The organism is Halomonas sp. THAF5a, assembly GCF_009363755.1.
Taxonomy (GTDB): domain Bacteria; phylum Pseudomonadota; class Gammaproteobacteria; order Pseudomonadales; family Halomonadaceae; genus Halomonas.
Genome location: NZ_CP045417.1, coordinates 2,939,203 through 2,996,676 on the forward strand (window position 1 = coordinate 2,939,203; position 57,474 = coordinate 2,996,676).

At 69.9% G+C, this 57,474-nt stretch carries 47 protein-coding genes (1 of these 47 only partly in view); 6 read left to right on the plus strand and 41 right to left on the minus strand.

The window, feature by feature from the left end; translation table 11 throughout:
- The first annotated feature begins 33 nt into the window (after positions 1-33).
- On the plus strand, positions 34-639 hold the full coding sequence (nudE, locus tag FIU83_RS13345; protein WP_152484499.1) for an ADP compounds hydrolase NudE: 606 nt from the start codon (positions 34-36) through the stop codon (positions 637-639).
- A 46-nt stretch (positions 640-685) separates the two neighbouring features.
- Here nudE and FIU83_RS13350 read toward each other — a convergent pair whose 3' ends face one another.
- From FIU83_RS13350 to nrdR, 14 genes are all read right to left on the minus strand, one after another.
- Positions 686-1,780 carry an oxidoreductase gene (locus tag FIU83_RS13350; RefSeq protein ID WP_152484500.1) on the minus strand — a complete coding sequence of 365 codons (1,095 nt, stop codon included), beginning with the start codon at positions 1,778-1,780 and terminating at the stop codon, positions 686-688.
- A 73-nt stretch (positions 1,781-1,853) separates the two neighbouring features.
- Positions 1,854-3,698: a dihydroxy-acid dehydratase gene (gene ilvD / locus FIU83_RS13355; RefSeq protein WP_152484501.1), complete on the minus strand. Its 1,845-nt coding sequence runs from the start codon at positions 3,696-3,698 to the stop codon at positions 1,854-1,856.
- A 310-nt stretch (positions 3,699-4,008) separates the two neighbouring features.
- Positions 4,009-4,662, minus strand: a complete 654-nt coding sequence (locus FIU83_RS13360; protein WP_152484502.1) for an ATP-binding cassette domain-containing protein — start codon at positions 4,660-4,662, stop codon at positions 4,009-4,011.
- Complete coding sequence (gene thiP, locus FIU83_RS13365; protein WP_172976085.1) at positions 4,646-6,349, minus strand: thiamine/thiamine pyrophosphate ABC transporter permease; 1,704 nt, start codon at positions 6,347-6,349, stop codon at positions 4,646-4,648. Before thiP ends, FIU83_RS13360 begins: the two co-directional genes overlap by 17 nt.
- Positions 6,325-7,332 (minus strand): thiamine ABC transporter substrate binding subunit, encoded by a 1,008-nt coding sequence (gene thiB, locus FIU83_RS13370; RefSeq protein WP_152484504.1) that lies wholly within the window; start codon positions 7,330-7,332, stop codon positions 6,325-6,327. The genes thiP and thiB overlap by 25 nt, the downstream gene beginning before the upstream one ends.
- Positions 7,333-7,595: 263 nt before the next feature.
- Complete coding sequence (gene lon / locus FIU83_RS13375) at positions 7,596-10,028, minus strand: endopeptidase La (protein WP_152484505.1); 2,433 nt, start codon at positions 10,026-10,028, stop codon at positions 7,596-7,598.
- Between the two features lie 76 nt (positions 10,029-10,104).
- Complete coding sequence (locus FIU83_RS13380) at positions 10,105-11,352, minus strand: DUF945 family protein (protein WP_152485368.1); 1,248 nt, start codon at positions 11,350-11,352, stop codon at positions 10,105-10,107.
- Between the two features lie 60 nt (positions 11,353-11,412).
- Positions 11,413-11,886, minus strand: a complete 474-nt coding sequence (locus FIU83_RS13385; RefSeq protein WP_152484506.1) for a phosphatidylglycerophosphatase A — start codon at positions 11,884-11,886, stop codon at positions 11,413-11,415.
- On the minus strand, positions 11,883-12,881 hold the full coding sequence (gene thiL, locus FIU83_RS13390) for a thiamine-phosphate kinase (RefSeq protein WP_152484507.1): 999 nt from the start codon (positions 12,879-12,881) through the stop codon (positions 11,883-11,885). Before thiL ends, FIU83_RS13385 begins: the two co-directional genes overlap by 4 nt.
- Before the next feature lie 12 nt (positions 12,882-12,893).
- Positions 12,894-13,397 (minus strand): transcription antitermination factor NusB, encoded by a 504-nt coding sequence (gene nusB, locus FIU83_RS13395; protein WP_152484508.1) that lies wholly within the window; start codon positions 13,395-13,397, stop codon positions 12,894-12,896.
- Positions 13,394-13,888, minus strand: a complete 495-nt coding sequence (ribE, locus tag FIU83_RS13400) for a 6,7-dimethyl-8-ribityllumazine synthase (protein WP_152484509.1) — start codon at positions 13,886-13,888, stop codon at positions 13,394-13,396. Before ribE ends, nusB begins: the two co-directional genes overlap by 4 nt.
- A gap of 85 nt (positions 13,889-13,973) precedes the next feature.
- Positions 13,974-15,137, minus strand: a complete 1,164-nt coding sequence (gene ribBA, locus FIU83_RS13405; protein WP_152484510.1) for a bifunctional 3,4-dihydroxy-2-butanone-4-phosphate synthase/GTP cyclohydrolase II — start codon at positions 15,135-15,137, stop codon at positions 13,974-13,976.
- Positions 15,138-15,483: 346 nt separating this feature from the next.
- Entirely contained in the window at positions 15,484-16,629 is a 1,146-nt protein-coding gene (gene ribD / locus FIU83_RS13410) for a bifunctional diaminohydroxyphosphoribosylaminopyrimidine deaminase/5-amino-6-(5-phosphoribosylamino)uracil reductase RibD (protein ID WP_152485369.1), read from the minus strand.
- On the minus strand, positions 16,629-17,114 hold the full coding sequence (gene nrdR / locus FIU83_RS13415; protein ID WP_152484511.1) for a transcriptional regulator NrdR: 486 nt from the start codon (positions 17,112-17,114) through the stop codon (positions 16,629-16,631). The genes ribD and nrdR overlap by 1 nt, the downstream gene beginning before the upstream one ends.
- A gap of 126 nt (positions 17,115-17,240) precedes the next feature.
- On the opposite strand from nrdR, the gene FIU83_RS13420 reads away from it, so the two are divergent.
- A complete protein-coding gene (locus tag FIU83_RS13420) occupies positions 17,241-19,019 on the plus strand; it encodes a sugar phosphorylase (RefSeq protein ID WP_152484512.1) in 1,779 nt (592 codons plus the stop codon).
- 26 nt (positions 19,020-19,045) lie between these two features.
- Here FIU83_RS13420 and FIU83_RS13425 read toward each other — a convergent pair whose 3' ends face one another.
- A complete protein-coding gene (locus tag FIU83_RS13425) occupies positions 19,046-19,564 on the minus strand; it encodes a copper chaperone PCu(A)C (protein WP_172976086.1) in 519 nt (172 codons plus the stop codon).
- A 249-nt stretch (positions 19,565-19,813) separates the two neighbouring features.
- Between FIU83_RS13425 and dsbG the strand changes: the two genes are divergently transcribed.
- Positions 19,814-20,572: a thiol:disulfide interchange protein DsbG gene (dsbG, locus tag FIU83_RS13430; RefSeq protein ID WP_152484514.1), complete on the plus strand. Its 759-nt coding sequence runs from the start codon at positions 19,814-19,816 to the stop codon at positions 20,570-20,572.
- 92 nt (positions 20,573-20,664) lie between these two features.
- Here dsbG and FIU83_RS13435 read toward each other — a convergent pair whose 3' ends face one another.
- The 19 genes from FIU83_RS13435 to FIU83_RS13525 form a co-directional block, all read right to left on the minus strand.
- Positions 20,665-21,681: a c-type cytochrome gene (locus FIU83_RS13435; protein WP_152484515.1), complete on the minus strand. Its 1,017-nt coding sequence runs from the start codon at positions 21,679-21,681 to the stop codon at positions 20,665-20,667.
- A gap of 13 nt (positions 21,682-21,694) precedes the next feature.
- On the minus strand, positions 21,695-22,363 hold the full coding sequence (locus FIU83_RS13440) for a cytochrome c (protein ID WP_253939473.1): 669 nt from the start codon (positions 22,361-22,363) through the stop codon (positions 21,695-21,697).
- Between the two features lie 5 nt (positions 22,364-22,368).
- On the minus strand, positions 22,369-23,754 hold the full coding sequence (locus FIU83_RS13445) for an ATP-binding protein (RefSeq protein ID WP_152484517.1): 1,386 nt from the start codon (positions 23,752-23,754) through the stop codon (positions 22,369-22,371).
- Complete coding sequence (locus FIU83_RS13450; protein WP_152484518.1) at positions 23,751-24,452, minus strand: response regulator; 702 nt, start codon at positions 24,450-24,452, stop codon at positions 23,751-23,753. Before FIU83_RS13450 ends, FIU83_RS13445 begins: the two co-directional genes overlap by 4 nt.
- A gap of 135 nt (positions 24,453-24,587) precedes the next feature.
- Positions 24,588-25,016: a DUF6691 family protein gene (locus FIU83_RS13455; RefSeq protein ID WP_152484519.1), complete on the minus strand. Its 429-nt coding sequence runs from the start codon at positions 25,014-25,016 to the stop codon at positions 24,588-24,590.
- A complete protein-coding gene (locus tag FIU83_RS13460) occupies positions 25,013-25,474 on the minus strand; it encodes a YeeE/YedE family protein (RefSeq protein WP_152484520.1) in 462 nt (153 codons plus the stop codon). The genes FIU83_RS13455 and FIU83_RS13460 overlap by 4 nt, the downstream gene beginning before the upstream one ends.
- 33 nt (positions 25,475-25,507) lie before the next feature.
- Complete coding sequence (locus FIU83_RS13465; protein ID WP_152484521.1) at positions 25,508-25,699, minus strand: DUF2892 domain-containing protein; 192 nt, start codon at positions 25,697-25,699, stop codon at positions 25,508-25,510.
- Positions 25,696-27,552 (minus strand): SulP family inorganic anion transporter, encoded by a 1,857-nt coding sequence (locus FIU83_RS13470; protein ID WP_152484522.1) that lies wholly within the window; start codon positions 27,550-27,552, stop codon positions 25,696-25,698. The genes FIU83_RS13465 and FIU83_RS13470 overlap by 4 nt, the downstream gene beginning before the upstream one ends.
- Positions 27,553-27,582: 30 nt before the next feature.
- Positions 27,583-28,836: an FAD/NAD(P)-binding oxidoreductase gene (locus FIU83_RS13475; RefSeq protein ID WP_152484523.1), complete on the minus strand. Its 1,254-nt coding sequence runs from the start codon at positions 28,834-28,836 to the stop codon at positions 27,583-27,585.
- 55 nt (positions 28,837-28,891) lie between these two features.
- Complete coding sequence (locus FIU83_RS13480; protein WP_152484524.1) at positions 28,892-29,311, minus strand: TIGR01244 family sulfur transferase; 420 nt, start codon at positions 29,309-29,311, stop codon at positions 28,892-28,894.
- A 57-nt stretch (positions 29,312-29,368) separates the two neighbouring features.
- Entirely contained in the window at positions 29,369-30,238 is an 870-nt protein-coding gene (locus FIU83_RS13485; protein WP_152484525.1) for an MBL fold metallo-hydrolase, read from the minus strand.
- A gap of 173 nt (positions 30,239-30,411) precedes the next feature.
- The gene (locus FIU83_RS13490) at positions 30,412-31,323 is read right to left on the minus strand and encodes an MBL fold metallo-hydrolase (protein ID WP_152484526.1); all 912 of its coding nucleotides are present in this window, start codon (positions 31,321-31,323) and stop codon (positions 30,412-30,414) included.
- A 73-nt stretch (positions 31,324-31,396) separates the two neighbouring features.
- Positions 31,397-32,044 carry a peroxiredoxin gene (locus FIU83_RS13495; RefSeq protein WP_152484527.1) on the minus strand — a complete coding sequence of 216 codons (648 nt, stop codon included), beginning with the start codon at positions 32,042-32,044 and terminating at the stop codon, positions 31,397-31,399.
- A 273-nt stretch (positions 32,045-32,317) separates the two neighbouring features.
- The gene (locus FIU83_RS13500) at positions 32,318-32,509 is read right to left on the minus strand and encodes a DUF2892 domain-containing protein (protein WP_152484528.1); all 192 of its coding nucleotides are present in this window, start codon (positions 32,507-32,509) and stop codon (positions 32,318-32,320) included.
- Positions 32,510-32,538: 29 nt separating this feature from the next.
- Complete coding sequence (locus FIU83_RS13505) at positions 32,539-33,012, minus strand: hypothetical protein (protein ID WP_253939474.1); 474 nt, start codon at positions 33,010-33,012, stop codon at positions 32,539-32,541.
- Positions 33,013-33,081: 69 nt separating this feature from the next.
- Complete coding sequence (locus FIU83_RS13510) at positions 33,082-33,666, minus strand: rhodanese-like domain-containing protein (protein ID WP_152484529.1); 585 nt, start codon at positions 33,664-33,666, stop codon at positions 33,082-33,084.
- 180 nt (positions 33,667-33,846) lie between these two features.
- Positions 33,847-35,256 (minus strand): MBL fold metallo-hydrolase RNA specificity domain-containing protein, encoded by a 1,410-nt coding sequence (locus tag FIU83_RS13515; RefSeq protein ID WP_152484530.1) that lies wholly within the window; start codon positions 35,254-35,256, stop codon positions 33,847-33,849.
- Positions 35,257-35,344: 88 nt separating this feature from the next.
- Positions 35,345-36,565 (minus strand): glycosyl transferase, encoded by a 1,221-nt coding sequence (locus FIU83_RS13520; RefSeq protein ID WP_152484531.1) that lies wholly within the window; start codon positions 36,563-36,565, stop codon positions 35,345-35,347.
- Positions 36,562-37,488 (minus strand): mannosyl-3-phosphoglycerate phosphatase, encoded by a 927-nt coding sequence (locus FIU83_RS13525; protein WP_152484532.1) that lies wholly within the window; start codon positions 37,486-37,488, stop codon positions 36,562-36,564. Before FIU83_RS13525 ends, FIU83_RS13520 begins: the two co-directional genes overlap by 4 nt.
- A gap of 32 nt (positions 37,489-37,520) precedes the next feature.
- Here FIU83_RS13525 and FIU83_RS13530 point away from each other — a divergent pair, with 32 nt between their 5' ends.
- Positions 37,521-37,919, plus strand: coding sequence for a hypothetical protein (locus tag FIU83_RS13530; RefSeq protein WP_152484533.1), 399 nt, complete (start codon positions 37,521-37,523; stop codon positions 37,917-37,919).
- A 579-nt stretch (positions 37,920-38,498) separates the two neighbouring features.
- Positions 38,499-45,869, plus strand: coding sequence for an Ig-like domain-containing protein (locus tag FIU83_RS13535; protein ID WP_152484534.1), 7,371 nt, complete (start codon positions 38,499-38,501; stop codon positions 45,867-45,869).
- 27 nt (positions 45,870-45,896) lie between these two features.
- Here the strand turns inward: FIU83_RS13535 and FIU83_RS13540 are convergent, their stop codons facing one another.
- The 7 genes from FIU83_RS13540 to FIU83_RS13570 all read right to left on the minus strand — a co-directional run bounded on the left by FIU83_RS13540 (position 45,897) and on the right by FIU83_RS13570 (position 56,902).
- Positions 45,897-47,279 carry an HlyD family type I secretion periplasmic adaptor subunit gene (locus tag FIU83_RS13540; protein ID WP_253939475.1) on the minus strand — a complete coding sequence of 461 codons (1,383 nt, stop codon included), beginning with the start codon at positions 47,277-47,279 and terminating at the stop codon, positions 45,897-45,899.
- Positions 47,257-49,059, minus strand: coding sequence for a type I secretion system permease/ATPase (locus FIU83_RS13545; RefSeq protein ID WP_152484535.1), 1,803 nt, complete (start codon positions 49,057-49,059; stop codon positions 47,257-47,259). Before FIU83_RS13545 ends, FIU83_RS13540 begins: the two co-directional genes overlap by 23 nt.
- A 233-nt stretch (positions 49,060-49,292) precedes the next feature.
- Positions 49,293-50,558 carry a serine hydroxymethyltransferase gene (glyA, locus tag FIU83_RS13550; RefSeq protein ID WP_152484536.1) on the minus strand — a complete coding sequence of 422 codons (1,266 nt, stop codon included), beginning with the start codon at positions 50,556-50,558 and terminating at the stop codon, positions 49,293-49,295.
- A gap of 135 nt (positions 50,559-50,693) precedes the next feature.
- Entirely contained in the window at positions 50,694-52,085 is a 1,392-nt protein-coding gene (locus tag FIU83_RS13555) for a hypothetical protein (RefSeq protein WP_152484537.1), read from the minus strand.
- Positions 52,086-52,141: 56 nt separating this feature from the next.
- Positions 52,142-53,569 carry a polyphosphate:AMP phosphotransferase gene (locus tag FIU83_RS13560; RefSeq protein WP_152484538.1) on the minus strand — a complete coding sequence of 476 codons (1,428 nt, stop codon included), beginning with the start codon at positions 53,567-53,569 and terminating at the stop codon, positions 52,142-52,144.
- 7 nt (positions 53,570-53,576) lie between these two features.
- Positions 53,577-56,189: an ABC transporter permease gene (locus FIU83_RS13565; RefSeq protein ID WP_152484539.1), complete on the minus strand. Its 2,613-nt coding sequence runs from the start codon at positions 56,187-56,189 to the stop codon at positions 53,577-53,579.
- Complete coding sequence (locus FIU83_RS13570; RefSeq protein ID WP_152484540.1) at positions 56,186-56,902, minus strand: ABC transporter ATP-binding protein; 717 nt, start codon at positions 56,900-56,902, stop codon at positions 56,186-56,188. The genes FIU83_RS13565 and FIU83_RS13570 overlap by 4 nt, the downstream gene beginning before the upstream one ends.
- A gap of 79 nt (positions 56,903-56,981) precedes the next feature.
- Between FIU83_RS13570 and FIU83_RS13575 the strand changes: the two genes are divergently transcribed.
- Positions 56,982-57,474, plus strand: partial view of an arylesterase gene (locus tag FIU83_RS13575; protein WP_152485372.1) — the 5' portion only. It continues 116 nt past the right edge of the window; the window shows 493 of its 609 coding nt (coding positions 1-493); the start codon lies at positions 56,982-56,984; the stop codon falls past the right edge of the window.

Genomic DNA, 57,474 nt, shown 5'->3' on the forward strand with positions numbered 1-57,474 from the left:
CGCCGCCATCCGTTCGCCACACGGAGTTCCGCCATGTCCGACCCGCACGACAGCGGCCACCACTGGCCCACACGACCGCACATCCTCGACCGGCGCAGCGTGGCGCGCAGCCGCCTGTTCCACGTGGAGGAGCTCGACCTGCGCTTCGCCAACGGCGCCGAGCGCACCTTCGAACGGCTCACCGGCAGCGGCCAGGGGGTCGGCGCGGTGATGATCGTGGCCATGCCGGACCCGGAGCACGTGCTGCTGATCCGGGAGTACGCCGCCGGCTTCGAGGAGTACGTGCTGACGCTGCCCAAGGGGCTCGTGGACCCCGGCGAGGACCTGGTCACCGCGGCCAACCGCGAGCTGATGGAGGAGTGCGGCTTCGGGGCGCATCGCATCGAGCCGCTGGTGGAGCTGTCGCTGGCCCCCAACTACATGCGCCATCGCATGCAGGTGCTGCTGGCCACCGACCTCTACCCGAAGCGCCTGCCCGGCGACGAGCCGGAGCCGCTGATCGTCGAGACCCACGCCATCGACGAGCTCTCGGGACTGCTGGCCCGGGAGGACTTCCACGAGGCACGCGCCATCGCGGCGCTCTTTATCGCCCGGGACAAGCTGCGCAGCGAGGCCCCCGACGACACCGGGCTCTGGTAAGCCCGACGGGATCGCCCGGACCGGGCGATCCAGACCGCTGGGCCGACTACCGGCTGTGCAACCGGCGGCGCTTGCTGCCGCCCTCCTTGAGCTTCACCCAGCGCCCCTGGCGATAGCTGTCGAGCCCGGTCTCGAGCAGCGTCATCACCTCCAGGGCCGACTCGCCGGTCACCGGCGGCGGCGTGCCCCTGAGCAGCGTCTCGGCGATGCCGTCGTAGTAGGCGGTGTAGTCCCCCGGCACGACCGGCGCCTCGCGGCTGACCAGGGCCGCGGCCTCCTGCCCCCCCTCTCCCTCGTCGAGGGTCAGGGTGCCGGGCGAGGCGTCCAGGCCCCAGCCGGGCGTCGGCCGCTGGCCCGCCTTGAGCCAGCCTTCCTGGGGGTCCCGGCCGTACTTGACGAAGCTACCGCGGGTCCCGTGGACGCGGAAGCGCGGGGTCGGCTCGGCCACCAGCGAGCTCGCCTGAAGGGTCACCCGCAGGCGGTCATACTCCAGCAGCGCCAGGAAGTCGTCGTCCACCTCGGCCCCCTCGCGGGCGGTGGCGAGTTCCAGCAGGATCGCCCGGGGCATGCCGAAGAGCTCCCGGGCCTGATCGAGCAGGTGCGGCCCGAGGTCGTACCAGATGCCTGCGCCCGGCTGGTGGCGATCCCGCCAGCGGTCGGTGACGTGGGGGCGGAAGCGGTCGAAGCGCGACTCCAGGGACACGACCCGCCCCAGGGCGCCGTCGTCGATCAGCGACCGGAGGGTCAGGAAATCGCTGTCCCAGCGGCGGTTGTGGAAGACGCTGAGGAGGCGATCCGCCCGGTCGGCCTGAGCCTTGAGCAGGCGCGCCTCGGAGGCGGTGACGCTGAACGGCTTGTCGATCACCACGTGCTTGCCGGCGTTGAGGGCCGCCTTCGCCAGGGGAAAGTGCGTCTCGTTGGGGGTGGCGATCACCACCAGGTCGATATCGCGCCGGGCGAAGAGCGCCGCCGCCTTGGGCAGGACCTCCACCGCCGGCAGGTCGGCCCCGACCCGCTCGGCATCGCGACTGACCACGGCGTTGAGCTCCAGGCTCGGCGAGGCCTGGATCAGCGGCGCGTGGAAGGTACGCCCCGCCAGGCCGAACCCCACCAGGCCCACGCCGATCGTCTGTGTCTTCATCGTGCTGGCTTCCCTGCAGGTATCACGGGCCCGGCACTCGCCGGGCTGGTCTCGCCGCTGGTGGCCTGCCGGCCTAGTCCAGCTTCGTCAGGTCGCGCACCGCACCCTTGTCGGCGGAGGTGGCCAGCAGCGCATAGGCCTTGAGCGCCGCCGATACCTTGCGCACTCGCTGGATGCTCGGCTTCCAGGCGTCGCGGCCACGCGCCTCCTGAGCCTCGCGACGCTCGGCGAGGGCCTCGTCGGAGAGCAGCACGTCGATGGTGCGGTTGGGGATGTCGATACGAATGCGATCGCCGTTCTCGACCAGGCCGATGGCGCCGCCCGCCGCCGCCTCCGGCGAGACGTGGCCGATGGAGAGCCCCGAGGTGCCGCCGGAGAAGCGCCCATCGGTGAGCAGCGCGCACGCCTTGCCGAGCCCCTTGGATTTCAGGTAGCTGGTCGGATAGAGCATCTCCTGCATGCCCGGCCCGCCCTTGGGGCCCTCGTAGCGGATCACCACCACGTCGCCCTCGCTGACCCGGTCGGCGAGGATGTCCGCCACCGCCTGGTCCTGGGACTCGACCACGTGGGCGCGGCCCTCGAACACCAGGATCGACTCGTCGACGCCGGCGGTCTTCACCACGCAGCCATCCACGGCGATGTTGCCCTTGAGCACGGCGAGGCCGCCCTCCCGGGAGAAGGCATGCTCCAGGTCGCGGATGCAGCCGGTGGCGCGGTCGCCGTCGAGGCTCGGCCAGCGCGCGCTCTGGGAGAAGGCGGTCTGGGTGGGGATGCCGCCCGGGCCGGCCTTGTAGAACTCGACCGTCTCGGCGCTCGGCGAGCGCATGATGTCCCACGCCTCCAGCGCCTCGGCGAGGCTGTCGCCGTAGACGGTGGGCACCCGGGCATCGAGCACCCCGGCGCGGTCGAGCTCGCCGAGGATCGCCATGATGCCGCCGGCGCGATGGACGTCCTCGATGTGGTACTTCTGGGTGTTGGGGGCCACCTTGCACAGCTGCGGCACCTCGCGGGAGAGGCGGTCGATGTCGACCATGTCGAAGTCGACCTCGGCCTCCTGGGCGGCGGCCAGCAGGTGCAGGATGGTATTGGTGGAGCCGCCCATGGCGATGTCCAGGGTCATGGCGTTCCTGAAGGCCGCCTTGGAACCGATGGCGCGGGGCAGCAGGTGCGCCTCGTCGTTCTCGTAGTAGCGCTTGGCCAGCTCGACGATGCGGTGCCCCGCGGTCTCGAACAGCCGGCGGCGATCGGCGTGGGTGGCCACCACGGTGCCGTTGCCCGGCAGCGCCAGCCCCAGCGCCTCCATCAGGCAGTTCATGGAGTTGGCGGTGAACATCCCGGAGCAGCTGCCGCAGGTCGGACAGGCGCTGCGCTCCACCTCGGCCAGGGTCTCGTCATCGACGCTGTCGTCGGCGGCCATGACCATGGCGTCGACCAGGTCGAGGCCGTGGTCCAGGAGCTTGGTCTTGCCCGCCTCCATGGGCCCGCCGGAGACGAAGATCACCGGCACGTTGAGGCGCATGGCGGCCATCAGCATCCCGGGGGTGATCTTGTCGCAGTTGGAGATGCACACCAGGGCGTCGGCACAGTGGGCGTTGACCATGTACTCGACGCTGTCGGCGATCAGGTCGCGGCTCGGCAGCGAGTAGAGCATGCCGTCGTGGCCCATGGCGATGCCGTCATCCACGGCGATGGTGTTGAACTCCTTGGCCACCCCGCCGGCCTTCTCGATCTCCCGAGCCACCAGCTGGCCCATGTCCTTCAGATGCACGTGGCCGGGCACGAACTGGGTGAAGGAGTTGGCCACGGCGATGATCGGCTTGTGGAAGTCGTCGTCCTTCATGCCGGTGGCACGCCACAGGGCGCGGGCGCCGGCCATGTTGCGACCGGCGGTGGTGGTGCGGGAGCGGTACTCGGGCATGGTGTCCTCTTCTTCTCTCGTGCATGCCGCCCTCGCCTCCTCGCCGTGGGAGGAGCCCGGGGCGGTTCTCGTGTGTCCAGGAGGAGGATTCTGTCACGCGCCCGGCGCGCAGGCCAGCGCTCCGGGCCCGCCCGTCAGCAGGGCGATCGCTGCAGGACCTGAGGAGGAGCGCCGGGGACAGGTCGAAGAGGGGGTCCTGCGCCATGGATGGCGTCGGTAGCGCCCAGGGAAGGGTTTACAGCGCCCCCTCCTAGACCTGTCGCCGGATCAGCCCCAAGCAATAACGCTGACTGCGATAGCCCCGGGCCCGTCAGGCGCCGCCCACGAGCCGGCCGCCCTCGAGCCGGGCGCATCGGTCGGCCAGCGCCTCGAGGTCGTCGCGGTCGTGGCTGACCAGCAGCACCGCGGCGCCCGCGGCCTTCTGGCGGCGCACCAGGTCCCAGAGCCCCGCGCGGGTCGCCTCGTCGAGGCCCGTGAAGGGCTCGTCGAGCAGCAGGATCTGTGATCCGCGCAGCAGGGCGCGCAGCAGCGCCACCCGCTGGCGCTGGCCGCCGGAGAGCTCCGCGGGCAGCCGGTCATGGAGTCCCGCGAGCCCCACCTCGGCGAGCCCCTCCCGGACCCGGGCCTGCTGGGCCGGGGTGAGGCGCATGTCCGGCGCCAGGCCCAGCCCCACGTTGAGCCACACCGGCAGCTGGTCGAAGAGGTTGTGCTCCTGGAAGACGGTGGTGATGCCGCGCTCCCAGGGCGGCCGCGCTAGCAGGTCCTCGTCCTGCCAGGCGAGGGCCCCGCCGGCCGGCTCGAGAAACCCCGCCAGCAGCCCGAGCAGGGTGCTCTTGCCGGCGCCGGAGGGCCCCGCCACCGACAGGCACTCCCCGGGGGCGAGCCGGAAGTCGAAGCGGAAGTCCGGCATCTCGCCGGGCTCGCTGTGGTCGTAGTGGAAGCTCAGGTCACGGCACTCGAGCATGGCGCTCCTCGCGGGCGAAACGGGTCCAGGGATAGCGGGGCGGGCGCCGGGTGGCGAGGCCCAGCAACACGAAGACCAGCACCACCAGCGACAGCAGCAGCAGCGCGGTGGCGGCGGCGCCCTGCCAGCGGTAGCCGCCGAGCTGCTGGAAGAGCAGCATCGGCAGGGTCGGCGCCGAGGGGCTGCCGAACAGCGCGATCACGCTGAAGTCGCCCAGCGACAGGGTCATGGCGTAGGCCAGCGCGAGGGCCAGGGGACGGCGCAGGCGCGGCCAGACCAGCCAGCGCAGCCGCACCCGCCCGCGGATGCCGAACTGGTCGGCCAGGCGCACCTCGGGCGCCGAGAGCCCGGGCAGCGCGCCGCGGATCACCTGCATGGCGAAGGGCAGCGCCATGAAGGCATTGACCAGCACCACCAGGCCGTAGCCCTGCCAGCCGCTGCCGAGCGTCGGGCGCAGCAGCAGGAAGAGCCCGGTGCCGAGCACCAGGGCGGGAATCACCAGGATCAGCTGGCCGCCACCCTCCATCAAGAGCGCCGCCGCGGCGTGGCGCCGGGCCTTGAGCCAGCGGCTGCCGACGAGCAGCGCGAGGGCCAGCGCCAGCGCCCCGGCCGCCGCGCCGAGGGCCATCACCAGGCTGCGCGCCGCGGCGGCCCACAGGCTCGCCTGGCGGGGCAGCTCCGGCAGCCCGGCCAGGCCCGCCAGCACCACGGCGGCCAGCGGCGGCAGCAGCAGCGCCGCCAGCGCGGTGAGCCAGGCGGCATCGGTGAGGCGCGAGAGGCCCAGGGCATCGCGGCGACGCCAGCGCCCGCCGGAAGGCAGCGCGACCTGGCCCACCACCAGCGAGGGCGTGCCGCCCCGGGAGAGCGCGAGCAGCCACAGCGAGAGGCAGATGATCAGCTGGGTCAGCGCCAGCAGGGCCGCCAGGGCCAGGTCGTGATCGAACTTCAGCGCCTGGTAGAGCGCCACCTCCAGGGTCGAGGAACGCGGCCCGCCGCCCAGCGTCATGACGATGGCGAAGCTGGTGAAACAGAGCGTGAACACCAGCGCCGCGAGCCTCGGCAGCAGGGGTTTCAGCCGCGGCCACTCGAGGGTGCGCCACAGCGCCCCCCGGGTCAGGCCGAGCTGGGAGGCGAGGCGCCAGTGGGCCGCGGGCGCCGTCTCCAGCGCCTGCAGCATCAGCCGGGCGGCGAGCGGCAGGTTGTAGAAGACATGGGCCAGCACGATGCCCGAGAGGCCGTAGAGGTAGCCCGACTCCGTCCCGACGAGCCCCTCCCAGAGCGGCGCCGCCCAGCCGCGCCGGCCGTGCACGGCCACCAGGCCGAACAGGCCGATCAGCGTGGGCAGCACCAGCGAGAGCTCCATGGCCCGCAGCAAGAGGCCGCGCCCCGGGAAGCGCGGGCGCCGCGCCAGGGCCAGCGCCACCGGCACGGCGAGCCCCACGGCGAGCAGGGTCGAGAGGGTCGCCTGTAAGAGGGTGAAGCGCAGCACCGCGGCGAGCCACGGCTCCTGCCAGAGCGCCGCCGGCTGCACGCCCCGGGCCTGCCACAGCAGCGCCCCGAGGCTGCCGAGCCCGAGCCCCGCCACCGCCGCGAGGGCGGCGAGGCCGAGCCCCGGCGCCCAGCGCGAGCGGCGCTCCCAGCGCAGGGTCGTCGTCGCGCCGCTCACCGGACGCTGGCGTTGAGCCACTCGCGGATCCACTCCCGGCGGTTTGCGCGGACCTCTTCGGGCGTGAAGGTGAGGCTCTCGGGCTCGATCAGCCGGTCGAAGACCTCGGGCAGCTCGTCGCCCAGGTCGATGGCCGGGTTCATGACGTTGCCCAGCGGGATATGGCGCTGGAAGGCCGGCGTCAGCATGAAGGCGAGGAAGTCGCGGGCCAGCTCGGGCCGCTCGGTGGTGCGCAGCATCGCCGCGGTCTCGACCTGCAGGTAGTGGCCCTCCTCGAACTCGGCGGCCTGGTAGCGGTCGGTCTCCTCCACCGCCATGTGGTAGGCCGGCGAGGTGGCATACGACAGCACCATGGGCGCCTCGCCGTTCATGAACAGCGAGAAGTAGGCCTGGCTCCAGCCGTTGGTAACGGCGAGCGTGCGCTCGTTGAGTCGCGCCCAGACCTCGGGGGCCCGGTCGCCGTAGAGCTTTCGGATCCACAGCATCAGCCCCTGGCCGGTGACGCTTGTGCGCGGGTCCTGGAGGATCACCTGGACGTCCTCGGGGGCCGCGAGCAGTGCCTCGAAGCTGCCGGGCGGCGTCTCGAGCTGCTCGGTGTCGTAGACGAAGGCGAAATGGCCCCAGTCGTAGGGCAGGAAGGTGTCGTCCTCCCACTCGATGGGCAGGTCGAGGGCGTCGGCGTCGACGCCGTGGGGGGCCAGCAGGTCGAGCGCCCGCGCCTCGGCCATCAGGTTCATGTCCAGGCCCAGCACCAGGTCCGCCCGGCTGCCCTCCCCCTCCAGGCGCAGGCGCTGGAGGATATCGACGCCGCCGGGCAGGGCCACGAACTCCAGATCGCAGTCACCGCAGCGCGCCTCGAAGGCCTCCTCGATGCCGGGACCGGGGCCCCACTCGGAGACGAAGGAGTCATAGGTGTAGACGGTCAGGGTCGGGGCGGCCTGGAGCGAGCCGGCGGCCGCGAGCGCCGCGAGCGACGCGCCGGCGGCATGAACCTTGGAGGGCATGGGCGTTCCTTGTTGTTCATGGAAAAACGACGCACCCGCCATTATGCCATGGCGGGTGCGTGCGGGAGACTCTAGCCGGGTCAAGGGCATGGCAATCGCAGCTGGATCCGACGAGGGGCGCCGGGGACAGGTCGAAGAGGGGGTCCTACGCCAGGGATGGCGTAGGTAGCGCCCAGGGAGGGGTTCACAGCGCCCCCTCAAAGACCTGTCGACGGATCAGCCCCAAGCGATAACGCTGACTGCAATTGCCCTGAAGTCGAGGGTCAGTCGAAGACGACCTTGGCCACGTCGCGATAGCGCCCGGCGAAGTGCACCGTCAGCCCCTCCTTGAGGTAGTCGGGCAGCTCGTCATAGTCGCGGCGATTGGCCTCGGGCAGGATCAGTTCGAAGATGTCGCTGCGCCGGGCGGCGATCACCTTCTCGCGGATGCCGCCCACCGGCAGTACCTGGCCGGTCAGGGTCAGCTCGCCGGTCATCGCCAGCGGCCGATCCAGGGCCTGGTGGCGGGCCAGGGAGAGCAGCGCCGTGGTCATGGTCACCCCGGCCGAGGGGCCGTCCTTGGGCGTCGCGCCCTCCGGCACGTGTAGATGAACGAAGGCCGAGTCGAAGAAGTCCGGATCGGCGCCGTAGTCGCCGAGGTGGCCGAGCACGTAGCTGTAGGCGATGTTGGCCGACTCCTTCATGACGTCGCCGAGCTGGCCGGTAAGCTTGAAGCCGCGATCCAGGGCGTGCACCTTGCCGGCCTCCACGGAGAGCGTGGCGCCGCCCATGGAGGTCCAGGCCAGCCCGGTGACCACGCCCTCGCCCTTCATCACCTGCTCCTTGCGGAAGATCGGCGGGCCGAGGTAGGTCTCGAGGTTGTTGACCGAGACCCGCACCGACTGCTGCTCGTCCTCGAGCAGCTTGACCGCCGCCTTGCGCACGATGCGGTGCAGCTGCTTCTCGAGCTGGCGCACCCCGGCCTCCCGGGCGTAGCCCTCGATCACCTGGCGCAGCGCCGCGTCGGTGAGGTTGATGCGCTTCTTGGGGATGCGGTCGCGCTTCAGGAGCTTCGGCCACAGGAAGTGCTTGGCGATGGCCACCTTCTCCTCGGCGATGTAGCCCGAGAGGCGGATCTGCTCCATGCGGTCGAGCAGCGCCGGGGGGATCGAGTCCAGGGTGTTGGCGGTGCAGACGAAGAGCACCTTGGAGAGATCCAGGCGCACGTCGAGGTAGTGATCCAGGAAGTCGACGTTCTGCTCCGGGTCGAGCACCTCGAGCAGCGCCGAGGCCGGGTCGCCCTGGAAGGACTGGCCCATCTTGTCGATCTCGTCGAGCATGATCACCGGGTTCTCGACCTCGACCTCCTTGAGCGCCTGGACCAGCTTGCCGGGCATGGCGCCGATGTAGGTGCGCCGGTGGCCCTTAATCTCGGCCTCATCGCGCATGCCGCCCACCGAGAAGCGGTAGAACTCGCGGCCCAGGGCGTCGGCGATGGAGCGCCCCACCGAGGTCTTGCCGACGCCCGGCGGGCCGACCAGCAGCAGGATCGAGCCGCCCACGTCGCCCTTGAAGGTGCCCTCGGCGAGGAACTCGACGATGCGCTCCTTGACGTCGTTCAGGCCGTCGTGGTCGCGGTCGAGCACCGTGCGGGCATGGGCGAGGTCGAGCTGGTCCTGGCTGTTCACGCCCCAGGGCATGGCGGTGAGCCAGTCGAGGTAGTTGCGGGTGGTGCCGTACTCGGGCGAGCCGGTCTCCAGCACCGAGAGCTTGTCGAGCTCGTCGTCGATGCGCTCCATGACCCGCTCGGGCACCACCCGGCCCTCGAGGCGCGCCCGGAAGGTGTCGACGTCGTTCTCTCGATCGTCCTTAGAGATACCGAGCTCGCGCTGGATCACCTTGAGCTGCTCGCGCAGGAAGAACTCCCGCTGGCGCTCCTGCATCTGGGCGTTGACCTGCTCGCTGATCTCGCTCTGCAGTTGGGCGACGTCGATCTCCTTGCGCAGCAGCGGCAGCACCTTCTGCATGCGCGCCATCACCGGCAGGGTCGAAAGCACGTCCTGCAGCTCCGGCCCCTTGGCCGAGGTGATCGCCGCGGCGAAGTCGGTCAGCGGCCCCGGCTCGTGGGGGCTGAAGCGGTTGAGGTAGTGCTTGAGCTCCTCACCGTAGAGCGGGTTGATCGGCAGGAGCTCCTTGATGCCGTTGATCAGCGCCATGGCGTAGGCGCGGGTCTCGTCGTCCTCGGCGTCCACCGGCTCGCGGGGGTAGCTCACCTCGACCAGGTAGGGCGGCTCCTTGGAGAGCCAGCGCGTGATGCGAAAGCGGCGCATGCCCTGGGCGATGAACTGGATCTGCTTGTCCTCGCCCTGCAGCTTGTGGACCCGCACCGCGGTGCCGATCTCGGGGAAGTCCTCGCCGCCCAGGTCCTCGACGCCGGTCTCGCCGACGAAGGCCAGGCCGACGGTGCGATGGGGCGTGTCGCCGACCCGGCGGATGGTCTCCTCCCAGCGCTCGCGGTTGATCACCAGCGGCTGGACCTGGGCGGGGAAGAAGGGCCGGTTGTGGATCGGCAGCAGGTAGATGCGCTCGGGCAGCGAGTCGCTGGCCGGCACTACCGAGTGGTGCCCCTCGGTGCCGGGCAGGTCGTCATCGAAGGTCTCGTCGTCACTGGCGTGGATCCAGTCCAGGCCATCCTGCATCTCGTGGTCGTCGCTCATGCGGTCCTCGTCCTGACTCGTCGGGAAGATCCCGGGGCTGCCTTGAGGGATGCGGGCAGCGGGGCGCGACTTCAAGTCACTGACGCCGTTCGAGGATCGGCGGCAGCGGCCGGCCGTTGATCCTGACTCGTCCGCGCACCAGGTCGATCGCCAGGTCCTCGGTGCCCAGCGGCAGGCCGAGCCACAGCGCCACCACCGGGGGCACCTGGTCCCAGGTCACGTCGCCGTAGAGACGCTCGCGCCAGCGGGCCTGCTCCTCGGGGTCGTCCAGCGCGGCCAGGTCCAGCGCCTCGAGGTCGTCGGCATCGAAGAACAGGGCGCCGTCGCCCCGAGCATCCAGCCCCAGCATCGGGCTGTCGAGGTCGACCGTGTGGAGATCCAGCCGCGGGGCGTCCGCGAGCAGGCCGAGCAGGTCGGGTTCCAGGCGCGCCAGCAGCGCGCCCGACTCGCGATCGGTCTCGCCGCGGGCCGCCTCGTCGCGCAGCACGGCGAGCACCCGGCGCAGCGCATCGGCGTTGATCCGCGAGAGCTCCGCGGCGAGGCGGCCGGTGAGCAGCACCTCGTCGGCGGCCATCAACCGGTCGAGGGTCAGCTCGCTCTGGATGCGCAGCTCCGCCTCGTCGAGGGTGGTGCGGCTGTGCAGCACCAGGCCGCTGGCGTCCAGCGCGAGGTCGGGCTGGCGCCAGGCGAGCCCCTGCACCTTGAGCAGGTCCTGCTGGGTAAAGTGGTAGGCGCCCTCGGTATAGGCGTAGCGACTCTCCAGGGTGATGGGGCCGGCCTCGAGGGTGGTCTCGCCATCGCTGAGCCGCCAGGGCGCGAGGTCGGCCTGGAGCCGCCAGTCGCCGTAGACGCCCCGGAAGGTGACATCGCCGCCGCGAAACGCCAGCGCGCGCTCCTCCTGGCTGACGATGAAGGGCGAGAGCGAGAGACGCCCCCGCAGGGTCGCGCCGAGGGTATGGTAGCGGGCCTGCCAGCGCGGCGGGCGGGAGGGCAGCAGGTCGCCGAACAGCCGGCGGTCGCTGCGCCCGACATAGGGCTTGAGGGTGCCGTCGATGCGCGTATTGATCACCCCGTGGCGCGCCTCGTAGGGCAGCGCCAGGTGCCAGGCGCGGCCGAAGCGGGGCGTCAGGTGGAGGGTGCCGCTGGATTCGAGCCAGCCGCGCTCGACGTCGGTCCGCTCGACCAGCAGGTCGCCCCGGGCGCCGAGATCCTCGAGGGCCCGGGCCAGCTCACGCTCGAAGAGCAGGCTGGCGATGGCCTGGGCCGCGGCCCAGAGCAGCGCCAGCCCCACCACCACCGGGACGATCAGTCGTTCCTTGCGCATCATGACCTTCCTTGTCCGCGCCCGGCGCACCGCAGGGCAGCGCGCCCGCGGCGCGGCGACTCAGTGGAGCCAGAACCACAGGTGCATGGTACTCCATGCGTAGGCCGCGGCGAGGACATCGTCGATCATGATGCCGAAGCCGCCGGCGACCCGGCGATCCGCCCAGCGGATCGGCCAGGGCTTGAAGACGTCGAAGATGCGGAACACCGCGAACCCCCACAGCGCCGCCTCCCAGGAGAAGGGCACGGCGGCCATGGTCAGCCAGTAGCCGACAAACTCGTCCCAGACGATGCCGGAGTGGTCGTGGACGCCCAGGTCGTGGGAGGTCTTGTCGCAGAGCCAGATGCCCCACAGGAAGGTGACCGCCACCAGGCCCAGGTACCAGCCCAGCGGCAGCTCGGACATCAGCCAGTAGAAGGGAATGGCGGCCAGGGTGCCGAAGGTGCCGGGGGCGAAGGGCACGGTCCCGCTGCCGAGACCGAAGGCCAGGAAGTGCACGGGACGACGCCAGACGCTGGCGGGGGCCTTGTTCATGAGACACCGCCTGGGGCGCCGCCCGACGGAGCGCCGCCCGACGGAAAGCCGTCCGACAGGAAGTGCTGCCAGCCACGTTCGCCGCCGGGTGCCACCCCGTGCAGGCCGGGCGCCTCCGTCAGTCGGCCGATCTCGGTCAGCGCCAGGCCCTGCTCCGCCAGGCGGTCGCGCGCCGTGGCGAGGCGCTCAGGCGGCAGCGCCACCAGCAGCTCGTAGTCGTCGCCGCCGTGCAGCGCCGCTTCCCGGGCGCCTGCCTCCCCGAGCGCCTCGAGGAGCCCCTCGGCCAGCGGCAACGCCTCGGGCACCAGCTCGGCCCCGACGCCGGAGCCCTCGAGCACATGGCCGAGATCGGCCAGCAGCCCATCGGAGACGTCGATGGCCGCGCTCACCAGGCCGCGCAGGGCGAGCCCCGCGGCCAGGCGCGGCCGCGGATGCAGGTAGCGCCCGAGCAGCGGGTGGGCGATGTCGCGCTCGCCGCGCTGCCACAGGGCCAGCCCCCCGGCACCGCCGCCGAGCGCCCCGGTCACCGCCAGCACGTCGCCCGGCCGCGCGCCGTGGCGGGTCAGCGCCTGGTCCGGGGGCACCTCCCCCATCACCGTGACGCCTATGGCGAGCTCGCCGCGGGTGACGTCGCCGCCCGCCAGGGCGGTGCCGGTGGCGTCGCAGAGCGCATGGAAGCCGCGGGCGAAATCGGCGAGCCAGGCGTCATCCGCCGCCGGCAAGGTCAGCGACATCAGGCACCAGCGGGCCCGGGCGCCCATGGCGGCGAGATCGCTCAGGCTGACCGCCAGCGCGCGGTGGCCGATCGCCGCGGCCGGCGCCGCCTCGGGGAAGTGGACCCCGGCGACCGAGGTGTCGACGCTGACCGCCAACCGCTGGCCCGGGGCCGGCGCCAGCAGGGTGCAGTCATCGCCCACCCCGAGGGCGACGCCTGAGTCTGGGCCGGGCGGCTCGGGCGTCAGGTAGCGGCGGATGAGTTCGAATTCGCTGTGCATCGGGGCGGGCCTTCAGCGGCGACGGGCGGTGACCTCGGCGGACCGCAGCCGCCCGGCAAGCTTGTCGAGGATGCCATTGACGTACTTGTGTCCGTCCGTGGCGCCAAAGGACTTGGCGAGCTCGACCCCCTCGCTGATCACCGCGCGATACGGCACCTCGAGGCGCTTGGAGAGCTCGTAGGCGCCCAGGCGCAGGATCGCCAGCTCGATGGGATCCAGATCCTCGAGGCGACGGTCGAGCAGCGGCGCGATGGCCGCGTCCAGTGACTGGCGCTCCCGGGCCACGTTGTGCAGCAGCTCATGGAAGAGCGCCAGGTCGGCGATCTCCATGACCTTGTGCCAGTTCTCGTGATCCTCGAGGTCGTCGTCGGCCACCTGGCTGCGGAACTCCGCCTCCACGGCGGTGATCGACTTGCCGGTCATCTGCCACTGGTAGAGGCCCTGGACGGCCAGCTCGCGGGCCGCATGGCGCGACTGCTGCGCCTTGGAGGGCGCCCGGCTGCGCTCGCCGCTCATGCCTCACCCCCGTCGGCGTCGCCGAAGCAGCGCAGCAGCGAGACCATCTCCATGGCCGCCATGGCCGCCTCGGCGCCCTTGTTGCCGGCCTTGGTGCCGGCTCGCTCGATGGCCTGCTCGATGGACTCGACGGTCAGCACGCCGTTGGCCACCGGGGTGTCGAACTCGAGCTGCAGGTTGCCCATGGCCGCGTTGCAGCCGCCGGCCACGTACTCGAAGTGCGGGGTGCCGCCGCGGATCACCGCGCCCAGGGCGAGCACGGCGTCGGGACGCGCCACCTTCAGCACGCGCTTGATCGCCAGCGGCAGCTCCCAGGCGCCGGGCACGTGGACGATGTCGATGTTCTCGGCGTCCACGCCGTGGCGGGTCAGGCTGTCCACGGCGCCCTCGACCAGGCTATCCACCACGTGGTGGTTGAAGCGGCCGACCACGATCACGTAGCGGCCATCGACGTCGACGAAGCTGCCTTCGACTTGGGAAATCGGTTGCATGGTTCTATGTCCTGAAAGATCCGGTACGGAAGGGTCCGGGGGCATGGCCGGAGGCCATGCCGTCATGATGAAGACGGGCGCGGCGTCAGTCGTCGCGCGCCTCGCCAGGCGCGGGCTCGCCGGGTTCCAGGCGCTCCACCACCTCGAGGTCGAAGCCGGAGAGGGCGGAGAACTTCCAGGGCGAGCTCAGAAGGCGCATCTTGCCGACGCCCAGGTGGCGCAGGATCTGCGAGCCGGTGCCGATGGTCAGGTAGTTGCCGGCGCCGTCGGAGTCACTGGTGCGCGGCGGGCGACGCCGCTCGAGGAACACCTCGAGCAGGTCGTGCAGGTCCTGGTGCGGGCGGCCGTCGTCGAGCAGCACGAAGACGCCGTGTTCGGCGCCGGCCACCTCGGCCAGGGCCTGGTGAGCGGTCCAGCTCGCCCGCTCGCCCTTCTGCAGGGCGAGCAGGTCGCGCATCACGTTGGCCAGGTGCACGCGCACCGTGGTCGGGGCCTCGGGATGCGGATGTCCCTTGACCAGCGCCAGGTGATGGGCGCCCTGGATGCTGTCGCGGAAGACGTGCAGGGTGAGCTCGCCGAAGGCGGTCTCGACCGGGCTCGACTCCACCGGCTGCACGGTCTGCTCATTGTGGATGCGGTAGTGGATCAGGTCGGCGATGGTGCCCATCTTCAGGCCATGCTCGACGGCGAAGCGCTCGAGCTCGGCGCGGCGCGCCATGCTGCCGTCCTCGTTCATCACCTCGCAGATCACGCCGCTGGGGTCGAGGCCGGCCAGGGCCGCGAGGTCGCAGGCCGCCTCGGTGTGGCCGGCGCGGCGCAGCACGCCGCCGGGCTCGGCCATCAGCGGGAAGATGTGGCCGGGCTGGACGATGTCCTCCGCCCGGGCGTCGCGGGCCACGGCGGCCTGGACGGTACGCGCCCGGTCGGCGGCGGAGATCCCGGTGGTGACGCCCTCGGCGGCCTCGATGGAGAGCGTGAACTTGGTGCCGAAGCCGGAGCCGTTGTCGCGCACCATCAGCGGCAGCTGGAGACGCTCGCAGCGCTCGCGGGTCATCGGCAGGCAGATCAGCCCCCTGGCGTGGCGCGCCATGAAGTTGATGTGCTCGGCCTCGACCTTCTCGGCGGCCATGATGATGTCGCCTTCGTTCTCGCGATCCTCGTCATCCATCAGGATCACCATCTTGCCCTGACGAATGTCCTCGACCAGGTCTGCGATAGGGGCCAGGCCCCCGGATGAGGAGTGCACCATGGAGTCTCCATTGATTCAGCGTGGTGGCCGTCGCGGTCCCGCGACGATCGGGTCGCCCTCCGGCGTCGCCACCTCGAAACCGCGTCAGGGTACCGTGGCGCGTCGGTGGGCGCCAGTGGATAGCCGCCGTGGCGAGTTGGTGAGCGCCCACGGAGGACAGCCGTGGCGCATTGACGAGCGCCGTCAGGCCATTAACGCCGCGCCTCATGGAATCCCAACTCATGCGTCTCGGAGCACCGCCAGCAGGCCATCGAGGAGGCGCTGTAAACCCATCCCTGGGCGCTACCGGCGCCATCCCTGGCGCAGGACCTCCTCTCAGGCCTGCTGCGGCGCTCCCTTCATGCGGTCACGAGATATCGGAACGGCCCCTGGGCCTGGCGGTGATGCGCCAGTCCTGGCCCACGGCGCGGATATCGAGGATCTCGAGCCCCTTCTGCTGGGCCATCAGCGAGAGGCCGGGCAGCGCGAAGAGCGGGCGCGCCTCGCCGCCAAGCAGGGTCGGCGCCACGAACAGCTGCATCTCGTCGATCAGGTTCGCCTCGAGCATGGCACCGGCGAGCGTCGCCCCGGTCTCGAGCAGCACCTCGTTGGCCTGCTCCGCCTCGGCCAGGTGGTGCAGCAGGGCGTCGAGGTCGACCCGGCCGTCGGCGCCCGCCGGCATCACCACCACCTCGGCGCCGGCCTCCTCGAGCCGTACGCGCCGCTCGGGCTCATGATCGGCGAGGGTCGCCACCAGGGTACGACCCGGCTCGCGCAGGCAGGCCGCCGCCAGAGGCAGGCGCAGGCGGGAATCGACCACCACGCGCAGCGGCTGGCGGGCGGCGATCGCCTCCCCCTCGGGCAGCGCCAGCTGTTCGGCGCGCACGGTGAGCCGGGCGTTGTCGAAGATGATCGACTCCACCCCGGTGAGGATGGCGCTGGATCGGGCGCGCAGGCGCTGCACCTCGCGGCGCGCCTGGGGCCCGGTGATCCACTGGGACTCGCCGGAGCGCATGGCGGTGCGGCCATCGAGGCTCATGGCCATCTTCAGGCGCACGAAGGGCCGGCCGTGGGACATGCGCATCACGAAGCCGGGATTGAGCGCCAGCGCTTCGTCCTCCAGCACGCCCACCGTCACCGCGATGCCGGCCTCGCGCAGCAGGGCGATGCCCCGGCCGGCCACCTGGGGGTTGGGGTCCTGCATGGCGACGACGACACCGGCCACCCCGGCCTCCACCAGCGCCCGGGCGCAGGGGCCGGTGCGGCCCTGGTGGGAGCAGGGTTCCAGGGTCACGTAGGCGGTGGCGCCGCGCGCGGCTTCTCCCGCCGCGCGCAGGGCGTGGACCTCGGCATGGGGCTCGCCGGCCCGCTCGTGCCACCCCTCGCCGACGACCCGCTCGTCCTTGACCAGCACGCAGCCCACCCGGGGGTTGGGATCGGTGGTATAGCGGCCGCGCTCGGCGAGCTTCAGGGCGCGGGCCATCCAGGTCTCGGGCAGGGTCGGGGCGCTCATCATCGCCCTCCGGCGGGGTCGTCGGGGAAGCCGGGCTCCTGGGCCAGGCGGTCGATCTCGGCGCGGAACTCGTCGATATCCTGGAAGCGGCGGTAGACCGAGGCGAAGCGGATGTAGGCGACCTGGTCGAGGCGCTTGAGGGCCTGCATGACCTCCTCGCCGATGTCCCGGGCATGGATCTCACGCTCACCGCGGGCCCGCAGGTGCTGGCGGATGCGCTCCACCGCCGCCTCGATCGACTCGGCGCTGACGGGGCGCTTCTCCAGGGCGCGCAGCATGCCGGCGCGCAGCTTGGCCTCGTCGAAGACCTCCCGGGTGCCGTCGGACTTGATCACCCGGGGCATCACCAGCTCGGCGGTCTCGTAGGTGGTAAAGCGCTCGCCGCAGGCCGCGCACTGCCGACGCCGCCTCACCTGATCCCCCTCCACCACCAGGCGGGAATCGGTCACGCGCGTGTCGTTGGCGCCACAGAAGGGGCAATGCATAGGGGGTAACCCGACGTCGTAGGAAACTGTCGCGGCATTGTAACGGTTCAGGGGCAGAGCGCCCAGCAACCGTGGCTGGCACGAGTCCTGCAAGCTCCCGGTATCCCCAGGCCGATGGAGGTCGCCATGCCTACGCCCCGCTCGCTCGCCCGCCCCCTGGACACGACGGACTTCACGGCTCGCGCCCGCGAGCACCTTGGCGTCCTCTACGGGCCGCGCCGTGAGGAGGTACTGCGCCGCCTGCTGACGCGGCTCTCGCACCATCGCGGTGCCCTCCCCCCGCCCGGGGCGGAGGCCACCGCCCCCTTATGGAGCGAGCGCGACCAGTGGCTGATCGCCTACGGCGACAGCCTGCTCGACGGCGACACCCCGCCCCTGGCGGTGCTCGAGGCCTTCCTCGAGGCGCGCCTGCCTGAGACCTTCAGCGGCGTGCACGTGCTGCCCTTCTTTCCCTGGAGCAGCGACGATGGCTTCTCGGTGATCCACTACCGCGAGGTCGACCCGGGGCTCGGCGACTGGTCCGACATCCGCCGCCTCGCCGCGCGGGGCGACCTCGTCGTCGACCTGGTGCTCAACCACGTCTCCCGGGAGTCGCTGTGGTTCGTCGACTACCTGAGCGGCAGCCTGCCGGGGCGCGACTACTTCATCGAGATGGACCCGGCGACCGACCTCTCGGCCGTGGTCCGACCGCGCAGCAGCCCGCTGCTGGTGCCGGTGCCCACCCGCCGGGGCACCCGCCACCTCTGGGCGACCTTCTCCGAGGACCAGATCGACCTCAACTTCGCCAACCCCGACGTGCTGCTGGAGTTCGTCGGCATCCTGCTCTTCTACCTGGAGCAGGGCGCGCGGGTCATCCGCCTGGACGCCATCGCCTTCCTCTGGAAGCGGCCGGGCACCGCCTGTATCCACCTGCCCGAGACCCACGAGGTGGTGCGGCTGCTGCGTGCCGTGGTCGACCACCTGGCGCCGGGCACGCTGCTGCTCACCGAGACCAACGTGCCCCATCGGGAGAACCTCAGCTACTTTGGCCTCGATCGCCTGTCGGACGGGGGGCCGGCGATGCCGGACGAGGCGCACCTGGTCTACCAGTTCCCGCTGCCGCCGCTGCTGCTGCATACCCTGACCAGCGGCGAGGCGGCCACCCTGGCGAGCTGGCTCGAAAGCCTGCCCGCGCTGCCGCCGGGCTGCAGCTACGTCAACTTCACCGCCAGCCACGACGGCATCGGGGTGCGGCCGCTGGAGGGCTGGCTGCCACCCCATGAGGTCGAGGCCCTGCTCGAGCTGATGCATCGCTTCGGGGGGTTCGTCAGCATGCGCAGCGACGCCCAGGGGCGCGACGTCCCTTACGAGATCAATATCACCTGGTTCGAGGCGATGCGGGGGACGCGCCGCGGCGCCGATCCCTGGCAGGTGGAGCGCTTCCTGTGCAGCCAGCACCTGATGCTGGCCCTGCAGGGCATTCCCGCCCTCTATCTCCACTCCTTGACGGCCACCCTCAACGACCTGGAGGGGGTCGAGCGCACCGGCCGCCTGCGCGCGATCAACCGTCACCGCTGGCAGCGGCCGGCGCTCGAGGAGCTGCTGGAGAGCCGCAACACTCCGACCCGCGAGGTGTTCCTGGCCCTGAAACGGCGCCTGGCGGTGCGTCGCCGGGAGCCCTGCTTCCACCCGGATGCGCCACAGCGCGTGCTCCCCACCCCGCCGGCGCTGCTGGTGCTGGAGCGTGGCCCGCTCGACGACGGTCGCCGCCTGCTGGCGATCCACAACGTCACCGACCAGCGCCAGCCGCTCGCCCTCGAGGCCCTGGCCGCCCCCGACTGGCACGACCTGCTGGCGGATGCGCCCTGGTCGGGCGACACGAGCCTCGCGCCCTATCGCAGCCTGTGGCTGGTGCAGCCCGGATGATCGACGGGAATGGCCAACGGGCGTGATCAGTGCGCCGAATGCTTGCCCATCTCACCATGGGCCATGTCGTCGTGACCCGTGCCGGCCTGGTCCGACATCTCCATCGGCTGCACCCGCTGGACCGGCGCCTCGAGGGTCATCGTCTCACCGTTGTCGAGGGTCAGGGTCAGCTCGACGCGCTCGCCCTCGACCGGGGTGGCGGCCAGCTCGAACATCATCAGGTGCCAGCCGCCCGGCACCAGTCGCACGCTTTCGCCGGCCGGCAGCGGGATCGCCTCGACCCGGCGCATCTGCATCACGCCGTCGACCATCACGTGGTTGTGCAGCTCCAGGTGGCCGGCCAGCGGCGAGGCGCCGCCAACCAGCGCCCGGTCCGTCTCGCCTGGATTGGTCAGCGTCATGAAGGCGGCGGTAGTGGCCGACCCGGGGGGCACGGCGCGCACGTGTGCGCCCTCGACGGTGAGGGCGTCAGCCTGGGCGGCGACACCAAGCAGCGGCAGGGAGAGCAGAGAGAGCAGGAATAGCGGGCGGGCAGCGAGGCGCATGTCGGTCGACTCCATGGGCTCAAGGGGAAAGCTCGAGCTTACCCTGCCCGGCCGTTGACGGGGAGCGGGCTGCGACATTGCGTCCCGCACGCGGCGGCAGGGATTAATCCACGGCTAATGCCGGCGTGTCAGGATGGGAACTTCGGAGCACGGCGCGGGGTCCCCTCGTCACCCGTGACGCCGTCTCACGCCCCTTCGCCGGGACATGACGACGCGCGTCACCACCGCGCCTCACACAAGGAGATCACGATGCGTCCCCTCTCCCTGACGGCCGGCCTGCTCTCGCTGGCCGCCGCCCTCCCCCTCTCCGCCGACACCGCCTGGCCGGCGCCGATCCAGGCGCTGGTAGCGGAGGGGCTCGAGGTGCACGCCCGCTTCGAGGCGCCCGGCGGGCTCGAAGGCTTCGCCGCCAGCCATCGCGGCCGCGAGATGGCCGTCTACCTCACCCCGGATGGCGAGCATGCGGTGGTCGGCACCCTGATCGACGCCGAGGGCAACGACCTCTCCGCCGCGCCCCTGGACGAGCACGTGCGCCGCGCCCAGGAGACCGAGGTGTGGCAGACGCTGGAAGAGAGCCACTGGATCCGCGACGGCGACCCGGGCGCCGAGCGCATCCTCTACACCTTCACCGACCCCAACTGCCCCTACTGCGCGCGCTTCCACGAGCAGAGCCGCCCCTGGGTCGAGGCGGGCCGGGTCCAGCTGCGCCATGTCATGGTCGGCATCCTGGAGCACGACAGCCCCGCCAAGGCCGCCGCCCTGCTCGGCGCCGAGGATCCCGCCCGGGCGCTTAAGGCGCACCGGCGAAGCGACGACGGCATCGCGGCCTCGGCCCAGCCCCGGGAGATCGAGGAGCAGGTGCGGGCCAACAACCAGCGCTTCGAGAGCCTCGGCCTGATGGCCACGCCCACCACCTACTATCGCGGCGACGACGGCCGCCTGGAGCGGGTCCAGGGCGCCCCCCAGGAGGCGCGCCTGATCGAGATAATGGGCTCACCGCGTCCCTGACGCCGCGGAAGGGAGCAACCGATCCTGCTCCTATCTCACGACGCGGGCCCCGCTTTCGCGAGGCCCGCGTCATCGAGAGCATGCGGTGGAGATCAGTCGTCGAGATCTTCGAAGCGCGGCTGGCCGACGTTCCAGGGCTTGACCGTCTCGCCCTTTTCGCCCCAGTTGGCGTGGTCGGCCAGTCGGTGACCGTCGCTATCGCGCACCAGACCGTAGCTGGAGTGCTTGTGGAAGGTGGGCCCGAACATCTCGCGCGTCTCCTCCACATCGCCGGTATAGCGAGGATCCTGGGGCCGCTCCTGGCGGGTCATGAAGTAGGCGACGTCCCAGGCCTCCTGGTCGCTGAGCGACAGCGGCTGGCCGAGCGGCATGTTGTTCTTGATGAATCCCGCCGCGGTATGGGTACGCACGATCCCGGCGCCCCAGTTGTTGGAGCCATCCCCCCAGGTCGCCGGGAAGACATACTCACCCTCCTGGTAGAGACCCGAGCCATCATCACCGTGGCAGATGGCACACTGCTCGGCGAAGATTGCCTCGCCACGCGCGTAGCTGAGTTCCTCGGGGCGCTCCGGTGCCGGGAAGCCACGACCGTAAATCGGCTGATCGGGATAGACGGGAGCGCCCGTCGCGAGCCAGCGATGGTAGGCGGAGAGCGCCAGCATGTCATCGCTGCCGTATGCCGGCGGCGTGCCGTTCATGGAGTAGGCGAAGCAGCCGGCAATACGCTCCTCGAGGCTGTTGACGTGCTGGTTCTTGCCCCGAAAGTTCGGCAGGGTCACGGCGGCCGGCCAGATTGGCGCGCTGAAGGGCTGACGTCCCTCGCCGAGGTGACAGCTGGAGCAGTTCATGTCGTTGAAGACATTCTCGCCGCGCAGCTGCTGGGTATTGGTGAAGAGGTCATACCCCCGGCGGATGACCTTCTTCAGCTCGGGATTCAGATCGGCCGCCTCGAGGTCCGCCATGGTCGGCGGCACATGGACCAGCTCGCCCTCCTCGGGCGCGGGATAGCCCATCTCGACGAGCTGCTCGTAGTCTGCCCAGGCGGCCATGCTGATGCCGGCCGCCAGTGTCGCGCTGGCCAGGGCCAGGGTTGTCCTGAGATATGTCATGCTCTGCTCCCCCTTATTCGGACGCCACGGACTGATTGGCCAGCCAGGCCGAGACGGCGCGGATGTCCACGTCGCCCATCCGCTCGGCAATGGCGCCCATCAGGTGCTGCGGATCATTGCTGCGCTCACCGGCCTGCCAGGCCCTGAGCTGTGCCTCGATGTAGCCCGCATGCTGGCTGGCGATGCCGGGGAAGGTCCCGCCCACGCCCTGGTTGTTCGGGCCGTGACAGCTTGAGCAGGACACGATGTACTGGTCCCAATCACCGCGCAGGGCGAGCTGTTCGCCACGCGCCAGCAGCGCCGCGTCGGCGCCCTCGCCGCCCTGGGCATCGGTCACCGGCATCTGGCTGAAGTAGACCGCCACATCGGCGATCTGCTGGTCGTCGAGCATGGTGGCAAAGGGCATCATGGTGGTGTTCTGGCGACGGCCCGCCTTGAAGTCGTGCAGCTGCTTGGCGATATAGGCCGCCGGCAGCCCGGCCAGGCGCGGCCAGGACTCGCCCCCCGGGATATTCATGCCGCTGCCGTCGGCCTGATGGCAGGCCACGCAGGTCGCGGCCGCCTGCTGGCCGCGCTCGGCGTCGCCCTCCAAGGCCTGCCCGGCCGCCTGCGCCGATAGCGGCGCCGACGCCTGAGCTGCCGCCAACCCCAGCAACAGCCCGAGGCCAGTCGTGATCCTCATGATCGTCATCTGGCTTTCCCCTCGTCATTGTCGTTGATCCCGTGCCGGGATTCCGGTCGGACCGGCGAGGCCGGTCCCGTCATCAGCGGCAGCGTCAGCCGCGCCTCCAGCCCGCCCCCTGCGGGGCGGCGAAATGCCAGTTGGCCGCCGAAGCGCTCGGCGATGGCGGCCACGATGGCGAGCCCCAGGCCGCTGCCCTGCCGGCGGCTGGCCCGCCAGAAGCGCCGAGCCAGCTGGTCGAGCTCGGCCTCCGCGACCCCGGGGCCGTGATCCCTGACGCCGAAGGTCAGCGTCCCGTCCGAGGCATCTTGTCGGACGGAGATCGCCACCGGGCTCCCCTCGGGCCCGTGGCGCAGTGCGTTGTCGACCAGGTTGCGCAGCGCCGTGATGGCGAGCTCCCGGGGCACTGCGAGCTCCCCCGCAGGCCAGGAGCCGGGCTGCGTGACCCGGGCCCGCTCGCTCGCCGCGGCGTCGCGCAGGGCGAGCGTCGCGACGTCGGCGGCGCGGCTGGCCTCGCCGTCCTCGAAGTGCACCCGCCCCTCGACCCGGGCCAGCATCAGCAGCTGGTCCAGGGTGCGGGAGAGCCGGGCCACGCCCTCCTCGGCGTGGTTCAGCGCCCGGCGCGCCGCCTCGCCCTCGACCCGCCGCGCCACCTGCAGGTGGGTCTTGATGGCCGTGAGCGGCGTGCGCAGCTCGTGGGCCGCATCGTTGGTGAAGCGCTGCTCGCGGACGATGGCCTGCTGGATCCGCGCCAGCAGGCCGTTGAGCGCATCCACCAGCGGGCGGATCTCGCGGGGCACGCCGTGGGTCGCCACCGGGGCCAGGGCGTCCGGGTGGCGCCGCGCCAGGGCGTCGCGCAGCCGCTCGAGCGGCGCGAGCCCTCGCACCACGCCGAGCCACAGCGCCAGCAGGCTGCCGGACAGCGCCACCACGAAGGGCACCACCGCCACCTCCAGCACGTTGCGCATCAGCAGGTCGCGCTCGTCCATGCGATCGGCGGTGGTGATGGTCAGGCCGTTGCGCTGGTAGGTGAACACCCGCCAGGTGATGTCGCCCTCCTCGCGATAGGCGTGCCCGGGCTCGCCGGCCTCGAGGACCTCCTGCATGTCGCTGTGGGTGCGCGCCAGGATCTCGCCCCGAGGGGAGTGCACCTGGCAGGCCAGCCCCTCGATGGGCGGGATGGAGAGCGCCCGCCGGTCGGCCCGCTCCCACACCGCCACCGGCAGCTGCGCCATCAGTCCCGAGACCATGCGCGCCGACTGGGCGAGGCGCTGATCGAGGGTCGCCTCGACCTGCTGATAGAGATCGCGCATCAGCCAGGCGGCGGCGAGCCCCCAGAGCAGCAGCAGCGTGACCCCGAGGGTCAGCACCAGTCGCGTGCGCAGGCTCATGGTCGACCCGCCCCGGGGCGAGCCGGCGCCTCGACCGCCTCGGGCGGACCGAGCCGGTACCCGAGCCCGCGCACCGTCTCGATCACCCGCCCGCCGAGCTTGCGACGCAGGTGGTGGATGTGAACGTTGAGGGCATTGCTCTCCACCTCCCCGTTCATGCCGTAGAGGCTGTCCTTGAGCTGCTCGGCGCTGAGCACGCTGCGCGGCGCCTGGAGGAAGGCCTCCAGCAGCACCAGCTCGCGGCGCGACAGCGCCACCGGCCGCCCCGCCACCGTCACCTCCCGGGAGACGGGGTCGAGACGGAGCGCGCCGTGCTCGACCAGCGCCTGGGCGCGCCCGGCGGCCCGGCGCAGCAGGGCCAGCAGCCGCGCCACCAGCTCGTCGAGGTCGAAGGGCTTGACCAGGTAGTCGTCGGCGCCGACGTGCAGCCCCTCGATGCGATCGCTCACCGCGTCGCGGGCGGTGAGGATCAGCACCGGGAGGTCGATGCCAGCCGCCCGCCACTCCTCGAGCAGCGTCATGCCGTCGCCGTCGGGCAGGCCGCGGTCGAGGATCACCACGTCGCTCGCCACCGTCTCCATGGCCGCGCGCGCCTCCGCCAGGGTGCCCACGGTGTCCACGACGAAGTCGTAGACGCCGAGCCCGGCCTGGATGCCCGACGCCACCAGGGCGTCATCCTCGATGAGCAGTACGTGCATGACAGGAGATCCTCGTGAACGGCGTCATCTTGTCAGCGGGCCATTAAGCGGGCGTTAAGTCGCGCCGTCCGGCGGGCCGTCCTTTGGTCGAACGCGGCCTCCCTGCGGGAGGGGAGGTCCGGGCGGGAGGGACGATCAGCCCCGGGCGGGGAGCGCCCGGGCCGCGAACCAGCCGAGCACCATCGCCACCAGCATGGCGGCCAGCGGCGCGGAGAGCCCGGCGAGGGAGGCGAAGGCCGGCCCCGGGCAGTAGCCGGAGAGCCCCCAGCCGATGCCGAACAGGGCGGCGCCGCCGATCAGCCGGCCGTCGAGGTCGGTGCGGGTGGGCAGCTGGAAGCGCTCGCCGACGAGCGGATGGGGGCGGCGCAGCACCCATCGATAGCCGAGGAAGTTGGTGATCACCGCCCCGCCGAGCACGAACATCAGGGTCGGGTCCCAGGCGCCGGCGAGATCGAGGAAGTCCAGCACCCGGGCCGGGTCGGTCATGCCGGAGACGGCGAGGCCGAGGCCGAAGAGCAGCCCGGCGACGTAGCCCATCAGGGTCTTTACGGTCTCGCGCCTCATGCTCCCCCACCGATGACGTGGCGCACGACGAAGACGGTGACGATCGCCGCCGCCAGGAAGGTCAGGGTGGCGACCAGCGAGCGGGGCGAGAGCCGCGCCAGGCCGCAGACGCCGTGGCCGCTGGTGCAGCCGCTGCCGAGCCCGGTGCCGAGCCCCACCAGCAGGCCGGCGGCGAGCATCAGCGGCACGCCCCCGGCGGGGGCGCCGATCACCTCGCCCGGCGCGCCCGCCACGTTGCCGGCCCCGCCGCCGGCGAGCAGCAACGCGACCGGCCCGCTGACCAGGCCCAGCAGGAAGGCCAGCCGCCAGGCGCTGTCGCCCCGGGGGCGCTGGGTGATCAGGGTGCCGAGGATGCCGCTGATGCCGGCGATGCGGCCCAGGGTCGCCATCAGCCAGGTGGCCGAGAGGCCGATCAGGACGCCCCCGATCAGCCCCTGCAGGCTTGCCGTCCAATCCACGTGAAGGGTCCTCCTGAAAGAATCAGTGGTCGCTTACTTCTGCCGCCGACAGGTGCTGATGCCGAGCAGGCGATAGGCGGGACAGGTGCCGAGCAGGCCGGTAACCAGCGGCACCAGGCCGATGAAGCCCCAGGCGCCGACCTGGCCGGTGATGGCCAGGCCGATCAGCACGGCGCCGATGACGATGCGGGCGAGCTTGTCGATGCCGCCGACGTTGCGGGTCATGGTGTGTCTCCTTGCGGTGCGCGAACACGCCCGGCCAGGGGGACGTGTCCGGTGACGGGGTCGGGCCCCGGATCGGATGAGCGTGACGCCTCGGCGCCGGCGAGGCCGGCCCCGCCGCAGGCCGCCGAGGAGGTCTCGGCGGCGCGCTCGTCGTGGAGCGCCCGCCAGGCATCGAAGGTACTCAGGTAGACGCGACCGGTCAGCGCCCGACAGAAGTCGGTGTGCACCAGGCGATCCATCACCGGCCCCTTGACCTCGGCCAGGTGCAGGGCGATGGCGGCGTCCCTAAGGCGGGCGTTGATCGCCTCGAGGCTCTCCAGCGCCGAGGCGTCGATGACGTTGACCGCCTGGCAGGCCAGCACCACGTGGCGCAGCCCGGGCTGGCGGACGGCCAGCGCCATCACGGTGTCCTCGAGGTAGCGGGCGTTGGCGAAGTAGAGGCTCTCGTCGATGCGCAGGATCGCCAGGCGCTCGTCGGTCTCGACCGCGTGGCGCTGGACATTGCGAAAGTGCTCGCTGCCCGGCACGCGCCCCACCACGGCGCTGTGGGGGCGGCTGGTGCGATAGAGATGCAGGCCCAGCGACAGCCCGACGCCGGCCAGGATGCCGCTCTCCACGCCGTGGAGCAGGGTCAGTGCCAGGGTCGCCAGCATCGCCGCGCCGTCGGCCCGGGAGTAGTCCCAGGTGCGCTTGATCGCCGGCAGGTCGATCAGGGTGCCCACGGCGACGATGATGGTGGCGGCGAGCGTCGCCTTGGGCAGGAAGGCCAGCGGCGCGGTCAGGGTGAGGGTCGCCACGGCGATCCCCAGGGCCGTGAAGGCGCCGGCGAGCGGCGTGGCGGCGCCGGCCTCGAAGTTGACCACCGAGCGCGAGAAGCCGCCGGAGACCGGCGAGCCGCCGCTGCCACCGGCGCCGAGGTTGGCCAGCCCCAGGGCGATCAGCTCCCGGTTGGGGTCGATGCGCTGGCGACGCTTGGCGGCCAGGGTCTGGGCGACCGAGACCGACTCCACGAAGCCCACCAGGCTGATCAGTACCGCCGCCGGCAAGAGGCTCGACCACAGCGCGGGATCGAGGCTCGGCAGCGCCAGCGTCGGCAGGCCGCTCGGCACCTCGCCGACCAGGGCCACGCCCCGCTCGCCGAGCCCCAGTCCCCAGGCCAGCAGAGTGGTGACGATCACCGCCGAGACCGGCGCGGCCTTGGCCACCAGATCCGCCGCGGTCGTCGACAGCCCCAGGCGGGTGAGCCCGCCCTTGAGATAGCGCCGGCAGATCAGCAGGAAGGCCCAGACGCCCAGGCCGATCGCCAGGGTCATGGCGTGGGTGTCGCCCAGCGCGGCGATCAGCGCCGAGCCAAGCGCCACGAGGTTATGGCCGGACGCTTCCACGCCCAGGATGTGACGCAGCTGGCTGGCGGCGATCAGGATGCCCGAGGCGGTGACGAAGCCCGAGATCACCGGGTGGCTCAGGAAGTTGGCCAGAAACCCCAGGCGCAAGAGGCCCATGGCCACCAGCACCAGCCCGGAGAGCGCGGCCAGCACCAGGGCGGCGGCGACGTACTCGGCGCTGCCCGGCGCCGCGATCCCGGCGAGCGCCGAGGCGGTCATCAGCGAGGCCACCGCCACCGGTCCCACCGCCAGGGTGGCGCTGGTGCCGAAGAGCGCATAGAGGACCAGCGGCAGCATGCTGGCGTAGAGCCCCACCTCCGGGGGAAGCCCCGCCAGCAGGGCGTAGGCCAGCGCCTGGGGCACCAGCATCAGCGTCACGATCACCGCCGCCAGCAGGTCGCTCGCGAGCGCATCGCGCCGATAGCCGTGCAGCCAGCCGATCAGGGGAATCCAGCGGGAAAGGTTCATGGGCGTCTCATCATCAATGGTGTACCTGGCTCAGTCGCGGCGAGCGGGACGCGCCAGCCACTCGTGCCCCTTGAGCATGCCGTTCCAGTAGAGCCAGGGCAGCTGCTTGGCCTTGAGCCACCAGGCCCGGCGGGTCGCCCGGGTGCCCTCGTTGACCCAGCGGGGAAAGCTCGGCTGCAGCGCGCCGCCGTAGCCGAACTCGGCGAGCACGATGCGCCCGCGCTCCACGGTCAGCGGGCAGGAGCCGTAGCCCAGATAGGCGGCCGGCAGCGGCGCCCCGTCCAGGGAGGCCAGCAGGTTCTCCGCCACCACGGGCGCCTGTTTGCGCACCGCCGCCGCGGTCTTGGCATTGGACGTGCCGCTGGCATCGCCCAGCCCGAACACCGCCGGGTAGCGAGCGTGCTGGAGGGTCTCGGGATCCAGGTCCAGCCAGCCGGCCTCGTTGGCGAGCGGCGACGTCGCGATGAAGGCCGGCGCCTTCTGCGGGGGCACCACGTGCAGCATGTCGAAGGGCCGCTCCTCCTCCCGCTCGCCGTCCTCGCCGCTCACCGCGAAACGCGCCGTGCGCGAGGGACCATCGACGGCCACCAGGCGATGCCCGAAGGCCGTCTCGATGCCGTAGCGCTCGATATAGCGCTCCAGGGCCGGCACGTAGTCCGGCACCCCGAACAGCACCTGCCCGGCATTGCAGAAGCTCACGTCGATGTCACCCAGGCGACCCTGGCGACGCCAGTGGTCACAGGAGAGGTACATGGCCTTCTGCGGGGCCCCGGCACACTTGATCGGCATCGGCGGCTGGGTGAACAGCGCCCTGCCCCGCTCCAGCGACTGCACCAGCGACCAGGTGTAGGGCGCGAGGTCGAAACGGTAGTTGGAGGTCACGCCGTGCTGGCCCAGCGCCTGCTCCAGTCCCTCGATGGCGCCCCAGTCGATCACCAGCCCCGGTGCCACCACGAGCCGGGTGTAGCCGAGGCGGCGGCCGTCGCCCAGCACCACCTCGCCGGCGGCGGGGTCGATGCGATCGGCGTCGACCGCGTACCAGCTGGCCCTGTCGGGAATCACGTCGGCCATGGGGCGTCGGGTGATGGCGGCCGGGAAGACGCCGCCACCGACCAGGGTCCAGCCGGGCTGATAGCTGTGCGTCTCGGCCGGATCGACGATGGCGATGTCCAGGTCGCCGCGGCGCTTCAGGAGGCTCGCCGTCACGGCGATGCCCGCGGCCCCGGCGCCGATGACGACGACATCGTGGTGACGGGCAGACTGTTCGGGGGTCGAAGGGTGCATGGCGTGGCTCCGGGAGCGTGGTCGTTATCGTTGTCGTTGACGTAAGAGGGGCCTGTCAGGCCTTGAGCAGCTCGCGGATCGGCTGCGGGTCGTGACCGGCGGCATGTGCCGCGTCCAGCAGCGCCGGGATGTCACAGCCGGCTTCACGGCTGCGGGCCTGGGCCCAGAGATGCACGGCGCGCTTGCCGGTCCGGCAGAAGGCCAGGATCGGGGTGGGCAGCGTGTCCAGGGCCTGGCCGAAGGCCGCGATGTCGGCGTCGCCGTAGTCGCCCGGCGTCACGGGGATGCAGCGCCACTCAAGGCCGAGACGGGAGGCCCGCTCGCGCAGGGGGCTGTCGTCGGGATGGTCCTCCGCCTCGCCGGGACGGCGATTGCAGATCACCGAACGGAAGCCGCGACGGGCGATCTCGTCGAGATCGTCGGGGGTCACGGCGTCGGCGATGGCGAAGCCGCTTTCGAGCTGTCGAATCTGCATGAACACTCCTGAAAAGGATGATGGTGCATGGGACCTCGGGCGCGGGACGCCCTGGCCTCAGAACTTGTCGATCGGCACCTTGAGGTAGACCTGACCGTTCTCCTCGGCCGGCGGCATCTGACCGGCGCGCATGTTGACCTGCACGGAGGGCAGGATCAGGCGCGGCATGCCGAGGGTGGCGTCGCGCTCGGTGCGCATCCGGACGAACTCGTCCTCGCTGACCCCTTCGTGGACATGCACGTTGTGGGCACGCTGTTCCGCCACGCTGGTCTCGTGCTGGTACTCCTCGCGATTCGGCGCCTTGTAGTCGTGGCACAGGAACAGCCGGGTCTCGGCCGGCAGGGCCAGCACCTTCTGGATGGAGCGGTAGAGGGCGCGGGCATCCCCGCCCGGGAAGTCACAGCGGGCAGTGCCGTAGTCCGGCATGAAGAGGGTGTCGCCGACGAAGGCGGCATCGCCGATCACGTAGGTCAGGCAGGCCGGGGTATGGCCCGGGGTATGCATCACCCGCCCTTCCAGGTGGCCGATGGCGAAGGTGTCGCCCTCCTCGAAGAGGCGATCGAACTGGCTGCCGTCGCGGGCGAACTCGGTGCCGGCATTGAAGGCCTTGCCGAAGACCTCCTGGACCACGGTGATATTGGCGCCGATGCCGGTCTTGCCCCCCAGCGCCCCGTGCAGGTAGGGGGCGGCGGAGAGATGATCGGCATGGACGTGGGTCTCAAGGATCCACTCGACCTCGAGCCCGTGGTCTCTCACGAAGTCGATGATCTCGTCGGCGGAGCGCACGTCGGTGCGACCGGCGGCGTAGTCGAAGTCGAGGACCGAATCGAGGATCGCGCAGGCCTGGCTGTCAGGATCCTGCACCACGTAGCTGAAGGTGTTGGTCGGTTCGTCGAAGAAGTGAGTGACCACTGGCTGCGGGGACATGGGAAGAACCTCCGTCGAATGTCGCTGTACGGTCGCAGGATTCAGAATACCTCATTATACATTCTAAGGTTAGATCTTTTAGAGATATAGGGGCCGACCTACATACCCCCTGGGCGTCGACGGCCCACCGACCGTGCGATGGGCCTCGCCCCCCTTCTCGCCTCATGCCGGCGTCACTCCCAGGCGGCTCCCTCCAGGGCGTCCAGCGGAATCTTCAGATAGCGCTTGCCGTTCGCCTCGGGCGCCGGCAGACGACCACCCCGGGTATTCACCTGCAGGGCGTGCAGGATCAGCTTGGGCATCGGCAGTTCGCTGTCTCGCCGGTCGCGCATGGCGGCGTAGTCGTCTTCGGTGACGCGGCCGGCCAGGTGCTTGTTGCGTTCGCACTGCTCGCGCACCGTGCTCTCCCACTCTGGCTCGCGGCCATTCGGCATGTAGTCATGACCGGTGAACAGACGCGTCTCGTCGGGCAGGGCCAGGATCGCCTGGATGGAGCGCCACAGCTGATGGGCATCGCCGCCGGGGAAGTCGGCCCGGGCGGTGCCGAAGTCCGGCTGGAAGAGCGTGTCATGAACGAAGGCGGCATCGCCGATCACGTAGGTGATCGAGGCCAGGGTGTGCCCCGGCGAGAACATCACCCGGGCCTCGAGCTCACCGATGCGGAAGGTGTCACCCTCGGCGAACAGGCGATCCCACTGGGAGCCGTCCGCGGGAAAGTCCGGCCAGTGGTAGATCTCCTTCCAGAGCGCCTGGACCTCGACCACCTTCTCGCCGATGGCGGTGGGCGCGCCGGTCTTCTCCTTCAGGTACTGCGCGGCCGAGAAGTGGTCGGCATGGGGGTGGGTGTCCAGCACCCACACCACCTCGAGCCCGTGCTCCTGCACATAGGCGAGCAGCTCGTCGGCGTGGTGAGTGGCGGTGGCACCCGACTTCTCGTCGAAGTCATGAACCGGGTCGATGATCGCGCACTTTCGCGTGGCCGGGTCGCTGACCACGTACTGCACCGAGAAGGTGCGCGGATCGAAGAAACCGGCGACATCCGGCTGGCCGGCACCGCTGGCGGGAGAGAGTTCAAAGGTCTTCATGTGGCCTCCTGACGTCAAGCAACGTGATCGTGGCCAGGGGCCCCGGCGGCTGCCGGGGCCTGGAGTGTCGGACTTACAGGTCCTTCTTGCAGAAGTACCAGTCGACGTAGTCATAGCCCTGGTCCTTGCGCGCCTCGGCTTCGGCATCGGTGGCGGGCGGCGGCACGATGACCTGGTCACCCGGCTGCCAGTTCTCGGGCGTGGCGACGCCGTTGGCATCGCTGGTCTGCAGGGCCTTGACCAGGCGAAGGATCTCGTCGACGGAGCGGCCGTTGGACATCGGGTAGTAGACCATGGCGCGCAGGATGCCTTCCGGGTCGATCACGAAGGTGGCGCGAACGGCGGCGGTGTCGCTGGCACCCGGCTGGATCATGCCGTAGGCATTGGCCACCTGCATGCTCAGGTCGGCGATGATCGGGAAGGGAATCTCGATGCCGAAATTCTCCTTGATGCTGCGCGTCCAGGCGATGTGGGCATGCACGCTATCGATGGACAGACCCAGCAGCTCGGTATCGAGCGCCTTGAACTGGTCGGCACGGGTGGCGAAGGCGGAAAACTCGGTGGTGCAGACCGGCGTGAAGTCGGCCGGATGAGCGAAGAGCACCAGCCACTTGCCCTTGTAGTCGCCCAGCGACTTCTCGCCGTGGGTGGTCTTGGCGGTGAAATCCGGTGCCGGACGGTTCAGCTGGGGCATGGCAGGTTGTTGCACTTGCGTTTCCATGATCATTCTCCTCTGAGGGGTGGAGGTGAGAGAACCTCACCGCGACAACAGTTATAACTTTATTCACTTTTCACATATACGGCCAATTGAGCCATTCGATAGGCCCGATAGCGCCGGCTGTGCCAGGGACTCGTCCGCCCTGACGCTCGACGCCCCATCCCGGGGCCTCCATGTCGACCTGTCGCCGCGCTGTGCTGCGATACGCAAAAAGCGCCCGGTCCATCAGATGAGCCGGGCGCTTGGGATAACACCGAGGGTTCGATGCGTTGCGGACTACTTCTTCGGCTTGCAGGTATTGATGCCGAACAGGCTGTAGGCCGGGCAGAAGTTGAACAGGCCGGTGGCCAGCGGTACCACGCCGATCCAGCCCCAGGCACCGATGGTGCCGGTCAGGGCCAGCAGGATCAGCAGGGCGCCGACCACGATCCGGGCTATCTTGTCGATGCCACCCACGTTGCTCTTCATGACAGACTCCTTCGGTTCGCTTCGGACGCTCAGAAGCTGTACACGGGGATGGCCGGATCACGCATCATCTCGGCCATCGGCCCCGGGGCCGCCACGCCGACGCCCTCGCGAAGCTCCGCTTCGCCGTGATCGCTGTTGGGCAGATAGATGGCGCAGACATCCACGCTCGCGCCCTTGTCCATCAGCATGCCCAGGATGCCCTCCGGCGTGACCTGGCCCGCCGGGTTGGCAGGGGGCGTCTTGATCGCCTCGGCACTGGCGTAGCCCTGGACGGCCAGGTCCCCGGCCGCGTCGCAGAGCAGGATGTGCAGGTCGGTGCCCTGCTGCTGCATGGCATTGGCGAGGATCATCGCCATGCCCTGGGTCTGCAGCGAGTCGCTGGTGAGAATCACCAGGGCCCGGTCCTGCGGCGTCTCGCCGCCGTGGCTGTCGGCCGCAGCCATGCCGGCGAACCCGATCGTGGCCGCCGCGGCGGCCAGGGTCAGTCGCTTCTTGATCGTCATCTGCTCACCTCACTGGATCATTCATGATGGCCGGTCCTCCCTCATCGACGGAGGACCTACCGAGGACATTCACTCGGCCGGACGCCAGGCGACGTCGGGATCGATTTCATAGCTCCAGGGCAGCCCGGAGTTGCGCCAGCCGTTCACCGCGCGGACGCCCTCGGACACCCCCTCCTTGAGCTTGCTGCCCTCGAAGCCATCCGTGACCGAATAGACCTGGCGGAAGCCCATCTCGGCAATCACGTCGGCGCCGGGGGCGCTGCGGGTGGAGCCGGAGCGGCACATGACGATGATCGGATCGTCCTCGGCCACGCCCAGGGCCTCCAGTTCGGCGCGAACCTGGGCCTCGAAGTCGGCATTCTTGACCATCGGCCAGGTCTTGGCCTCTGCGTTGAAGTGGTCGCGATCGGCCAGCACCCAGGGCACGTGGATGTCGGTGGGCTCGGCGAAGCCGGTGAACTTGATCTCCACGGGATCGCGCACGTCGATCAGGATGGCTCGCTCGTTGTCCTGCATCAGCGCATAGGCCTCGCTGGCGGTGACGTAGAGGCCCAGCTGCGTTTCCCGGTAGGCCGCGGCCTCCTCGGCCAGGGACGGACCGGCGACCAGTACTGCGGCGAGCAGGCAGCCCGCGACACCATGCCGTATTTTCATAACAAAAACCTCTAAGCAAATAACCTAACTCGCGGACCAATCTAGACCATGATCGCCGCCGCCGCATGAGGCATGACGCCGCACCTGGCGCGTACTCCGATCGTTGCCCACCCCGCTTGCGCCACTCGGCGCGCCGGCCGGGTGGCGAGAGGTCCTGCGATGTCGAGGCGGGAGCGAGCCCTACAGCTCGAGGCGATCGCCGTAGCCGGGAATCTCGGCCTCGATGCCGTCTTCCCGGAGGAGCGCCTGCAGCGCCTGCTGGGCGCCGGGCTCACCGTGCACCAGGCAGACCCGGGGGCGATGGCGGAAGGCGCCGACCCAGCCCAGCAGCTGGGTCTGTCCGGCGTGGGCCGAGAAGCCGCCGATGGTGTGCACCCGGGCCTTGACCGCCAGGTCCTGGCCCATCACACGGACCCGCTGGGCGCCGTCGACGATCTGGCGCCCCAGGGTGCCGCCGGCCTGGAAGCCGACGATCACCAGTCGGGTACTGGGCTTCTCGAGGTTGTAGCGGAAGTGGTGGAGGATGCGCCCACCGTTGCACATGCCGGCGCCGGCGATGATGATCGCCCCGCCCTGGATGCGGTTGATGGCCATCGACTCCTCCACCGTGCGCGTCATGCGCAGGATCGGCAGGTAGCGGTGGGTATCGCCGCTGGCGGCCACGTTGAGCACCTTGAGGTCCTCGGGGTCCAGGGACTTGCGGGCGCGGTGATAGAGCTCGGTGACCTTGATCGCCATGGGGCTGTCGAGGAACACCAGCTGCTGGCGCAGCCGACCCTCGTGGTAGAGCACGCTCAGGTGATAGAGGATCTCCTGGGTGCGCCCCACGGCGAAGGCGGGAATCAGCACGTTGCCGCCCGCCTCATGGGTCTCCTCCAGCACGCGGGCGAACTCCTCGAGGGTCTCCTCCAGAGGCCGATGGTCGCGGTCGCCATAGGTGCTCTCCATCAGCACCAGGTCGGCCTCATGGAGCTTCACGGGATCCTTCATCAGCACCGAGCTGGGGTTGCCGAGATCCCCCGAGAAGACCAGTCGCCGCGTCTGCCCGCCCGAGGGCACGGCCAGCTCGACGATGGCCGAGCCGAGGATGTGCCCCGCATCGTGAAACACCAGGGTGACCCCGCCCGGAAGCGACACGGGCTGGCCATAGCCATGAGAGGTGCAGAGCTCGAGGGTGCGCTCCACGTCCGCGAGCTCGTAGAGCGGCTCGACCGGCGGCTTGCCGTGGCGGGTGCGCCACTTGTTCTCCCACTCGACGTCCTTGGCCATGATGAAGGCGGCGTCCTGGAGCATGATCTCGAGCAGGTCGCGGGTGCCGCGGGTGCAGTGGATCGGCCCGTCGTAGCCCTCGCGGACGAGCTTCGGAAGCAGCCCCGAGTGGTCGAGGTGGCCGTGGGAGAGCACCACCGCCTCGAGCTCGCCGGGCAGGCGGCCGAAGCTGCGGGCGTTGGCCGCGTCGGCATCATTGCCGCCCTGGTGAAGGCCGCACTCCAGCAGCAGCCGGTGGGTGTGCTGATCGCCGTCTACCTCGAGGAGGTAGCGGGACCCGGTGACTTCCTTGACCGCACCCTGAAAGGTCAGTGTCGACATGGCTCGCTCCCGGTGGCTGGCGTGGAGGGGAGCGTCGCGCCCCCTCCTTCCAGCATAACGGATACGCGATACGCCGGAGCCGACGCGGCTAGACCTCGCCGGCGTGGTCGCGTTCCACCGCCCGGCAGAGCCGCTCCGGCAGGTCGGGAATGGCGGCCTTGACGCGGTTCCAGCTGGGAATGAAGGGGCGCTCGCGGGGATAGTCCAGGAAGTCGCGACCGGCCTCCAGCAGGTTGGCGGCGAAGAGCTCCACGGCCTGCTCCTCGGCATGGCGGTCCAGGCTCAGGCCGTTCATCACGGCGTCATGGTCGTAGGCCTCGATCAGGTCCAGCGCCAGGCGGTAGTAGGTCGCCTTGAGCGTGCGAAAGCCCTCGGCGCTGAAGGTCACGCCCTGGGTAGCCAGCTTGCGGTAGAGCGACTTGGCGATGTCGAGGCTCATGCGATTGAGCCCGCCCGTGGCGTCCTCGGCACAGACCGGCTGGTGCTTGTGGTCGTAGGCGTCGGCCAGGTCGACCTGGCAGAGCCGCTTGGTGGAGTAGTTGCGGTGCACCTCGGAGAGCACGCCGATCTCCAGCCCCCAGTCGGCGGGGATGCGGATGCCGTCGAGCACCTCGGTGCGCATGGCGAACTCACCGGAGAGCGCGTAGCGGAAGCTGTCCAGGTACTCCAGGTAGGGCAAGGGACCGTGGATCGTCTTCAGCGCCCGTAGCAGCGGCGTGACCATCAGCCGCGAGACCCGGCCGTTGAGCCGACCCTCGGCGATGCGGGGGTAGTAGCCCTTGCAGAACTCGTAGTTGAAGCGCGGATGGACCACCGGATAGAAGAGCCGCGCCAGAAGCCCCCGGTCGTAGGTGAGGATGTCGCAGTCGTGCAGCGCCACCACCCGGCCGCGGTTCGAGGCCTGCACGTAGCCCCCGCAGTACCAGACGTTGCGCCCCTTGCCGGGCTGCTGGGGGGCCAGGCCCTGGGCCTCGAGCTCGGCATCCAGCGCCTGCAGCCGCGGGCCGTCGTGCCACAGGATACGGTGGTGCTGAGGGAGCCGGGCGAAGAACGCCCGGGCGCGCAGGAACTGCTCGCGATCGGCACGATCCAGGCCGATCACCACCTCCGCGAGGTAAGGCACCCGGGCGATCTCCTCGACGATATGGTCGAGGGCCGGTCCCTCGAGCTCGGAAAACAGCGACGGCAGGATCAGGCTCATGGGCCGGCGCTCGGAGAAGGCGACCAGCTCCGCCTCCAGGGCGTCGACCGGCCGGCGGGTCAGGTTGTGAAAGTCGGTGATGATGCCGTTCTGGTGGAAGTCGCTCATGCCGTTGCTCCGTCTTCTTGGGATCCTCGCCTGGCCGCCGGCTCGCTCCCCGGCGACGCCTTCCCTCGGCACTCATCTCGCCCCCACCAGTGCGTCAGCCCCTCGGCCCAGCCGGTGGGCCCGGCGGCCCGGCTGCGATAGAGCGACGCCTGATCCGGCGACACCGCCAGGTCGTGGCAGCCGCGGATCACCACCGCCTGGTCGACGACCTCGAGCATGGCGATGTCGTTGGGGCCGTCGCCCAGCGCCAGGGTCCGAGGCCGCCGGCCCCGCAGCGCCGCGAAGCGCTCGGTCAGCCAGGCGACGGCGCGGCCCTTGTCGCAGTCGCCGGTGACATGCCAGAAGCGCCCGCCCCGCACCAGGCGCAGGCCGTCGCCCTCGAGTCCCGCGCGCAGGGTCGCCAGGCGCTCATCCCCCTCCTCCCACACCAGCGGCTCGCTGCCCTCGCGCAGCCGCGCCAGGCGAGCCTCGGGCTCGGCGAGCCCGGTATAGGCGACCAGCTCCTCCAGGGGCATCTCGCTCATGGTGGTGAAGTCGAGCCCCAGCCGCTCCCGCCAGACCGCGAGGCGCTGGCGGATGAAGCCGATGTCGACGCCCAGGGTGCGGATCGCCACGCCATCGGCGCCGGGCCCCCGGTCCAGCCGGGCATGACACCAGGCGAGGGGCAGGCCGGCCAGGGCGCCGTTCTCGGCGATGAAGGGAGCGTCCTCGAGGCCAAGCTCGCGGCGTAGCGGCAACAGCTCGCTGCGGGTCTTGCTGGTCACCGGGATCACCGGTACGCCCTCGGCCTTCAGGCGGTCGAGCCAGGGGCGGGCCGGGGCCCAGTCGTAGCTGTGGTGGTCGAGCAGCGAGCCGTCCAGATCGGTGAAGACCAGGCGGGGGGACTGAGCGGGGTCATGGGGCAAGGCGGATATCGAGGGCATGGTGGGTCCGGCTCCGGGATGGTGGACGCGTCATGCCTCTTGCAGAAAGCGTGCCAGATCAAGGAACAGATCCCGCCTGCGCGGAACGTGGCACGCCGACTGAGATCGCACTGCACCAACCAGAAACACGGGAACGCCCCATCATGGTGCAAACCAGGACCGGTAGAAGACATGGTATCTGTTCAAACCCGGTTTTACAGATAACCCGCAACGCATTGGACGGCACGATAGAGGCAGAAGGACCAGTGCCAAATGAAACGACTCACACTTCTTTCGCCACGAAATCCCAAAGACAGCGTCAAAGCAACATCAGCATACGAGTTCCCATCGGTGTTTGGTGGCGCATCATTGATGGTGTCACGACCTACCAGGTCCACGCCTGGCCTCAATTTTCTAACACTCTATTGGTTAATATGACGTTGAGATTTTGATACGGAGAATTAGGCAGTTTAGTGTCGAGCAACTACAAGAACCCCGTCTAGCTTGTTACTGAATCGATCACCTTTTGTAACAAGCACAACATTTTTGTAACTTTCTGAGCGTCACCCCCTAACGTGGAGCAATATGCCAACGGCTCACCCGGAGAATCATGATGTCACCGGCATCCCTCCGCGCGCAGACAAGAGGAAGCAAGCCTGGAGCGGCACGCCCCGCCCAGGGCAGCGAGTCCCGATAGCGCAGCGGTGAAAGGAGCATCTCACCAATCTGGCGAAATCTTGGTGAATCCGGCGAACGCGATGACACATGACACCCGGTCGAGCGTAAATACAACAACGATATTAATGCGTCAAAGACGAGAAACTTGAACAACAAAATAGAGCATGACGCGACAATCGCTCACCACCAACTAGTCAACATAGAAAGGTTTCCCTTGCTGATCTTTATCATCATATTTTGATATTCAAGCATCGCGGTCTTTCACTGTCGGGCCTGTACCACAGAGGAATTGCATTTGTGCCCCTCCAGCAGACGAGGGTAGAGATGCATGGAAAAGTAGAAGGAGGTAGAGCGTGGCCGCTCCAATCGCTAATGACGACAGCATCATCACCGCCACGGACACCGCCGTGCAGATCGCCGTGCTCGCCAACGACAGCGACCCCGACGGCGATGCGCTGAGCCTCGGCGCCTTCACCCAGCCGACCAGCGGCAGCGTCACGGCCGACGCCGACGGCACGCTCACCTACACCCCCGACGCGGGCTTCACCGGCACCGACAGCTTCACCTACCGCGCCTCGGACGGGGCGCTTCAGAGCGAGCCCGCCACGGTCACCGTGACCGTCGAGGCACCGCCCAGCACGACCGTCCAGTTCCAGCAGGGCCTCGAGGGCTATGCCGGCACGGCAGACACCTATCTTCGCGAGGCAGCGCCCGCCACCAGTCTGGCGAGCGCCACGACCCTCAATGTCGACAGCCGCGACGACGGCGGTAAGGTCCAGATCCTGTTGCGTTTCGATGACCTCTTCGGTGATGGGGCCGGGCAGATTCCCCTGGGCGCTACCATCCTCTCCGCCACGCTCGTGGTGGAGACCACCAGCAAGGGAGACGGCGCCACGCTCCACCGCATGCTTCAGCCCTGGGAGGATGGTGCCACCTGGAACGGCCTCGAGAACGGCATCCAGGCCGATGGCGTCGAAGCCGTGGCCCAGGCCGATCTCGACACGGGTTTCATCGGCGTCGGCACGACACACCTCGATGTCTCGTCGAGCCTGCAGGCCTGGGCCGACGGTGCACTGAACCTCGGTTGGGCCTTCCTGCCCACCGGCTCCGATGGCTGGGACTTCGACTCGGCAGAGGGCAGCTCCCCACCGCGATTGATCGTCGAATACAGTGTTCCCGACGACGATCCAACCAACCAGGCGCCCCTCGCTAACGACGACAGCATCATCACCGCTACGGACACCGCCGTGCAGATCGCCGTGCTCGCCAACGACAGCGACCCCGACGGCGATGCGCTGAGCCTCGGCGCCTTCACCCAGCCGACCAGCGGCAGCGTCACGGCCAACGCCGACGGCACGCTCACCTACACTCCCAACGCGGGCTTCACCGGCACCGACAGCTTCACCTACCGCGCCTCGGACGGGGCGCTTCAGAGCGAGCCCGCCACGGTCACCGTGACCGTCGAAGGGGCCAACCAGGCGCCCCTCGCCAACGACGACAGCATCACCACCGCCACGGACACCGCCGTGCAGATCGCCGTGCTCGCCAACGACAGCGACCCCGACGGCGATGTGCTGAGCCTCGGCGCCTTCACCCAGCCGACCAGCGGCAGCGTCACGGCCAACGCCGACGGCACGCTCACCTACACTCCCAACGCGGGCTTCACCGGCACCGACAGCTTCACCTACCGCGCCTCGGACGGGGCGCTTCAGAGCGAGCCCGCCACGGTCACCGTGACCGTCGAAGGGGCCAACCAGGCGCCCCTCGCCAACGACGACAGCATCACCACCGCCACGGACACCGCCGTGCAGATCGCCGTGCTCGCCAACGACAGCGATCCCGACGGCGATGCGCTGAGCCTCGGCGCCTTCACCCAGCCGACCAGCGGCAGTGTCACGGCCAACGCCGACGGCACGCTCACCTACACCCCCGACGCGGGCTTCACCGGCACCGACAGCTTCACCTACCGCGCCTCGGACGGGGCACTTCAGAGCGAGCCCGCCACGGTCACCGTGACCGTCGAGGCGCCGCCCAGCATGACCGTCCAGTTCCAGCAGGGCCTCGAGGGCTATGCCGGCACGGCAGACACTTATCTCCGCGAGGCAGCGCCCGCCACCAGTCTGGCGAGCGCCACGACCCTCAATGTCGACAGCCGCGACGACGGCGGTAAGGTCCAGATCCTGTTGCGTTTCGATGACCTCTTCGGTGATGGGGCCGGGCAGATTCCCCTGGGCGCTACCATCCTCTCCGCCACGCTCGTGGTGGAGACCACCAGCAAGGGAGACGGCGCCACGCTCCACCGCATGCTTCAGCCCTGGGAGGATGGCGCCACCTGGAACGGCCTCGAGAACGGCATCCAGGCCGATGGCGTCGAAGCCGTGGCCCAGGCCGACCTCGACACCGGTTTCATCGGCGTCGGCACGACACACCTCGATGTCTCGTCGAGCCTGCAGGCCTGGGCCGACGGTGCACTGAACCTCGGTTGGGCCTTCCTGCCCACCGGCTCCGATGGCTGGGACTTCGACTCGGCAGAGGGCAGCTCGCCACCGCGACTGATCGTCGAATACAGTGTTCCCGACGACGATCCAACCAACCAGGCGCCCCTCGCTAACGACGACAGCATCATCACCGCTACGGACACCGCCGTGCAGATCGCCGTGCTCGCCAACGACAGCGACCCCGACGGCGATGCGCTGAGCCTCGGCGCCTTCACCCAGCCGACCAGCGGCAGCGTCACGGCCAACGCCGACGGCACGCTCACCTACACTCCCAACGCGGGCTTCACCGGCACCGACAGCTTCACCTACCGCGCCTCGGACGGGGCGCTTCAGAGCGAGCCCGCCACGGTCACCGTGACCGTCGAAGGGGCCAACCAGGCGCCCCTCGCCAACGACGACAGCATCACCACCGCCACGGACACCGCCGTGCAGATCGCCGTGCTCGCCAACGACAGCGATCCCGACGGCGATGTGCTGAGCCTCGGCGCCTTCACCCAGCCGACCAGCGGCAGTGTCACGGCCAACGCCGACGGCACGCTCACCTACACCCCCAACGCGGGCTTCACCGGCACCGACAGCTTCACCTACCGCGCCTCGGACGGGGCGCTTCAGAGCGAGCCCGCCACGGTCACCGTGACCGTCGAAGGGGCCAACCAGGCGCCCCTCGCTAACGACGACAGCATCATCACCGCCACGGACACCGCCGTGCAGATCGCCGTGCTCGCCAACGACAGCGACCCCGACGGCGATGCGCTGAGCCTCGGCGCCTTCACCCAGCCGACCAGCGGCAGTGTCACGGCCAACGCCGACGGCACGCTCACCTACACCCCCGACGCGGGCTTCACCGGCACCGACAGCTTCACCTACCGCGCCTCGGACGGGGCGCTTCAAAGCGAGCCCGCCACGGTCACCGTGACCGTCGAGGCGCCGCCCAGCATGACCGTCCAGTTCCAGCAGGGCCTCGAGGGCTATGCCGGCACGGCAGACACTTATCTCCGCGAGGCAGCGCCCGCCACCAGTCTGGCGAGCGCCACGACCCTCAATGTCGACAGCCGCGACGACGGCGGTAAGGTCCAGATCCTGTTGCGTTTCGATGACCTCTTCGGTGATGGGGCCGGGCAGATTCCCCTGGGCGCTACCATCCTCTCCGCCACGCTCGTGGTGGAGACCACCAGCAAGGGAGACGGCGCCACGCTCCACCGCATGCTTCAGCCCTGGGAGGATGGCGCCACCTGGAACGGCCTCGAGAACGGCATCCAGGCCGATGGCGTCGAAGCCGTGGCCCAGGCCGACCTCGACACCGGTTTCATCGGCGTCGGCACGACACACCTCGATGTCTCGTCGAGCCTGCAGGCCTGGGCCGACGGTGCACTGAACCTCGGTTGGGCCTTCCTGCCCACCGGCTCCGATGGCTGGGACTTCGACTCGGCAGAGGGCAGCTCGCCACCGCGACTGATCGTCGAATACAGTGTTCCCGACGACGATCCAACCAACCAGGCGCCCCTCGCTAACGACGACAGCATCATCACCGCTACGGACACCGCCGTGCAGATCGCCGTGCTCGCCAACGACAGCGACCCCGACGGCGATGCGCTGAGCCTCGGCGCCTTCACCCAGCCGACCAGCGGCAGCGTCACGGCCAACGCCGACGGCACGCTCACCTACACTCCCAACGCGGGCTTCACCGGCACCGACAGCTTCACCTACCGCGCCTCGGACGGGGCGCTTCAGAGCGAGCCCGCCACGGTCACCGTGACCGTCGAAGGGGCCAACCAGGCGCCCCTCGCCAACGACGACAGCATCACCACCGCCACGGACACCGCCGTGCAGATCGCCGTGCTCGCCAACGACAGCGATCCCGACGGCGATGTGCTGAGCCTCGGCGCCTTCACCCAGCCGACCAGCGGCAGCGTCACGGCCAACGCCGACGGCACGCTCACCTACACCCCCAACGCGGGCTTCACCGGCACCGACAGCTTCACCTACCGCGCCTCGGACGGGGCGCTTCAGAGCGAGCCCGCCACGGTCACCGTGACCGTAGAAGGGGCCAACCAGGCGCCCCTCGCTAACGACGACAGCATCATCACCGCTACGGACACCGCCGTGCAGATCGCCGTGCTCGCCAACGACAGCGACCCCGACGGCGATGCGCTGAGCCTCGGCGCCTTCACCCAGCCGACCAGCGGCAGCGTCACGGCCAACGCCGACGGCACGCTCACCTACACCCCCGACGCGGGCTTCACCGGCACCGACAGCTTCACCTACCGAGCCTCGGACGGGGCGCTTCAAAGCGAGCCCGCCACGGTCACCGTGACCGTCGAAGGGGCCAACCAGGCGCCCCTCGCCAACGACGACAGCATCACCACCGCCACCGACACCGCCGTGCAGATCGCCGTGCTCGCCAACGACAGCGATCCCGACGGCGATGCGCTGAGCCTCGGCGCCTTCACCCAGCCGACCAGCGGCAGTGTCACGGCCAACGCCGACGGCACGCTCACCTACACCCCCGACGCGGGCTTCACCGGCACCGACAGCTTCACCTACCGCGCCTCGGACGGGGCACTTCAGAGCGAGCCCGCCACGGTCACCGTGACCGTCGAAGGGGCCAACCAGGCGCCCCTCGCTAACGACGACAGCATCATCACAGCCACGGACACCGCCGTGCAGATCGCCGTGCTCGCCAACGACAGCGATCCCGACGGCGATGTGTTGAGCCTCGGCGCCTTCACCCAGCCGACCAGCGGCGGCGTCACGGCCAACGCCGACGGCACGCTCACCTACACTCCCAACGCGGGCTTCACCGGCACCGACAGCTTCACCTACCGCGCCTCGGACGGGGCGCTTCAGAGCGAGCCCGCCACGGTCACCGTGACCGTCGAAGGGGCCAACCAGGCACCCCTCGCCAACGACGACAGCATCACCACCGCCACGGACACCGCCGTGCAGATCGCCGTGCTCGCCAACGACAGCGATCCCGACGGCGATGCGCTGAGCCTCGGCGCCTTCACCCAGCCGACCAGCGGCAGCGTCACGGCCAACGCCGACGGCACGCTCACCTACACTCCCAACGCGGGCTTCACCGGCACCGACAGCTTCACCTACCGCGCCTCGGACGGGGCGCTTCAAAGCGAGCCCGCCACGGTCACCGTGACCGTCGAGGCGCCGCCCAGCATGACCGTCCAGTTCCAGCAGGGCCTCGAGGGATATGCCGGCACGGCAGACACCTATCTTCGCGAGGCAGCGCCCGCCACCAGTCTGGCGAGCGCCACGACCCTCAATGTCGACAGCCGCGACGACGGCGGTAAGGTCCAGATCCTGTTGCGTTTCGATGACCTCTTCGGTGATGGGGCCGGGCAGATTCCCCTGGGCGCTACCATCCTCTCCGCCACGCTCGTGGTGGAGACCACCAGCAAGGGAGACGGCGCCACGCTCCACCGCATGCTTCAGCCCTGGGGGGATGGCGCCACCTGGAACGGCCTCGAGAACGGCATCCAGGCCGATGGCGTCGAAGCCGTGGCCCAGGCCGATCTCGACACGGGTTTCATCGGCGTCGGCACGACACACCTCGATGTCTCGTCGAGCCTGCAGGCCTGGGCCGACGGTGCACTGAACCTCGGTTGGGCCTTCCTGCCCACCGGCTCCGATGGCTGGGACTTCGACTCGGCAGAAGGCAGCTCCCCACCGCGGCTGATCGTCGAATACAGCGTTCCCGTGGACGACCCGAGCAACGAAGCCCCCCTCGCCAACGACGATAGCATCACGCTTCCCTGGGACACCGCCGTGCAGGTCGCCGTGCTCGCCAACGACAGCGACCCCGATGGCGACCCGCTGAGCCTGGGTGCGCTCACAGCGCCCATGAACGGCACCCTGTCGGTCCAGTCCGACGGCACGCTGATCTACACCCCGGAAGCAGGCTTCAGCGGCACCGACAGCTTCACCTACCGCGCCTCGGATGGCCACTTGCTGAGCTCCCAGGCCATCGTCAGCATCACCGTCGAGGCAACAGGCGACGCGCGTGACACTTCCTACATCGCAACCGAGTTCAGCACCAGCGACAAACGCAACTTCTCTCACACCAACGCCAACAAGAGCTTCTATCACGATGGCGAATGGTGGAGCGTTTTGCCTGAGGAGTCGGGCTGGCACGTATACCGCTTCGATGGGCCCATTCCCGAACCCGGCAGCCTGGGGGGATGGACCATGGCCAGCCCCACGATGTTGACAAGCGGCCGCCGTGCCGACATCGCCTGGCACGATGAAACCGACACGCTATACGTCCTCAACTTCGGTCCCAGCGAGTCGGATCCGCGCCTGTTCAAGCTGGGCTACGACGCTGTCAACGGCGAATTCCAGATCCAGGCCGATATCCAGCTGGCCGGGGCAGGTGGAAAACTGACGGGCGCAGAGTGGCAACAGAGCACGGAAATGTCACTGGGCCTGGACCAGAATGGGAATCCTATCGTCTCCCTGATCGGTCCCTCTTCTGCGGGCGGCGAGGGTGGCCTTAAGCTCGCATTTCCCACGTCCGAGAGTCTGGAGACCTGGAATACGGCGCTGGTCGACAGTGGACCGACCACCGTCTCGGCCAGCAACGGAGACAACAAGGTCGACTTCGTGGCCTTCCAGATTGGCGGCGTCGACCATGTCGGATTCGTCTATGGCGATAACGCGACCGGACTCTGGAAATTCGCCTACCAGACAACGCCGTCGACGCCCGATGCCTATGCAAGCGGCTGGGTGATCGAGACCATCACTGGTGCGGTCGGCCTGGACAACCACCTGGCGGCATTGTGGGCTGACGACGCCATCATCATGACCATGAAGGACGATCAGGATGCCATCTGGACAGTAAAGGGAGTACCCGGCAACTGGGAGGCCCCCGTGCTGGTCCATGATGCGAGCTACGAGGCGAGCCGACCCACCCTGGCGTTCGATGAGGACAGTGATCAGATCTTCATCTTCTACCAGGAAAACGCCGTCTCTCCGTATGGCGACATTCACTTCAAGACGTCCCCTATCGCCGAACTCTCGTTTGATGCCAACGCTCCGGGAACCCGGTTCGTCTCAAGCGACAGCCCCGACGAGAACATGATCGACCCGCAAATGCCGACTCATTCCGTGGGCGAATCCACGGGCGGTGAATTCTTCGTCTTCGCCAGAAACGATGAGTCGAATGAGATCTGGTATAACGACTTCTCACTTGCCGAAGATGTACTCATTGCTTGAATCGCAATACGGCGGCCTACCGCCTCATTACTCTTCTCTGATAGCCCTGGCCAACATGTCGGCGATTGGCTTGGTGATGTAGCTGGCGAAGGTGCGTTCACCGGTGCGGATCATGGCCTCTGCCGGCATGCCGGAAAGAAGCTGCATCTGCTCGGTCATGTTCTGACGCCCCTGGTCGGTGACTTCCAGTCGCACCAGGTAGAAACGGAAGCCGGTAGCCTCGTCCAGTTGGCTGTCGGCGCCGACAAAGACCACCCGTGCTTCGATGACCCGGGTCGTGCGCTGGTTGAAGGCGGAGAAGCGGATCTCGGCGGGCTGACCGACATAGAGCTGGTTGACGTCGCGGTCCGGCACCCGGGCCTCGATCAGGAAGCTGTCGTTGACGGGGACGATATCCATCAGCGGATCGCCGGCGCGCACCACATCCCCCACCGAGTGCACCCGGCGCTCCACGATGACTCCCTCCACCGGCGCCGTGACCGTGGTGCGCCCCACCTGGTCCATGAGGTCGATGATCTGCTCCTCGGCCTCGGTGGCCCGGGTCTGGGCCTCGCGCAACTGCTCGCCGATCTCCCCTTGATACTCCTGCACCGTGATCTCGCGCTGCACGCGGCTCTCGCTGATCCGGGACCCCAGCCGGCCGATCTCGGCGCGGTGGCTGGCGATCTCGCTGGAGAGCTCCAGCAAGTCGCGTTCCACCTCACGCAGTCGCTGGTTGCCAACCATCCGCTTGTCGAACAGCCGGCGCAGATCGGCCGCCTCGGTGCGCAGCGAGGCGGCGTGACGCTCGCCGATCTGGACCATCTCCTCCAGGCCTTCGACCTGGCGCTGCAATTGAACGGCCTGCTCGTCCAGCGCCTCCAGAGTGCCCCGCTGGGATTGTCGTCGCGCCGTGAACAGCGCCCGCTGAACGGCGAGCACCTCCTGTACCCTCGGCAGGTCACTGTTAGTCAGCTCGTCGGGATAGCGGAGGACTTCCTCGCCCCGCTGCTCGGCCAGCAGCCGCAAAGCGGTAGCTCGTCCGTCAAGATACTGGGTACGCGCCATCTGCAGTCGAGTGCGTGCACGGGTATCGTCGAGCATCACCAATGGTTGCCCCGCCTCCACCCGATCACCATCGGCGACCAGGATGTCACGAACGATCCCGCCCTCGAGGTGCTGCACCGAGCGTCGGAAGCTCTCCACGGTCACATGGCCGGACGCCACCACGGCCACCGCCAGATTGGCGGTGATGGCCCAGCCACCGAAGCCACCCAGTGTCAGCAGCAGGACCAGCATGCCGAGGCGCCGATAGGGGCGATGGTTGTCGGGCACCACGTGGTACTCCCCCTCGAGCACCCCAGATGCTGAAGGCCTGTCCTGTGGGGAGAGGGCACGGGCCCCCACGTCACTGCTGTTCGTCTGCTGCATCGGGTTGCCCTCCCGTTGGTTCACCGCCCATGCCGGGATTTCCCCCGGCCACCGCGACCATCCGGCCCCTGACGGCCTGGCCGGCGGCCTTCCGGGGGGGTGACTGGTTGGCCAGATGCGCCAATACCTCGTCACGCGGGCCGCCCATCTGGATCTGGCCGTCACGCATCAACAGCAGGGTGTCCATGCCCCTCAGCACGCTGACCCGGTGGCTGATCACGAAGAGGGTCACTCCCTCGCGCTTGAGGGCCACCATGGCCGCTCGCAGGGCATGTTCACCGCGGTCGTCGAGGCTCGCGTTGGGCTCGTCGAGCACGACCAGCACAGGATCGCCGTAGAGCGCCCGCGCCAGGGCGATGCGCTGGCGCTGGCCGCCGGAGAGCCCGCCTCCACCGGCCCCGATGGGCGTGTCGTACCCCCCCGGCATCCCCAGCACCATCTCGTGTACCCCCGCCTTGCGCGCCGCCGCCACCACCTTGTCGGAATCCACCTCGCCGAAGCGGGCGATGTTCTCGGCGATGGTGCCTTCGAAGAGCTCGATGTCCTGGGGCAGGTAGCCGAGGTAGGGGCCGAGCTGCTCGCGATTCCAGCGGGTGATATCGGCCCCGTCGAGGCGGGCAGTGCCGGACCGCGGCGGCCAGATACCCAGCAGCACCCGAGCCAGGGTCGATTTCCCCGCGGCGCTGGGCCCGATGATCCCGACATGCTGGCCTGCCGGCACCGCCAGCTGGATGCCGCGCAGGGTCGGCACCTGCCCTCCGGGTGGAGCAGCGGTCACGTCCTCGACCCGGATTTCTCCCTGCGGCGACGGCAGCGACATGCCGTTTTCCTCCACGGGGATCTGTGTCAACAGTTCATCGAGACGGCCATAGGCCCCACGGGCGGACACGAAGCCCTTCCAGGTACCGATCAGACGGTCGATGGGGGCCAGCGCGCGGCCCATGATGATGGCCCCGGCGATCAACATGCCCGGCGTCATCTCGGCACGCAGCACCAGCCAAGCCCCTAGCCCCAGGATCAGCGACTGAGCCAACAGGCGCAGCGTCCGCGACACGCTGCTGACGGCCTCGCCGCGATCGTTGGCCCGGGACTGCTCCGCCAGGAAGTGATGACGCCGGCGCGACCAGCGGCCCATGATGCCGGGCAGCATGCCCATGGCATGCGACACCTCGGCATTGCGCAGGTTGGACGTTGCCAGTTCCCGGGCCTTGATATGTTCCGCATTGGCCTCGGCCAGCAGGGGCTTGGTGACCTTCTCGCCCACCAGCGCCAAGGCCAGCAGAACCAGGGCGGCGGCGGTCGCGAAGAACCCCAGCCAGGGATGAAAGAGGAACAGCACCCCCAGATAGACCGGCACCCAGGGAGCGTCGAAGAAGGCCAGCAGACCGTTACCGGCCAGGAACTGGCGCAGGGTGGTGAGATCATCGATCGGCTGGGACGAGGGACTCCCCTCGCTGAGCAGGCTACGGCGAAACATCGACCGATAGATGCGCTCATTGAGCTGCAGGTCGAGGCGATTGCCGATACGCACCAGCATCCGCGAGCGCACCAGCTCGAGTAGTCCCATGACGACGAACAGGAAGACCACCACCAGGGTGAGCATCAGCAGGGTCTCGACGCTCCGAGTCGGGAGGACCCGGTCGTAGACCTGCAACATGTAGAGGGCGGGTACCAGCATTAGCAGGTTCACGAACAGACTGAAGAACCCCACCGACGCAAAGCCACCTCGGCAGGCACGTAGCACGTGCTGAAGATCCGTGATTTCCCGCTTGCTGGCCATCGGCATCCTTCCCAGTGAGCCCAGGACTGATGAGGTTGTCTCGATAACGAAAAATTACAGGGCCCTGAGATTCACGTTAGCAACAAAACGTTACATAAAGAGACTGAAAAGATGCACAAAAAGAACCGCCCCGCGCCATCAGTCATGGCGCGGGGCGGGACTCAGAAACGTACTACGGAAGGGCTAAGAAGGCACCTCGAGACCAGGCGCCTCGGGACTCAACGCCTAAAGACTCAACGGTAGACCGGCAGGCGGGCGCAGACCGCCTCGACCTTGGCCTTCACCTCGGCCTCGATGGCGGCGCTGTCATCACCGGCCGCCATGACGTCGAGGATGTCGCAGATCCAGCCGGCGAGCTCCTTGCACTCCGCCTCGCCGAAGCCGCGGGTGGTCACCGCCGGGGTGCCGATGCGCAGGCCGGAGGTGACGAAGGGGCTCTGCGGATCGCCGGGCACGGCGTTCTTGTTGACGGTGATGTGGGCGCGGCCCAGGGCGGCGTCCGCATCCTTGCCGGTCAGGCCCTGCTTGATCAGCGAGAGCAGGAAGAGGTGGTCCTCGGTGCCGCCGGAGACGATGTCGAAGCCACGCTCGATGAACACCCCGGCCATGGCCTGGGCGTTCTTGACCACCTGCTGCTGGTAGGTCATGAACTCGGGCGCCATGGCCTCCTTGAAGCAGATCGCCTTGGCGGCGATGACGTGCTCCAGCGGGCCGCCCTGGCCGCCCGGGAAGACCGCGGACTGCAGCTTCTTCTCGATCGCCTCGTCACCCTCGGCGGAGAGGATCAGGCCGCCGCGCGGGCCGCGCAGGGTCTTGTGGGTGGTGGTGGTGACCACATGGGCGTGGGGCAGCGGGGTCGGGTAGACGCCGGCGGCGACCAGGCCGGCCACGTGGGCCATATCCACCAGCAGGTAGGCGCCCACCTCGTCGGCGATCTCGCGGAAGCGCGCCCAGTCGATGAGCTGGGAGTAGGCGGAGAAGCCGGCGATGATCATCTTCGGCTGGTGCTCGCGGGCCAGGCGAGCGACCTCGTCGTAATCGATCAGGCCGTTCTCGTCGAGGCCGTACTGGATCGCCTCGTAGTGCTTGCCGGAGAAGTTCGGCTTGGCGCCGTGGGTCAGGTGGCCGCCGGCGTCGAGGCTCATGCCGAGGATGGTGTCGCCCGGCTTGACCAGCGCCTGGAAGACGGCGCCGTTGGCCTGGGAGCCGGAGTGCGGCTGGACGTTGGCGTAGCTCGCCCCGAACAGCTCCTTGGCGTAGTCGATGGCCAGCTGCTCGACGATGTCCACGTACTCGCAGCCGCCGTAGTAGCGCTTGCCGGGGTAGCCTTCCGCATACTTGTTGGTCAGCTGGCTGCCCTGGGCCTCCATCACCCGCGGGCTCGCGTAGTTCTCGGAGGCGATCAGCTCGATGTGCGCCTCCTGACGCGCGACTTCCTTCTGCATCGCGTCGAAGAGGGCGTCATCGAAACCGGCAATCTGCATGTCACGGCTGAACATCGGCGGGGAACCTCGCATCACGGGGGAAATCTGGGGCGCCCATGATACCCCAGCCCCCGGCGGCTTTCACATGAAAGGCGATCATGGGCCACCCCCGGATCGTTCACGCGCCGGCGTCCGGGGACGGATATCGGCTCAGCGCCGCTCCACGCGCATCTCGAGGCGCTCCGGCAGCGCCAGAGGATCGGCGGAGAGCGCCTCGAGCTCGCTCTCGGCGGGCAGGCGCAGGGCGATGTCGAGCTCGCTCGCCTCGCCGGCCATCATCGCCACCAGGCCGGTGAAGAGCGCCTCGATCTCGGGGCCGAGCATCATGCCGAAGCCCTCGGCCTGGGTGCGCGCCTGCGCGAGGAACTCAGCCTCGCTGATGCCCTGCTGGGCCGCCATGATCGTCGGCAGCCGCCCGAAGAGCCCCCGGTCGCTGAGGATGGCATCGATGCGCCCGCCCAGCAGGGTCGCCTCCTCCAGAGGCGCCCGGCGGGCAAGGACGTCGGCGGGCGCGGTGCCCTTGGGCAGGCGCACCGGCAGGTCGGCGTCCACCGCCCAGCCGAAGGCCTCGTCGGCGGTGAGGGTCAGCTCGCCGAGCAGCCGGGTGACGTCCTCGCCCGACTCCCAGCGGCCGGTGGAGTCGAGGTCGAGGTGGAGCCGTCCGCTGCCGTCGGCCAGCACGTTGCTGAGCATGCGCAGCCGGGTGCGCTCCGCCTCCGGCGCCAGGGCGATCATCCGCGCCAGGTCGAGCTCCAGCGCCTCGAGCCGGACGCCTCCCTCCCCGTCGCGCATGTCGCCATCCACCGCGAGGGAGGCAAGCGACGCCACCAGTCGGTCGAAGTCGAGGGCGAGGTCGCGCACCTCGAGGCGGTCGAGCTCGCGCGCCTCCTTCGGGCCCTGGAGGCCGCGCAGCCCCTCGACCCTGGCGAAGGCCAGGGCGAAGGTGCCGCTGCCCAACTCCTCATCGCCCGCGGCCTTGCCCTTCACCCCGCTCACCTCCAGGGCCTCGAGGGCGTCGCGACTCACCCCCGCGGCCTCCAGGCGCTCGACGGCGATCCGCCCGCGGGCCTTGGCGGCGCCCGAGCCTGATGCCGGCGCGTCGAACTCGACGGAGAGCGCCTCGACGGTGAGCCCGTCGACGGTCACGTCCGCCGGCCAGGTCTCCTCGTGCAGGGGCAGGACCGCCCGGGAGGGGCCATCGAGGCGCAGGGTCTCGGCGGCGAGTCGGGACTGTTCGCGGCCGGGCGCCTCCAGGCGGATCCCCTCCACGCGGACCTCGTCGGGGCGGTCGTAGTCGCCGCTGACCACGTAGCGATCGAGCCACAGCTGCTGGCCATCGGGGCCGGCGAAGTGCAGGTCGTGGGCGGTGACGCGATCGCGAATCAGCGCCTCCTCGATCTCGCCGATGGTGAGCGTGCCCTCCTCCGCGAACAGGGCACGCAGGTCGGCCTCCAGTCTCTCGGCGTTCTCGACGGCCAGCGCCGGCAGGGAAATCGACAGCAACAGCGCGGCCAGCAGGGCCTGACGGGACATCGAACGCATGACAACACCTCTCGAACCTGGGAAATGAAATAAGGGGGAACAGGCACGGGCCGGGCTCACCCCGGCGCGGCGAGCCGCGCCTCCAGCCGCTGGTTGATCGCCTCCAGCACGGCGAGGCGCGAGGCGCGCTTGTCGTCGCAGGCGATCAGCGTCCATTCGACGCCGGGCGACTGGGTGCGAGCGAACATCTCGTCGATGGCCACCCGGTAGTCCTCCCAGCGCGCGCGGTTGCGCCAGTCCTCGTCGGTGAGCTTGTGGCGCTTGTGGGGCGTGGCGGCCCGGGCCTCGAAGCGGCGCAGCTGCTCCTCCTGGCTGATGGAGAGGAACAGCTTGCCGAGCACCGCGCCGTGGGCCAGCAGCTGGCGCTCGAACTCGCGGATCTCCGCATAGGCGCGCCGCCAGGCCGCATCACAGGCCAGCCCCTCGACCCGCTCCACCAGCACCCGGCCATACCAGCTGCGATCGAAGAGCGCGATGCGCCCGTCGGCCGGCAGGCGGCGCCAGAAGCGCCAGGCCCAGGGCTTCGCGCGCTCCTCGTCGCTGGGGGCGGCGATGCGGTGGACCCGGTACTGGCGGGCGTCCAGCGCCGCGGTGACGCGGTGGATGCCGCCGCCCTTCCCCGCCGCGTCGAGGCCCTCGAAGGCGAGCACCACCGGGATGCGCCGGCGGGAGAGCTCCCGGGCGCTGCGGGCCAGTCGGCCCTGGGCCTCGGCCAGGGCGGCGGCATAGCTCGCCTTCTTCATCGGCGCCGAGACCCGGGGCTCGGCGTGGCCAAGCGCAGGGGGCGCCGGTACCGCCTCGTCCGGCACCGGGGACGCGGCAAGGGGCGGCGCCGGCGGGGCGACCAGGGTCTCGTGGAGCAGGCCCGCCAGCCGCTCGAGCTGCGGCGCCGGGTCGCGAAAGGCGAGCCGCCGCCAGGGGGCGTGCTCGGCGGACGTGGCCTCGCGCAGCTCGCGTCCCAGGGCGTCGATCAGGCCGTGCTGCTGATGGCGCTGCCAGTCGCCGGGGGCGAGCTGCCAGGCGCGGGCCGGGTCGGCCTTCAGCGCCTCGAGCCGGCGGCGCTGGACGGGGCGCTCGATGTCCATCCAGAGCTTGAGCAGGCCCACACCCTCGGCGGCGAGCTCGGCCTCGAAGGCGCGGATCTCCGCCAGGCGGTCCCGGAAGGCCCCCGGCGAGAGGCGCCGCTCGGCCCTGGCGAAGAGCGCATCGCCGTACCAGCCGTGGATGAAGATGGCGATGCGCCCCCGGTCGGGCAGGCGGCGCCAGTAGCGCCACCAGTAGGGGCGCTCGCGCTCCTCGCCGCGGGGTTCGAGGGCGTGCACCTCGGTGTGGCGGTTCTCCAGCCAGTGATCAAGCTCGTTGACCAGCCGCCCCTTGTGGGTCACAGCGTGGCCGGTCAGCAGCACGACCACGGCGCGCTCGCGGCGACGAACGAGGTCGAGCTGGGCCTCCAGCAGGCGGGTGCGCAGGGCGTGGGTCGTCATCGTCACCTCAGGCCTCGCCGAGCAGGCCGAGGCTCGCCGCCGGGGCCTGGCGACGCAGCCCCCGGGAGAGCAGGTGGCCGATGGCGCCGATCAGCAGGGCCCCCACCAGCGGCAGGGCGAGCCAGAGCTCCCAGTGGAAGCGCGGCGCCAGGTCGAACCAGGCGAGGTAGATCCCGGCGGCGGCGAGCTCCGCCAGCAGGGCACCCATCAGGCCGCTGGCGAGGCCCAGCACCGCGAACTCGGCGGCCTGCATCCGCGAGAGCAGCCGGTTGCCGGCGCCGAACACCCGCAGCAGCCCGCTCTCGTGGGCGCGCACCGGCAGGCTCGCGGTGAGCGAGGCGTAGAGCACGCTGATGCCGGCCAGCAGCACGAAGGCGAGCACCAGCTCCACCGCCCGGGTGACCTGGGTCAGTACCTCGCGCACCTGGGCGAGGATCGCCTCCACGTCGAGCAGGGTGACCCCGGGGAAGTCCCGCACCAGCTCGCGCAGCAGGTCGCGGTCGTCGTCGCCGAGGTGGAAGGCGGTGATGAAGCTGTGGCCGAAGCGCTCCAGCACCCCGGGCGGGAAGATCACGAAGAAATTGGGCCGAAAGCTCTCCCAGTCGAGGCTTCTCAGGCTCGTCACCTCGCCGATCACCTCGTCGCTGCCGATGGTGAAGGTCAGCCGATCCCCGAGGGCGAGGCCGAGCCGCGCGGCCAGGCCGTCCTCCACCGAGATCGGCACGGCCGTGTCGCCGGCGCTCGCGCCTCCGGCCGCCGGGCGCGGCTCGGCGGCCACCTCGTCGAGCCAGCCCGCGGCGGCGTCTTCATCGGCGGCAAACCACTCCCCGGCCACCACCCGGTTGCCCTCGGGCAGGGTCTCGCGCCAGGTGAGGTTGAGCTCGCGGCGCAGGGCGTTGTCGCCCCGGGACTCGGCCGGCACCGCCTCCTGCGGAGGCTCGCCGCCGATGGCGCTGATGCGCCCGCGAACCATGGGATAGAGGGCGCTGCGCGCGTCCGCGGCGCCGGCGAGCGCCGCCTCGAAGGCGTCCCGCTCCTGGGGCTGGATATTGATGGCGAAATGGTTCGGTGTCTCTTCCGGCAGCTGGGCCTCCCAGGTGGCGAGCAGGTCGCCGCGCACCAGGGCGATCATGGCCACGGCGAAGAAGGTCACCGAGAAGGCCAGCAGCTGGCCGAGGCTCGCCCGGCGGCGCCGCGCCAGCTGCTGGCCGCCCAGGCGCAGGGCCGTGACCAGCCCCTCTGCGCTGCCGCGCTCCCGGGGCAGCCTCGCGGTGACTCGCAGCACCAGGGCCAGCAGCATCCCGCCGAGCCCCCAGAGCACCGCCAGCATCACCAGGCCGCCGAACAGCAGGCCGGCCGCGAGCCCCGGATCGCCGGAGTAGAGCCACAGGAGGCCGCCGAAGACCAGCGCCGCCACGCCCACCACCAGCCAGGCGGCGGGCGGCAGCGGGTCGAGCTCCCGGCGCAGCACCTTGAGGGCGCTGACGCGTTTCAGGCGCAGCAGGGTCGGCCCGGCGAAGCCGACCAGCACCGCCAGGGCGGTGAAGACCCCGAGCCACAGCGGCAGCATCCCCGGGGCGGGCAGGCTGAACGGCAGGAAGGCCGCGAGCAGCCGCACCAGCAGCGCCTGGCCGGCCAGGCCCAGCAGCGCGCCGAGCGCCGAGGCGGCGAGCGCCAGCCAGGCCAGCTGCAGCACGAAGAGGCGGATCAGCTCGCGCTGGGTGGCCCCGAAGCAGCGCAGCAGCGCCGCGGTGTCGAGATGGCGGTCGACGTAGCGGCGGGTCGACATGGCCACGGCCACCCCGGCCAGCAGCACGGCGGCGAGCCCGGCGAGGCCCAGGTACTTCTCGGCCCGCGCCAGGGCGTTGCCGAGCGACGGGCGGTCACGGCGCACGTCGCGCACCTCCACGCCCTCGCGGCGCAGCCGCTCGAGCAGCGGCTCGACCCGCGCCACCGCCTCGGCGCTGCCGGCGGCCAGCAGCTCGAACTCGACCCGGGAGCCCTCCTGGACGAGGCCCGTGGCGTCCAGATCGTCCACGTGCATCATCAGCCGCGGATTGAAGCTGCCGAAGCCGGCCGACTGGTCGGGCTCGCGCTCGATGATCCCGCCGACCGCGAGCTCGGTCTGGCCCAGGCGGAGCCGATCGCCCACCTCGAGCGACATCAGCAGCGCCAGGCGCGGCGCCACCCAGGCCTCCCCTGGCGCCGGGCCGTGGGGCAGCGCCTCGACGCCGTCGCCGCGATCCACCCGGGCCGTGCCGTAGTGGGGGTAGACGCTATCGACGACCTTGAGGCTCGCCGGCTGGAAGGCGTCGCCGCGGCTGACCATGGAGACCATGTCGACCTGGTCGGAGAGCACGAGGCCCGCCGCTTCCAGGGCCTCACGGACCTCGGTGCCGAAGGGGCGCCCCTGCTCCAGCACCACGTCGCCGCCGGAGAGCTGGCCGGCCTGACGGGTCAGGCCGCGGTCGAGGCGATCGAGGAAGAAGCCGATCATGGTGGAGGCCGCCACGGCCAGCGCCAGGGCCAGCGCCAGGGCGCGCACGTCGGAGGCGCGCAGGTCGCGCAGCAGGCCGCGCGCCGAGAGGCGCAGCAGGGTCGGCCAGGCGGTGCGGCTCATGCCATCACCTCCTCGGGGGCCATCTCGATCAGCCGGCCGCCCGCAAGGCGCAGGCAGCGATCGCAGCGCCGCGCCAGGGCGCGGTCGTGGGTCACCAGCACCAGGGTGGTGCCGGCCTCGCGGTTGAGGGCGAAGAGCGCCTCGATGATGCGCTCGCCGGTGACCGGGTCCAGGTTGCCGGTGGGCTCGTCGGCGAACACCAGCTCGGCCCCGGTGACGAAGGCCCGGGCCAGGGCCACCCGCTGCTGCTCGCCGCCGGAGAGCTGCTTGGGCAGGTGCTCCAGGCGCTCGCCGAGGCCGACGCGCTCGAGCCACTCCCGGGCCCGCGCCTCGGCGCCGGGGCTCGGCGAGAGCTCCAGCGGCAGCAACACGTTCTCCAGCGCCGTCAGCGTCGGCAGCAGCTGGAAGTTCTGGAACACGAAGCCCACTCGGCCGGCGCGCAGCGCCGCCCGTCCGTCCTCGTCGAGCGTGCCGAGCGACTGGCCGAACAGCGAGACCTCTCCGCCGCTGGGGGTATCGAGCCCCGCCAGCAGCCCCAGCAGGGTCGACTTGCCAGCGCCGCTCTGGCCGAGGATCGCCACGCTCTCCCCGGGGAACACCGAGAGGGCGAGACCACTCAGAATGGTGAGTCGCCGCTCGCCGCTATCGACCTGCTTGGCGAGGGCATCGACGTGTAGAATCGGATCACGACCCGGGCGAGAGGAGATGGACATGGCGAAGGGCTTCCCTGTGATGGCATTGGGCCGGCGAGCGGCGCTGGCACACGCCGCGCTATGGCTGGCGCTGGTGCTGATGCTGGCCGGTTCCACGGCGCTGGCGGCGTCGCGCCCGGTGGTGCTGGTCATGGGCGACAGCCTGAGCGCGGCCTATGGCATCGAGCAGGAGGCCGGCTGGGTCAGTCTGCTGCAGGCGCGCCTGGACGGAAAGGCGCGCATCGTCAACGCCAGCATCAGCGGCGAGACCACCAGCGGCGCCGCCGCCCGGCTTCCCGACCTTCTCGGACAGCATCGCCCCGAGATCGTTGTCCTCGAGCTCGGCGGCAACGATGGCCTGCGCGGCCTGCCGCCGGGGCAGATGCGCGCCAACCTGGCGGCGATGATCGAGCAGAGCCAGGCGGCGGGCGCCGAGGTGCTGCTGCTCGGCATCGACATCCCGCCCAACTACGGCCAGGCCTACCGCGACGCCTTCACCGGCGTCTTCACCCGGCTCGCCGATCGCCACGACCTGGCGCTGGTGCCCTTCCTGCTGGAGGGCGTGGCCCTCGACGAGGCGCTGATGCAGGACG

Excerpts from the sequence above, each read along its gene's own strand:
- FIU83_RS13445 (WP_152484517.1), bottom strand. The coding sequence starts at position 23,754 with ATGAGCCTGCGCACGCGACTGGTGCTGACCCTCGGGGTCACGCTGCTG.
- FIU83_RS13495 (WP_152484527.1), bottom strand. The coding sequence starts at position 32,044 with ATGGAAACGCAAGTGCAACAACCTGCCATGCCCCAGCTGAACCGTCCG.
- FIU83_RS13510 (WP_152484529.1), bottom strand. The coding sequence starts at position 33,666 with ATGAAAATACGGCATGGTGTCGCGGGCTGCCTGCTCGCCGCAGTACTG.
- ilvD (WP_152484501.1), bottom strand. The coding sequence starts at position 3,698 with ATGCCCGAGTACCGCTCCCGCACCACCACCGCCGGTCGCAACATGGCC.
- glyA (WP_152484536.1), bottom strand. The coding sequence starts at position 50,558 with ATGTTCAGCCGTGACATGCAGATTGCCGGTTTCGATGACGCCCTCTTC.
- FIU83_RS13380 (WP_152485368.1), bottom strand. The coding sequence starts at position 11,352 with ATGCGCAAGGAACGACTGATCGTCCCGGTGGTGGTGGGGCTGGCGCTG.
- FIU83_RS13565 (WP_152484539.1), bottom strand. The coding sequence starts at position 56,189 with ATGAGCCGCACCGCCTGGCCGACCCTGCTGCGCCTCTCGGCGCGCGGC.
- ribE (WP_152484509.1), bottom strand. The coding sequence starts at position 13,888 with ATGCAACCGATTTCCCAAGTCGAAGGCAGCTTCGTCGACGTCGATGGC.
- FIU83_RS13420 (WP_152484512.1), top strand. The coding sequence starts at position 17,241 with ATGCCTACGCCCCGCTCGCTCGCCCGCCCCCTGGACACGACGGACTTC.
- FIU83_RS13515 (WP_152484530.1), bottom strand. The coding sequence starts at position 35,256 with ATGTCGACACTGACCTTTCAGGGTGCGGTCAAGGAAGTCACCGGGTCC.
- FIU83_RS13450 (WP_152484518.1), bottom strand. The coding sequence starts at position 24,452 with ATGCACGTACTGCTCATCGAGGATGACGCCCTGGTGGCGTCGGGCATC.
- thiL (WP_152484507.1), bottom strand. The coding sequence starts at position 12,881 with ATGCACAGCGAATTCGAACTCATCCGCCGCTACCTGACGCCCGAGCCG.
- FIU83_RS13500 (WP_152484528.1), bottom strand. The coding sequence starts at position 32,509 with ATGAAGAGCAACGTGGGTGGCATCGACAAGATAGCCCGGATCGTGGTC.
- FIU83_RS13385 (WP_152484506.1), bottom strand. The coding sequence starts at position 11,886 with ATGAACAAGGCCCCCGCCAGCGTCTGGCGTCGTCCCGTGCACTTCCTG.
- FIU83_RS13480 (WP_152484524.1), bottom strand. The coding sequence starts at position 29,311 with ATGCAGATTCGACAGCTCGAAAGCGGCTTCGCCATCGCCGACGCCGTG.
- FIU83_RS13455 (WP_152484519.1), bottom strand. The coding sequence starts at position 25,016 with ATGAGGCGCGAGACCGTAAAGACCCTGATGGGCTACGTCGCCGGGCTG.
- lon (WP_152484505.1), bottom strand. The coding sequence starts at position 10,028 with ATGAGCGACGACCACGAGATGCAGGATGGCCTGGACTGGATCCACGCC.
- FIU83_RS13530 (WP_152484533.1), top strand. The coding sequence starts at position 37,521 with ATGCCTCTTGCAGAAAGCGTGCCAGATCAAGGAACAGATCCCGCCTGC.
- FIU83_RS13485 (WP_152484525.1), bottom strand. The coding sequence starts at position 30,238 with ATGTCCCCGCAGCCAGTGGTCACTCACTTCTTCGACGAACCGACCAAC.
- FIU83_RS13490 (WP_152484526.1), bottom strand. The coding sequence starts at position 31,323 with ATGAAGACCTTTGAACTCTCTCCCGCCAGCGGTGCCGGCCAGCCGGAT.
- FIU83_RS13470 (WP_152484522.1), bottom strand. The coding sequence starts at position 27,552 with ATGAACCTTTCCCGCTGGATTCCCCTGATCGGCTGGCTGCACGGCTAT.
- dsbG (WP_152484514.1), top strand. The coding sequence starts at position 19,814 with ATGCGTCCCCTCTCCCTGACGGCCGGCCTGCTCTCGCTGGCCGCCGCC.
- FIU83_RS13360 (WP_152484502.1), bottom strand. The coding sequence starts at position 4,662 with ATGCTCGAGTGCCGTGACCTGAGCTTCCACTACGACCACAGCGAGCCC.
- FIU83_RS13475 (WP_152484523.1), bottom strand. The coding sequence starts at position 28,836 with ATGCACCCTTCGACCCCCGAACAGTCTGCCCGTCACCACGATGTCGTC.
- FIU83_RS13525 (WP_152484532.1), bottom strand. The coding sequence starts at position 37,488 with ATGCCCTCGATATCCGCCTTGCCCCATGACCCCGCTCAGTCCCCCCGC.
- FIU83_RS13555 (WP_152484537.1), bottom strand. The coding sequence starts at position 52,085 with ATGCGTTCGATGTCCCGTCAGGCCCTGCTGGCCGCGCTGTTGCTGTCG.
- FIU83_RS13560 (WP_152484538.1), bottom strand. The coding sequence starts at position 53,569 with ATGACGACCCACGCCCTGCGCACCCGCCTGCTGGAGGCCCAGCTCGAC.
- thiB (WP_152484504.1), bottom strand. The coding sequence starts at position 7,332 with ATGCCCTCCAAGGTTCATGCCGCCGGCGCGTCGCTCGCGGCGCTCGCG.
- FIU83_RS13540 (WP_253939475.1), bottom strand. The coding sequence starts at position 47,279 with ATGCAGCAGACGAACAGCAGTGACGTGGGGGCCCGTGCCCTCTCCCCA.
- ribD (WP_152485369.1), bottom strand. The coding sequence starts at position 16,629 with ATGAGCGCCCCGACCCTGCCCGAGACCTGGATGGCCCGCGCCCTGAAG.
- FIU83_RS13350 (WP_152484500.1), bottom strand. The coding sequence starts at position 1,780 with ATGAAGACACAGACGATCGGCGTGGGCCTGGTGGGGTTCGGCCTGGCG.
- FIU83_RS13505 (WP_253939474.1), bottom strand. The coding sequence starts at position 33,012 with ATGACGATCAAGAAGCGACTGACCCTGGCCGCCGCGGCGGCCACGATC.
- nusB (WP_152484508.1), bottom strand. The coding sequence starts at position 13,397 with ATGAGCGGCGAGCGCAGCCGGGCGCCCTCCAAGGCGCAGCAGTCGCGC.
- FIU83_RS13425 (WP_172976086.1), bottom strand. The coding sequence starts at position 19,564 with ATGCGCCTCGCTGCCCGCCCGCTATTCCTGCTCTCTCTGCTCTCCCTG.
- nudE (WP_152484499.1), top strand. The coding sequence starts at position 34 with ATGTCCGACCCGCACGACAGCGGCCACCACTGGCCCACACGACCGCAC.
- ribBA (WP_152484510.1), bottom strand. The coding sequence starts at position 15,137 with ATGGTGCACTCCTCATCCGGGGGCCTGGCCCCTATCGCAGACCTGGTC.
- FIU83_RS13435 (WP_152484515.1), bottom strand. The coding sequence starts at position 21,681 with ATGACATATCTCAGGACAACCCTGGCCCTGGCCAGCGCGACACTGGCG.
- FIU83_RS13440 (WP_253939473.1), bottom strand. The coding sequence starts at position 22,363 with ATGAGGATCACGACTGGCCTCGGGCTGTTGCTGGGGTTGGCGGCAGCT.
- FIU83_RS13570 (WP_152484540.1), bottom strand. The coding sequence starts at position 56,902 with ATGTCCATCTCCTCTCGCCCGGGTCGTGATCCGATTCTACACGTCGAT.
- FIU83_RS13465 (WP_152484521.1), bottom strand. The coding sequence starts at position 25,699 with ATGACCCGCAACGTCGGCGGCATCGACAAGCTCGCCCGCATCGTCATC.
- FIU83_RS13545 (WP_152484535.1), bottom strand. The coding sequence starts at position 49,059 with ATGGCCAGCAAGCGGGAAATCACGGATCTTCAGCACGTGCTACGTGCC.
- FIU83_RS13520 (WP_152484531.1), bottom strand. The coding sequence starts at position 36,565 with ATGAGCGACTTCCACCAGAACGGCATCATCACCGACTTTCACAACCTG.
- nrdR (WP_152484511.1), bottom strand. The coding sequence starts at position 17,114 with ATGCATTGCCCCTTCTGTGGCGCCAACGACACGCGCGTGACCGATTCC.